This window comes from Streptomyces sp. NPDC004051 (assembly GCF_053604275.1).
Genome location: NZ_JBSGHG010000051.1, coordinates 1 through 41350 on the forward strand (window position 1 = coordinate 1; position 41350 = coordinate 41350).

At 73.0% G+C, this 41350-nt stretch carries 32 protein-coding genes; 20 read left to right on the forward strand and 12 right to left on the reverse strand.

The window, feature by feature from the left end; genetic code table 11:
• A partial coding sequence (locus ACWEQO_RS32060; RefSeq protein WP_452986140.1) for a universal stress protein occupies positions 1-489 on the forward strand: 489 nt, incomplete at its 5' end.
• A 27-nt stretch (positions 490-516) separates the two neighbouring features.
• Entirely contained in the window at positions 517-795 is a 279-nt protein-coding gene (locus tag ACWEQO_RS32065) for an SHOCT domain-containing protein (protein WP_361460791.1), read from the forward strand.
• A gap of 247 nt (positions 796-1042) precedes the next feature.
• Here the strand turns inward: ACWEQO_RS32065 and ACWEQO_RS32070 are convergent, their stop codons facing one another.
• The gene (locus ACWEQO_RS32070) at positions 1043-3406 is read right to left on the reverse strand and encodes a heavy metal translocating P-type ATPase (protein WP_452986141.1); all 2364 of its coding nucleotides are present in this window, start codon (positions 3404-3406) and stop codon (positions 1043-1045) included.
• A 481-nt stretch (positions 3407-3887) separates the two neighbouring features.
• Here ACWEQO_RS32070 and ACWEQO_RS32075 point away from each other — a divergent pair, with 481 nt between their 5' ends.
• Positions 3888-4331: a universal stress protein gene (locus tag ACWEQO_RS32075; RefSeq protein ID WP_361460788.1), complete on the forward strand. Its 444-nt coding sequence runs from the start codon at positions 3888-3890 to the stop codon at positions 4329-4331.
• A 339-nt stretch (positions 4332-4670) separates the two neighbouring features.
• Here ACWEQO_RS32075 and ACWEQO_RS32080 read toward each other — a convergent pair whose 3' ends face one another.
• Together ACWEQO_RS32080 and ACWEQO_RS32085 are read right to left on the reverse strand one after the other, a co-directional pair.
• On the reverse strand, positions 4671-6407 hold the full coding sequence (locus ACWEQO_RS32080) for an immunity 49 family protein (protein ID WP_452986158.1): 1737 nt from the start codon (positions 6405-6407) through the stop codon (positions 4671-4673).
• 555 nt (positions 6408-6962) lie between these two features.
• Complete coding sequence (locus ACWEQO_RS32085) at positions 6963-7115, reverse strand: SAM-dependent methyltransferase (RefSeq protein WP_452986159.1); 153 nt, start codon at positions 7113-7115, stop codon at positions 6963-6965.
• Positions 7116-7460: 345 nt separating this feature from the next.
• On the opposite strand from ACWEQO_RS32085, the gene ACWEQO_RS32090 reads away from it, so the two are divergent.
• The 4 genes from ACWEQO_RS32090 (at position 7461) to ACWEQO_RS32105 (ending at position 12869) form a co-directional block, all read left to right on the forward strand.
• Positions 7461-8075, forward strand: coding sequence for a TetR/AcrR family transcriptional regulator (locus ACWEQO_RS32090; RefSeq protein ID WP_361460784.1), 615 nt, complete (start codon positions 7461-7463; stop codon positions 8073-8075).
• 486 nt (positions 8076-8561) lie between these two features.
• A complete protein-coding gene (locus ACWEQO_RS32095) occupies positions 8562-9371 on the forward strand; it encodes an SDR family NAD(P)-dependent oxidoreductase (RefSeq protein WP_361460782.1) in 810 nt (269 codons plus the stop codon).
• 14 nt (positions 9372-9385) lie between these two features.
• Entirely contained in the window at positions 9386-10603 is a 1218-nt protein-coding gene (locus ACWEQO_RS32100; protein ID WP_452986143.1) for a serine hydrolase domain-containing protein, read from the forward strand.
• 16 nt (positions 10604-10619) lie between these two features.
• On the forward strand, positions 10620-12869 hold the full coding sequence (locus ACWEQO_RS32105) for a cytochrome P450 (protein ID WP_452986144.1): 2250 nt from the start codon (positions 10620-10622) through the stop codon (positions 12867-12869).
• Positions 12870-13128: 259 nt separating this feature from the next.
• Here ACWEQO_RS32105 and ACWEQO_RS32110 read toward each other — a convergent pair whose 3' ends face one another.
• Entirely contained in the window at positions 13129-14154 is a 1026-nt protein-coding gene (locus ACWEQO_RS32110; RefSeq protein WP_452986145.1) for a glutathione S-transferase family protein, read from the reverse strand.
• A gap of 228 nt (positions 14155-14382) precedes the next feature.
• On the opposite strand from ACWEQO_RS32110, the gene ACWEQO_RS32115 reads away from it, so the two are divergent.
• Positions 14383-15012, forward strand: coding sequence for a hypothetical protein (locus ACWEQO_RS32115; protein ID WP_452986146.1), 630 nt, complete (start codon positions 14383-14385; stop codon positions 15010-15012).
• Positions 15013-15198: 186 nt separating this feature from the next.
• On the opposite strand, the gene ACWEQO_RS32120 is transcribed toward ACWEQO_RS32115, so the two are convergent.
• A complete protein-coding gene (locus ACWEQO_RS32120; protein ID WP_452986147.1) occupies positions 15199-18099 on the reverse strand; it encodes a poly(A) polymerase in 2901 nt (966 codons plus the stop codon).
• Positions 18099-19838, reverse strand: coding sequence for an RNA ligase family protein (locus tag ACWEQO_RS32125; protein ID WP_452986148.1), 1740 nt, complete (start codon positions 19836-19838; stop codon positions 18099-18101). The genes ACWEQO_RS32120 and ACWEQO_RS32125 overlap by 1 nt, the downstream gene beginning before the upstream one ends.
• A gap of 267 nt (positions 19839-20105) precedes the next feature.
• Between ACWEQO_RS32125 and ACWEQO_RS32130 the strand changes: the two genes are divergently transcribed.
• The 6 genes from ACWEQO_RS32130 (at position 20106) to ACWEQO_RS32155 (ending at position 26608) form a co-directional block, all read left to right on the forward strand.
• Positions 20106-21362, forward strand: a complete 1257-nt coding sequence (locus tag ACWEQO_RS32130; protein ID WP_361460770.1) for a GAF domain-containing protein — start codon at positions 20106-20108, stop codon at positions 21360-21362.
• Positions 21363-21485: 123 nt separating this feature from the next.
• Positions 21486-23009 (forward strand): acetaldehyde dehydrogenase ExaC, encoded by a 1524-nt coding sequence (gene exaC / locus ACWEQO_RS32135; RefSeq protein WP_361460768.1) that lies wholly within the window; start codon positions 21486-21488, stop codon positions 23007-23009.
• 151 nt (positions 23010-23160) lie between these two features.
• On the forward strand, positions 23161-24003 hold the full coding sequence (locus ACWEQO_RS32140; protein ID WP_452986149.1) for a phosphotransferase: 843 nt from the start codon (positions 23161-23163) through the stop codon (positions 24001-24003).
• A 216-nt stretch (positions 24004-24219) separates the two neighbouring features.
• A complete protein-coding gene (locus tag ACWEQO_RS32145; protein WP_361460764.1) occupies positions 24220-24504 on the forward strand; it encodes a hypothetical protein in 285 nt (94 codons plus the stop codon).
• 524 nt (positions 24505-25028) lie between these two features.
• Positions 25029-26363, forward strand: coding sequence for a S8 family peptidase (locus ACWEQO_RS32150; protein ID WP_452986150.1), 1335 nt, complete (start codon positions 25029-25031; stop codon positions 26361-26363).
• Positions 26360-26608: a hypothetical protein gene (locus ACWEQO_RS32155; RefSeq protein WP_361460761.1), complete on the forward strand. Its 249-nt coding sequence runs from the start codon at positions 26360-26362 to the stop codon at positions 26606-26608. Before ACWEQO_RS32150 ends, ACWEQO_RS32155 begins: the two co-directional genes overlap by 4 nt.
• A 57-nt stretch (positions 26609-26665) precedes the next feature.
• Here the strand turns inward: ACWEQO_RS32155 and ACWEQO_RS32160 are convergent, their stop codons facing one another.
• Together ACWEQO_RS32160 and ACWEQO_RS32165 are read right to left on the reverse strand one after the other, a co-directional pair.
• Positions 26666-28411: a VanW family protein gene (locus ACWEQO_RS32160; RefSeq protein ID WP_452986151.1), complete on the reverse strand. Its 1746-nt coding sequence runs from the start codon at positions 28409-28411 to the stop codon at positions 26666-26668.
• Between the two features lie 249 nt (positions 28412-28660).
• Positions 28661-29593 (reverse strand): hypothetical protein, encoded by a 933-nt coding sequence (locus ACWEQO_RS32165; protein WP_452986152.1) that lies wholly within the window; start codon positions 29591-29593, stop codon positions 28661-28663.
• A gap of 1009 nt (positions 29594-30602) precedes the next feature.
• On the opposite strand from ACWEQO_RS32165, the gene ACWEQO_RS32170 reads away from it, so the two are divergent.
• A complete protein-coding gene (locus ACWEQO_RS32170; protein WP_452986153.1) occupies positions 30603-31970 on the forward strand; it encodes a rhodanese-like domain-containing protein in 1368 nt (455 codons plus the stop codon).
• 248 nt (positions 31971-32218) lie between these two features.
• The gene (locus tag ACWEQO_RS32175) at positions 32219-32968 is read left to right on the forward strand and encodes a sulfite exporter TauE/SafE family protein (RefSeq protein ID WP_361460754.1); all 750 of its coding nucleotides are present in this window, start codon (positions 32219-32221) and stop codon (positions 32966-32968) included.
• Positions 32969-32998: 30 nt separating this feature from the next.
• Here the strand turns inward: ACWEQO_RS32175 and ACWEQO_RS32180 are convergent, their stop codons facing one another.
• Positions 32999-33286, reverse strand: a complete 288-nt coding sequence (locus tag ACWEQO_RS32180) for a metal-sensitive transcriptional regulator (RefSeq protein ID WP_361460752.1) — start codon at positions 33284-33286, stop codon at positions 32999-33001.
• 83 nt (positions 33287-33369) lie between these two features.
• Here ACWEQO_RS32180 and ACWEQO_RS32185 point away from each other — a divergent pair, with 83 nt between their 5' ends.
• The 4 genes from ACWEQO_RS32185 to ACWEQO_RS32200 all read left to right on the forward strand — a co-directional run bounded on the left by ACWEQO_RS32185 (position 33370) and on the right by ACWEQO_RS32200 (position 36704).
• A complete protein-coding gene (locus ACWEQO_RS32185; RefSeq protein WP_361460750.1) occupies positions 33370-33960 on the forward strand; it encodes a rhodanese-like domain-containing protein in 591 nt (196 codons plus the stop codon).
• 182 nt (positions 33961-34142) lie between these two features.
• On the forward strand, positions 34143-35213 hold the full coding sequence (locus ACWEQO_RS32190) for a zinc-dependent alcohol dehydrogenase family protein (RefSeq protein WP_361460748.1): 1071 nt from the start codon (positions 34143-34145) through the stop codon (positions 35211-35213).
• A gap of 270 nt (positions 35214-35483) precedes the next feature.
• On the forward strand, positions 35484-35933 hold the full coding sequence (locus ACWEQO_RS32195) for a pyridoxamine 5'-phosphate oxidase family protein (RefSeq protein WP_361460747.1): 450 nt from the start codon (positions 35484-35486) through the stop codon (positions 35931-35933).
• A 147-nt stretch (positions 35934-36080) separates the two neighbouring features.
• Positions 36081-36704, forward strand: a complete 624-nt coding sequence (locus ACWEQO_RS32200) for a hypothetical protein (protein ID WP_452986154.1) — start codon at positions 36081-36083, stop codon at positions 36702-36704.
• 89 nt (positions 36705-36793) lie between these two features.
• Here ACWEQO_RS32200 and ACWEQO_RS32205 read toward each other — a convergent pair whose 3' ends face one another.
• The 3 genes from ACWEQO_RS32205 to ACWEQO_RS32215 all read right to left on the reverse strand — a co-directional run bounded on the left by ACWEQO_RS32205 (position 36794) and on the right by ACWEQO_RS32215 (position 41205).
• Entirely contained in the window at positions 36794-39190 is a 2397-nt protein-coding gene (locus tag ACWEQO_RS32205; RefSeq protein WP_452986155.1) for a glycoside hydrolase family 65 protein, read from the reverse strand.
• A 61-nt stretch (positions 39191-39251) separates the two neighbouring features.
• On the reverse strand, positions 39252-40127 hold the full coding sequence (locus ACWEQO_RS32210) for a universal stress protein (RefSeq protein WP_452986156.1): 876 nt from the start codon (positions 40125-40127) through the stop codon (positions 39252-39254).
• Positions 40128-40203: 76 nt separating this feature from the next.
• The gene (locus ACWEQO_RS32215) at positions 40204-41205 is read right to left on the reverse strand and encodes an Acg family FMN-binding oxidoreductase (RefSeq protein ID WP_452986157.1); all 1002 of its coding nucleotides are present in this window, start codon (positions 41203-41205) and stop codon (positions 40204-40206) included.
• Positions 41206-41350: the final 145 nt, after the last annotated feature.

Here is a 41350-nt window from a genome sequence, read left to right on the forward strand (position 1 = left end):
GTCGTGCTGGTCCGGGCCGGCACGGCCGGGGAGCAGGAGGCGGAGGCGGAGGGGGCCGGGCGGCGGGAGGTGGTCCTCGGCATCGACGTCACGGAACCGTGCGACGAGGTGCTCGCGTTCGCCTTCGAGGCGGCCCGTCTGCGGCACGCGCGGCTGAGGGTCCTGCACGCCTGGGGCGCACCCGGCCTGCTCACCCTGGGCCCCGGCGAGGTGGGTTTGGTGGGGGATCCGCAGCGGGCCGGGGAGTGGCTGGGTTTCCTTTCCGCCGTGCTCCAGGTGTGGCGCGAGAAGTATCCCGAGGTCGAGGTGTTCCAGAGCGTGGTCGAGGGCAGGCCCGTGGATGCCCTGGTGAAGGCGGCGTCCGGGGCGGAGCTGCTGGTCGTCGGCCACCGGCTGGCCGGCCGGCCGACGGTCCCGGGCACCGGGCCGGTCACCCACGCCGTGATCCAGCGCGTCGGCTGCCCGGTGGTGATCGTGCCGCACCACTGACGGGACACCGGGAGGAAGTGGTCCGTGATGATGTACTGGAACGGGCACGGCATGAACGGCTGGGGCTGGTTCGCCATGTCACTCGGCACGCTCCTGTTCTGGGCGCTGCTGGTCATCGCCGGGGTACTCGTCGTCCGGGCCCTTGGCCGGACTTCTGGCCCTCCGCACCGTTCTGCCGGCCGCCCCGCCGCTGAACAGGTCCTCGCCGAGAGGTTCGCCCGGGGGGAGATCGACGAGGACGAGTACCGGCGCCGACTGGCCGTCCTCCGAGGAGACGCCCCGCCTTCGGGCGGGCACTCGCCCTGATTCCTCTGGACCGGCCAACTCCTGCAGAAAGGGCGATACCTGTCCATGCAGTCCCCGGCCCGCGTGGTGCTCGCCGGCCGGCCGCCACGGTGGCACCGGGCGAGACCTGCACGTTCGTGCTGCCGCAGGGCTGATCGCGCCGCTGACGGGAGAAGCCCGAGGTGCCGTCACGAGCCGGCCGGGCCGGCACGGACATCCCGCCGGGCCGGGACAGCGCACACGCTTCCTTACGGGAAAGGCGTACCGGTCAGGGAGCCAGGGAGAAGTAGTTCTCCTCCTCCTGCGTGAAGTGCAGCCGCAGCACGGTGTGCAGACCGTACAGGCAGGCGCGCAGGTCCTCGAGCTGCTCGGACTTCAGTGCGCCCTGTGCTTCGGCGAGCGCCACGTGGGTGGCCACCCGCCTGGAGAGCCGTTCGATCTCGGCGTGGGCGCGGCTCATGGTCGCCGTCGCCTCGGGGCCGCCGAGTGTGGGTCCGAGAGCCGGATAGAGCTGGTGCTCCTCGGCGTACTCGTGCGGCAGCAGCCGCTCGGTGAGCAGCCGGTTCACCTCGCGTACCGACTCCAGGGCCTGCGCCTCCTGGCCGGGAGCCGAGAGCCGGGCCGCCGCGTCGCGCACGGCCTGCAACACGTCCTGCAGGTCCTCGTGCTCGGCCGCGAAACGGTGGATCAAGGCCTCGGCGGCGGGTTCCAGGGCGGGCCGGACCCCTTGGTCCACGCGCAGGGCGCGCAGCGCGTTGAGGATGACCGCCACGTCGATTCCCTCCTGCAACAGGGCGCCCACCGTCGGCGGCAGCAGTCCCACGGCGGCCGCGCCCATGGCGGCCAGGGACAGCAGCATGCCGCCGAGGGCGCTCTGCACGGCGATGCGGCGCGCCCGTACGGCGATCGACGTGGCGTCGGCCAGCCGGTCCACGCGGTCGGTGGTGAGGACGATGTCCGCGGCCTCGGAGGATGCGGTGGAACCCCGTGCCCCCATCGCCACGCCGACGTCCGCGGCGGCGAGCGCGGGCGCGTCGTTCACACCGTCGCCGACCATGACGGTGACGGCGCGCCGGCGTTCCGCGCGGACCTCGGCCACCTTGTCCGCCGGGGCCAGTTCGGCCCGTACGCCGTCGAGCCCGAGGACGGCGGCGAGCTCGCGGGCGGGCTCGGGCCGGTCGCCGGTGAGCATCACGATGCGTTCCATGCCTGCCGTACGCAGCCGTCGCAGGGTCCGCGGCGCGTCGTGGCGCAGCGGATCGCGCAGCAGGACGGCCCCCACGGGGACGCCGTCGACGGTGAGCCAGGCGACGGCGGCCCCGTCCAACAACGCCCGGTTCTCCGCCGCCCGCGCCCAGTCCGGGGCCGACGTACCGGACTCCAGGCGGCCGACGGTCGCCCTGCGGCCCTCGACCACGCCGTGCGCGCCCCGGCCGGCCTCCTCCGACACGTCCGTCGCCACCGACGGCTCCAGCCCGCGCTCACGGGCCGCGTCGACGATGGCGTGGGCCAGGACGTGCGGTGAGTACTGGTCGACGGTGGCCGCCAGTCGCAGCACCTCGGTGGGTTTCCAGCCGGGGCCCGCGGTCACATCGAGAACACGCGGGCGACCGCCGGTAAGGGTGCCGGTCTTGTCGAGCAGCAGCGTTCGGGCCCGTCCCAGGCGCTCCAGGGCGCCACCGTCCCGGACCACCACCCCCAGCCGGGACGCCCGGGACAGTCCGGAGACGATCGCCACCGGGGCGGCGAGCAGCAGCGGGCAGGGGGTGGCGACCACCAGCACCGCGACGGCCCGCACCGCGGAGCCGCTGAACAGCCAGGCCAGCCCTGCGACCGCCACCGAGAGAGGAAGGAACCATGCCGCGTAGCGGTCGGCCAGGCGGACGACCGGGGCCGCCTCCGCGCCCGCCTGCCGGGCCAGCCGCACGATCCCGGCGTAGGTGCTGTCCTGCTCGGTCGCCGTGGCCCGCAACTCGAAGGCCCCGCCCGCGTTGACGACTCCGCTGCGCACGGTCTGCCCGGACACCCGCTCCACCGGCGCCGACTCGCCCGTGAGCACCGACTCGTCGAGGACGGCCGCCGGGCCCACCACCCGCCCGTCGACCGGAACGACCTCGCCCGCGCCGACGACGAGCAGGTCCCCCAAGGCGACTTCGGCGAGGGGGACCGGGCGGATCTCGGTGCCGGTGCGTCGGCGGGCGGTGCGGGGCGCGTGCGCGAGCAGCGCACGCAGGTCACGGGAGGCACGCCGCTGGGCGGCGGCCTCCAGTGTGCGGCCGGTGGCCAGCATCAGACCGATCAGCGCACCGGCGAGATACTCGCCGACGGCCAGGGTGCCGCCGAGTGCCAGGACCGCGATGACGTCCACACCGGCGTGACCGCGCCGCAGCGCGGTCAGCACCCAGCCGACCGCGGGGACGACGGCGAAAGCCGTGCCCAGAGCCCAGCACAGATCGGCGGCGTCGGTGTCGCCCAGCAGCCAGAGAACGCCCCCCGCCGTCAGCGCCGAGGCCGTGACGGCCAGGAGAGCGGGTTCGAGCCAGGACGTCGCCGTCTGCGCCGAGGCGAGTCCGGGCCCCGGCTTCTCAGTGCCGGCCCGGGGGGAGTGGCCGGCGGGGTCGACGTGACTCATGGCAGTCCTCACCGTCGACGGGTTCGCGGCGGGGAGCAGCCGGGAACGATGCCACCTGCCCGGCCGCGTGAGCACTCTCCTTTCCTCGCGCCCAGGATCCGACGATTCATCGGGCGGATCCAGGGCCGCATGACCCCATACTCCTCGCCTGGCCTCCGGCCCGCCACGCCCAGGGTCCGGCACGGTGCTCCCCGCCGGAAAGCCAGGGGTGCGGGTGTGGTCGGCCGGATCGGGCGATGGCCGGCACGCACGGGTGCGGTGAGCGGCCCGGGCGAGGAGAGGACCCCCCACCCGGCTCCTGTGCCTACCCGGTCGGGGCCTGGGATCCGGCTGGCTGGCCCGCTTTGCGTGCGGACGGCGCACCGCCGCCCGTCATGCCGCCGGATGCGCACCTCTGGCGGTCTGGCCACGGCTCCCGCAGCGTGGAGAGCAGGGGCGGACCGGCGCGGTGGGCACGTACGCTGAAGGAGAGGTGGGACGCATGGACAAAGATGCCTCCGAGCGTCGGGTGGTGGTCGGTGTCGACGGGTCGCAGTCCTCGTACGAGGCTCTGCGCTGGGCCGTGCGCTACGCCGGTCTCCTCGGCGGCACCGTGGACGCGGTCGCGGTGTGGGAGCTGCCGGGCCTGTACGGCTGGTCGGCGCCCGCCGTGGACATGGACGTCGACGAGGACGAGACCCGGCAGAAGATGAGCCGGGAGCTGTCCGAGGTGCTCGGCGCGGACACGGCCGACTCGGTCCGGACCCATGTGGTGCACGGCAATCCCGCCGACGTTCTGCTGCGGGCCGCCGAAGGAGCCGAGGCCCTGGTCGTCGGCAGCCGGGGCAGGGGTGGATTCGCGCGCGCACTGCTCGGCTCCGTCAGCCAGCACGTGTCCCAGCACGCGAGCTGCCCGGTGGTGATCGTGCGCTCCGGGAAGCCGTGACCCGAAGCGGTGACCTGCGACCCGGGACGGTGCAGGACCCCGGGTCACCGCAACGCCGCGGGGACTCTCCTGCTCGCCCGCTTCGTGGGACACGACCAGCGACTCGTCGCCGGGGAGCGGCCGCACTGCGGGGCCGGGGACCGGGGGCCGGCCGGCGCGGTCACCGCGGAGGAACCGGTGATCACCCCGGCCGTGCCCGTCACCGCCGCCGTCACGCTCGCCCGGGCCGCCCGTCGGCCGGTCCCCGGCGCCGGCGGAGCCGTCCACGGAGATGACCGTGCCCTCTTCGACGACCGTGCCGTCAGGGGCGGTGAAGCGCTGGGCCTCCGTGTCCACCTCCTAGAAGGGTTGAGCGGCCCGCAGGAGACTCTGCGGAAGGTAGGGGGATTCGACGCGGACGGCCCATCCGCGGCGACGGGCGTGGCAGGCCAGGGCGAGGATGTCGAGGTTGAGGGAGGCATCGGGATCGTCGGCGCGGTCGGCGACCTGGTAGTGGGCGCGGTGGGCTTCGAGCGCGTCGGCAAGGGCCAGGTCGAAGCTTTCCTCGTCGCCCTCCACGAGCTGCGACAGCAACACGGCCGGCGGCATGGCGAAGCCCCGGTCCTCGGCCTTCTCGGCCTCCTGCAGCGCCCGCTGCGCGGCCGCTTCGGGCTCGGTGCCCTTCAGGTAGGCGTGGAGAGCTTCGCGGTACGCGGTGCAGGCGGAGCCGTCCGGGCGGGCGAAGGCGGGGCCGGTGAGGACCAGTGGGGCGAGGTCCTCGCGTACGCCGGAGATCAGGGCGAAGGCAACGGCCGTCTGCCAGTTCCCGGCACCGGCTTCCTCGCCCCGCTCGGCCGGGTAGCGCAGGGTGCGCCCGCCGATGGACACCTCGACCTCGGTGCCCGGCTCCGCCAGCGCGATGCGGAACAGGGCCGCCCCCATCTGGGAGGCCAGCCGAAGAGTGGCGAGCTGGGCGTCCGCGACGTCGCCGGGGTTCCCCGCCCGCCACTTGAACAGGCGCTCCTGATCGCCCATGGCGCTGCCGAGACGCCAGACAGCGAGGGGCTTTCCCTCGACGTGGGTGAACGCCTCCCGGAGGTCTTCCTCGTACATGACCTCGATCCGCTGGATCCCGTCCCGCTCGCAGGCCGGTCGTTCGACCACCAGCGGGCCCGCGGCGAGCGCGGCGAGAGCGTCCGGCCGCCGGTCCCGGCCGAACCCCGCGACCCGCGGTCCCCGCGTCTCGAAGCCGGTGATCAGCGCGTGCGGGAGGTAGCCCGTGCGAACGGCCGGCGCCCAGCCCAGTGTCCGGTGCACGAGCGCGGCAAGAGCGATGGGCACGAGCGGGAGCAGGGTGCTCGGGGAGTCGGAGGCGCTGTGCAGGGTGGCGTGCCGGGTCAGGAGGTCGGTCAGCGCGGCGTCGAAGGCCTCCCGGTCCTCGGCGACCAGGGCGCGCAGCGTGCGCAGCGCAGCGCTCTGCGGTCGGTCCAGGAGGGAGTCGCCGGTCTCCCCGGCCCGGATACGGATGCGGTCCAGGGCCGCGTCGACGGCAGCGAGCTTGGCCTGCGCGCTCGGCGGGTACTCCTCGTCGTCGCCGGTGTCGTCCAGGACCACGGCCGTCAGTCCGGTGGCGAGCTCGCCGACGGGTGTTCCCTGCGCCCATGCGGCGAACTTCTCGCGGGCGAAGTGGAAGGCCTCGCCGTGCCGCTTCGCCTTGTCCCTGAGGACCGCCAGGCACAGCGCGTCGATCCACTTCCCGGGCGTGATGCTCTCCTCGGGGGCGTCCTCACCCGGGTCGTAGCTCATGCCGAAGTTCACGTACTCCAGGAAGACGTGGAAGCTGCAGTGCGGGTGGTACGCGGCGTAGGAGACGGCGCCGACCGCGGCTTCGGAGGCGTCCTTGAGGACGGCCTTGGCCTCCGGGGTGTCGAGGTCAGGTGTCTCGACGGAGAGGGCGCCCAGGTAGGCGAGGAACTCGTCGGCGATCGACTGCCATTCGTAGGTGGCCATCCGACCGGCCCTCGACATGGAGTGCACCTGACCCCCGATGCGGTCCGTGAAGTCCTCGCGCGCTGCCGACACGACGGCCCCGCCCACCTGGTGACGCTCTATTCGCACTGCCCCGCTCCTTGATCGGTCTCTGCGACAGCCTAGGCGCGGGGTCTGACAGACCGACGGCTGCTGTGACCAGCACCCCGGTCGGCCCGCGCCGCGCCGCTTCTGGGCTCGCGAGCCCAGGGCGGTCGGACACATCGCCGCCGGCCAGCCGACGGCGGGCGCGGCTTGCGGCTCTTGGTGAAGTCCGTCAGGCCGGGCAGACCGGTGCTGCCCGGCGGGTCGGTGCACAGCGCACCTCCGGTTCCAAAGGCCGGCCGCCGTGCGAAGGCGGCGGCGTGCAGCAGGGGTCGTGCCCGGGTGGGTCCGGGGAGGGTGAGAGCGGGGGAGCGGGGCCAGGTCGCGGATGTGGGCGACCTCGGCCTCGGCGAGGGCCTGCAGGACGGGTGGAAAGGAGTCCCGGTTTTCGGCCATGGGCGCCGCGCACAAGTGGTGTGGTGCACCGATGCGGCCTCTGCGCGGGGCGCGCCTGCGGCACGGGCACGCCGTGCGGATGCTGCGGAGTGCCTCCGCGGGACTGCCGAGCGGCAGAGCGGGTCACTTCTCGACCGCGACACCGCACACGGAGACGTCGGCCGTGTCCTCCTCGGCCCGGTCGGCGTCCGGGCGCCAGGCGGCCGTGGACACGACCCCCGGCTGCACCAGGTCCAGGCCGGCGAAGAAGGAGGCGATCTCCTGCGGTGAGCGCAGGTGGTAGGTGTTGCGGCATCAGGTCACGGCGCCGGAGCGGCAGCCGGGCAAGCGCGGACCCGCGGTTCGACGCGGACGGCCGGGCGTTCCTGGCGGCGCCGCCGCACCGGCTGCCGACGGGCCCCGGCCCTCGCGGCGCGACGACGGCGTTCCCGAGAGCACGGGAAACCCCACCGCGCCCGGAGTGTGCCCGGCCCGGACGGGCGCCGTGCGGGCGCTCCCGCACGGCCCGTCAGTTCCGCGCTGTCGGGCGCCAGGCCGGGCCGGCAGGCGTCAGGGCGGTGTTTCTGCTGGTGAACGGGGTTTCGGTAGAGTGTTCCGACGTCGGTTCGAAGAGGTGTCCCGTTGGAGAAGACTTCCGGTGTGTCGCACGCCGAGCGGAGGCGCCGTACACGTGCCGCGCTGATCTATGCCGCACGTGGCCTGTTCGTCGCGCAGGGGTACACGGCGACGACCGCCGACGCCATCGCACGCGCGGCACACGTCTCACGAGCCACGTTCTACCTGCACTTCCGCTCGAAGGCGGAGATCGTCGTCGAGCTGATGCGCGGCATCGAGCCGGAGTTGATCGCTTCGTACGAGCAGCTTTCGCTGGCTGAGCCCGCGCCCCGTGCGACCGAGCAGTGGCTCCGGGAGCACGCCGCCCTGTGGCGGCGGCACCTGATGGAGTTCACCGCCATGCAACAGGCGCTGACGAACGAGGAGGCCGTGGCCGAGGAGTGGTTCGCCCTGTACGGCCGACTCGCCGACGTCATGGCCGTCGTGGTCGACCGGCTCACCGCACGCGGCCTGACGCACGAACGGGCCAGGGCGCGGATCATCACACTGGTGATGACGATCGAGCGCGCGCTCTACGTGAGCGTCGTGCATGACCGCCCCGAGTTCTTCGAGGTGGCCATGCCCGAAGTCGCCGACGTGCTCGCCCACGCTCTGCGCGGAGGAAGCGTCACCCCGGCCTGACCCGCAGAGGCGCTCGACGTACGCGTCTCCAGAGGCCGAACAGTGGATGAGTGTCAACCGAAACGCCAGGCTCGGGAGGGTGACCGGCTGACGGCCCCGACGCATCCGGGCGGGCCGCGCTTCCTCCGCGACGGTACCGCCCTCCCCGTGCGGAACGGGCCGCAGGGCTGAGTTGCGCCGCCCTGCGGTCAGGTTCCTGCGCCGCGATCAGCGCGGCTCTCACCTGCGATTTTCCCTCCGGCTGGGCCAGAGGTCCGCCGACGGCGGGCATGCCCTCCTCCTGACTGCCGGCCCCCGGCGCCGTGGGCCGTCCCGCGACCGTCCCCGCGGGTCGCGGCGTGCCTACCCCTTGGAGCCGGCCGTTACGCAGAAGCATCCCCACGGGAACCCCACATTCACTTTTGCTAGACATCTGTCTTGTAAATGTGCGAGCCTCCATACACATCGAGCCCCGGTGCCCACGGCCGGGGCGGTGCAGGAGGAACAATGAAGTTCGCCGATCACGTCGTCTTCGTCACCGGAGCGGCGTCGGGCATGGGACTCGCGGTGGCTCGCGCGTTCCACGAGGAAGGCGCCGTGGTCTACGGCGCCGACATCTCCGCCAAGGCCCTCGAAGAGGCGTTCAGCGGCCTGGAGCGAGCCGTTCCGCTCGCCTTCGACATCGCCGACAGCGGAGCGGTCGCCGAGGCTTTCGCCCGTGTGGAGGCGGACCGGGGACGCCTGGACACGCTGGTCAACGCCGCCGGCGTCAACGCCCCGAACCGGGCCACCCTCGAAGCGCTGAACGCGGAGAACTACAAGGGCTTCCTGGCGATGAAGGAGGGGCGCCGCCACCACCCCGAGTTCATCGAGCAGGTCACGGACGAGGACTTCGACCGCGTCCTGAAGATCAATCTCTACGGGACCTTCTACACGATGCGCTCCGCGACTCCGCTGCTGAAGCGGAACGGCGGCGCCATCGTCAACTTCTCCTCGGCCGCGGCGCTCATGGGTGTCGCCATGCCGGCGTACTACCCGGCGTCGAAGGCCGCGGTGCTCGGCCTCACCCGCGAGGCGGCCGTCGAACTGGCGCCCTTCGGCATCCGGGTCAACGCCCTCGCGCCGGGAGCCATCGACACCCCGCTCTTCCGTCAGAGCGACGACGAGTTCATCGACTTCCTCGTCGGACTCCAGCCCATCCGCCGCACCGCCACGCCCGAGGAGATCGCCAAGACGGTCCTGTTCCTCGCCGGCGAGGACGGCTCGTACTACACCGGCCAGACGATCTCGCCCTCGGGCGGGCTCGTGATGCAGTGAAGGGACCAGTGGCCATGACCTTCGGTGACACCACCGTTCCCGTCGCGCGGAGCGCCGGTCCGGATGTCGTCTCCCGCGCCGATGTCGACCCGCGCGCTCTCGACCGGCTCGTCGACGAGATCACGCGAGACATCGCCGGCGGCACCTACGACGGCGCGCATGTCATCCTCGCCCGTGGCGGGGACGTCGTCGTCGACACCACACTCGGCTGGCACGAACGTGCGACCGGCCGCGAACTCGCGACGGACGCCGTCTTCCGCGTGCTGTCGCTCACCAAGGCGTTCACCAACGCGATGGCGTTGCGCGCGATCGGCGAAGGCAGGCTGGCCCTGTCCACCCGTGTCGTCGACCTGATCCCGGAGTTCCTCGGGACGGACCCGTTCCACATGCTCCGCAAGGACCGGATCAACCTCGTCCATCTGCTCACCCACCGCTCCGGCATGCCGCCGACGCCCAACCCGGGACTCGGACCGGAGCGCTTCGGAGTGCTCGCGGACGTCGTCGAGGCACTCTCCACGGTGGACGTCCTGTTCGAGCCCGGCACCAACCTCAACTACGCGCCGGCCATCAACCACGCGCTGATGGGCGAGATGCTGCGCCGCGCCTACGGCGCCACCTCGTTCCGGGAACTGGCCGAAGAGCTGATCTTCGAACCGCTGGGTATGGACGACACCTCGTTCGGCCTGCCGGCGGCGCTCGAGGAACGGGCCGTGCCGCTCAAGGCGTACCTGCCCGAGGGCGGGTTCCTGCAGCCCGGCGACATCGAGTGCCTCAACGACCACATCACCGAGGACGCCGAGATGCCGTGGGTGGGCTCCGTCTCCACCGCCCGGGACGTGTTCACCTTCGCCGAGATGATCCGCCGCCGCGGTCTCCACGACGGTCAGTGGGTGCTGGCCCCGTCGATCGTCGACCAGGCCACCACCCTGCAGACCGGCGACATGCCGAACGACCTGTACGCGCAGATGGCGGCCGCGCGCGGCTGGGAGATCCCCCGCGGCAACTTCGGCCTCGGCTTCTCCCTGTCCGGAACGGGCACCGCGCCCAGCTTCTTCGGGCCCTTCACGTCACAGCGCACGCACGGCAACTACGGAGCCGGTTCGTCCCTGTTCTGGGTCGACCCCGAACGCGACCTCACCTTCGTCTTCCTGTCCGCCGGCGTCATGGAGGAGAGCGAGAACGTCGCCCGTTTCCAGAAGCTGTCGACCATGGCCGTGGCCGCGGCCCTCTAGAGATCCGGAGCCGATCATGACCGAGACCGAGATTCCGCCGACCGCCGGCCGCTGCCCCGTCGCCCACGGATTCGACGCCATGAGCGACGACTACTACCGCGACCCCTCGGCCCACTTCGCCAAGGTCCGCGACGAACACCCCGTGTTCTGGTACCCCTGGCTGAACGCGTGGATCGTCACCAGGCGCGAGGACGTGCTGCGCGTCCTGGCCGACTGGACCGAGTTCTCCTCCTCCGGCAACACGGCGACGATCGAGGTGCCCGAGAAGCACCGCGCCATCGTCCCGCAGGGCCTGATGTCCGAAATGATCGTGGGCACGGACCCCGACGTGCACACCGTTCACCGCGGTGCGGCGCTGCGCGGGTTCACCCAGGACCGGATGGAGGCGCTGCGCCCGGAGATCGAGGAGCGGGCCCACCGCATCCTCGACCGGATCGAGAACCAGGGCTCCGGCAACCTCATGGAGGACTACTGCCTGGAGCTGACCACCCAGACCCTCCTGGCCCACCTGGGCCTGGGCTGGGAGCACGACGTCATGATGCGCCGACTGCGGGGCGACATGGGCCGGGTGCTGTCCTCCGCCCAGGAGGAGATGCCGCAGGAGATCTTCGACGAGGTGTGGGACCGGTTCGCGTCGGCCTTCGCACAGCTGCAGGCCGTGGTCGCCGACCGCCGCGAGAACCCCGGCGACGACTTCATCAGCGACATGGCCACGCAACGCGACAGGGACGGCGACTATGTCCTGACGATCCCGCAAGTGGCCCTCCACGTCTGCGAGTTCGCCCTGGCAGGAGCCGACACCACCGCGCAGGCGATGGCCAACGCCGTACTGTTCCTCGACTCCCGGCGCGACTACATCGCCCAGGCGCTGGAGGACCCGGCGCTGTGGGCGAACGTCTTCGAGGAGACCATCCGGCGCCGCCCCTCCTCGCCCTTCGCCTCCCGCAAGGCGATGCGCGACATGGAGATCTCCGGTGTGCGGATCTCCCGAGGCGACATGATCTGGGTCTCCCTCGCCAGTGCCAACACCGACCCCGCCCACGTCGAGCGTCCCTTCGAGTTCGACATCCACCGTCCGGACCCGACCGACCACCTGGCCTTCACCGCCGGCCGGCACACCTGTCTCGGCCAGGCACTGGCCCGTGTCCAGGGTGCGACGGGACTCAGGGTGCTCTTCGAGCGGCTGCCCTCGCTGCGCCCGGCCGACGAGGTGCCGCTCGACTTCGCCCGCATGGCCCTGCTGCCGGTGCGGCTGTCGCTGCCGGTGGTCTGGGACATCGCCGATGTGGAGCGGCAGAAGAAGCGCGTCAAGCGGGAGATGAACCTGGTGCTGACCGGCCGGGAGGAGGTGTCCGAGGGTGTCGTGGCGCTGCGCTTCGCCCACCCGGACGGCGACGCCCTGCCGGAGTGGGAACCCGGCGCGCACGTCGATGTCCGCGTGCCGGTCGGCGACGGCGTCCTGGTGCGGCAGTACTCCCTGTCGTCGTCGCCGTCGAAGCCGCACGAGTGGCGGCTGGGCGTGCTGCGCGAGGCGGGCGGGCGCGGCGGCTCGAAGGCCGTCCACGAGACGTTCGAAGTCGGCGCGCAGGTGCGGCTCGGCTGGCCGCGCAACAACTTCCGGTTCGTGTCCGCCCCGCGCTACGTCTTCGTCGCGGGCGGGATCGGCATCACCCCGATCCTCCCGATGATCGAGAAGGCCGAGGCCGAGGGAGCCGACTGGGAGTTGCACTACGGCGGTCGCACGCGTGCGTCGATGGCCTTCCTCGACGAGCTGGAGCAGTACGGCTCCCGGGTCAGGCTGGTGCCGCAGGACGAGCTCGGCCACCCGGACCTGCCGGGCGTCTTCGGCACGGTGCGGCCCGACACCCTCGTCTACGCCTGTGGTCCCGAGCCGCTGCTCACGGCGCTCGAACAGGCCCTGGCGCACTGGCCGGAGGGCACGCTGCACACCGAGCGGTTCGCGCCCCGGAAGGTGGTGCGCGACGAGCCGGACCGGGCCTTCGAGGTGGAGTTCGCCCAGTCGGGCGTCCGGGCGGAGGTGCCCGCGGGCACCTCCATCCTCCAGGTCGCCGAAGAGCACGGCATCACCGCGCTGTCCTCCTGCAAGGAGGGCACCTGCGGCACGTGCGAGACACGCCTCCTCGACGGAGCCGCCGACCACCGCGACTCGATCCTCACGCCCACGGAACAGGCCGCCAACAGGACGCTGATGATCTGCGTGTCACGCGCGGCGAAGGACTGCCCGCGCCTGGTCCTGGACGCCTGATCCCCACCTCCCCGGAGGCGACACAGGTGAAGGGCGCCCCGCCCCAAGCGGGGTGCCCTTCACCGAAGGCCTTCGCACACGGCTCGCCGTGGACGGCGTCAAGCCCGCCGAGGAGAACCGCGAGTCCGACCCGCCGGGCGGCGACGTCCTGGGCGTGGCAACCCGGATCACCGCGGACTTCGCCGACGCACCCGAAGCCGTCGTCGAGGTCCCGCACGGCGCCGTCGTCCGCAGTGGTGGTTCCCCGGCCGAACGCGTCTCAGGGGCGGCCCCGCGCGGCCGTCTCCTCGTCCGCGCGGGCCGGGCCGGGCGGCGTCCCGTCGCCGAACGGCCGGCCGCCCAGCTCCTCGCGGTGATGAGGGGCCGACCAGCCGGACAGATCGGGGCCGAGGGGCACGATGCCGGTCGGGTTGATGCCGGTGTGCACCTGGTAGTAGTGCCGTTTGATGTGGTCGAAGTCGACGGTGTCGCCGAAGCCGGGCGTCTGGTAGAGGTCGCGGACGTAACCCCACAGCACCCGGTTCTCCGTCAGTTTCCAGCGGTTGCACTTGAAGTGGCCGTGGTACACGGCGTCGAACCGCACCAGTGTGGTGAACAGCCGGATGTCCGCCTCCGTGATCGTGTCGCCGACGAGGTACCGCTGCCCCGCCAGCCGCCGCGCCAGGAGTTCGAGCCGCCGGAACACGTCCGCGCACGCCCCCTCGTACTCCTGCTGCCCGGTGGCGAAACCGGCCCGGTACACCCCGTTGTTCACATCGTCGAACACCTCCGCCATCACCGCGTCGATCTCGTCGCGGTGCTTCTCGGGATACAGGTCGGGCGCGCCCGCGCGGTGCAGCGCCGTCCACTCGGTGGCGAAGTCGAGAGTGATCTGCTGGTAGTCGTTGGTGACCAGCTGCCCGCCGGCCACCTCCACGATCGCGGGGACACTCACCCCGCCCGGGTAGTCCGTCTCCCGCCGGTCGTACGCCTCGCTCAGGTACCGGATGCCGAGGACCGGATCGCGGCCGTCCGGGTCCAGGGTGAAGCGCCAGCTGCGGTGGTCCTGGATCGGGTCGGTGACGGCCAGGGACAGCGCGCCCTCCAGACCGAGCAGCCGCCGGGACACCAGCGCCCGGCTCGCCCACGGGCAGGCCCGGCTGACGACGAGCCGGTAGCGCCCGGCCTCCACCGGCCACCCGTCCCTGCCGTCCGCGGTGATCCGGTCCGCGAAGTGGGCCCCCGACCGCTTGAACGCCTTGTGGCCGTAGGCGCTGTTGCCGCCGTCTCCCTCGTCGCTGCTCATGCCGTCCTCCTCCTGCTCGTTTCCACCCTCTGTGACCGCGTTCCCCGTTTTCGGCGGTCGGCACGGCGCGACCGGGCCGACCGAGGCAGCCGGCCGAGGTGAGCACACCGTCGGAGCAGGTCCTCGTGCCCGGTGGCGGGAACCGTTCGGCCGAACGGCTCGTCACTGATCAGGACCGCCGCTCGAATCGGCGGGGCGCCATGAACGAAGCGACAACGGGGGGTTTTCATGAAGCGTGGCTCTGTGGCGAGAACGGGCCTGACGGCCGTGGCGGTGGTGGCGATGCTGGCGGTCAGCGGCTGCCGGGAGGACTACACGGGCCTCCCCGACCCCGACGCTCCCCCGAGCGGTCAGGTCTCCCGGTCCGCGTCGCCGACGCCTTCGGCGGAGCAGAGCGGTCCGCGCACCCTGGTGGACGCGCCCCGAGCGGGCGGCCTGGACAAGCTGACGGGAGACAGGGCCCTGACGGACGCCCCGGTCGACCCGGGCGAGATGCGGGACGGCATGACGCTGGTCATCGGCAACTACGGGGACCCGGGCGGGCAGGGCGCGCCGGTGCTGTTCGAGGGCGTCGACCACGTGCCCGAGGACACCGGCAAGCGCCGTGAGCACCTGTTCCGGGGCATGATCGAGTACATCCGGTGGGACCCGGAGCTGGGGCAGCCCCAGGCGCAGCCGGTGGAGCCCGGGCCGCTCGGCGGCTCGGTGGAGTGCCTGCTCGCCTCGCTGAGCGAGCAGGGCAACGTCATCTGCGGGTGGGCCGACGAGGGCACGGCGGCCGTCGCGCTCTTCGAGGACAGCACGCTCGCCGATGCGGGAAAGCTCTTCGTCGAGATGCGCGGGGACCTGGAGCGCTGACCGACCGGAGAGCGGGAACGAGGCCGCAGGCCCGGTCGGCGGGCCGGAGACCCGGTCCCGGGAACCGCCGGAGTTCCCGGGACCGTGGGACCGCGTCGGGACGTACCGGCGCTCCACGGCCTCGTCGACGCCCCGGCCGGGGCCGGCACCCGCGGGGTCCGGCCCGGGGTGAAATTCCTCGCCGCGTCACCCTTCCGGCCGGCGCAGGGTCGGTACGGCCCCGCACTCCGCCCACGTGACGTCGACCCCGCGCAGGCCTCCGCCCCACTCTTCGGAGATGTCCGTGAGCCGGGCGGCGTCGGGCGGGGTGCGGCCGAGGCCGATCGCGTACCGTGCGACCGCCGGCCCGGTCTCGAACGGGCGGGGCCAGGCGTACGCGTCCCCCGCTCCTGCCTCCTCCAGCGCGGTGAGCAGCGCCCGCAGACGCCCCCGGACGCGCCCCAGCGCCTCCTCGAACTCCCCGGCGGGGCCCGGGCGTACGGTCAGGATCGCCCAGGCCGCGTGCCGCCGGTGCAGGGAGGGCGGCGACAACAGCTCGGGCCAGGGGTCCGTGCCCGCATCCGCCGCCGTCTCCAGGATGGTCCAGGCGCGGTAGAACTCCTCGGTCAGCAGGTCCCGGAAGCAGGCGCTGACCTGTCCGGCGCAGTTGCGGACGGGATCGGTGGGCGTCATGAGGGCCACGGGCGTGCCCGGTCCCGGCCCGGTGGAGGTGAGGCCGACCGGGTCCCGCCAGTCCCAGGCGGCCCAGGTGCCGAAGAAGTGGCGGAGCGGGTCCACAGCGGCCGGGCCCGTGGCCTCGCACGTCGTACGGGCCGCCAGCACCGACCAGGCCAGGCCCGGCAGCCCACCGAAGGGCGCCGAGTCGAGGCCACGCGCCCCGGCCCACGCCTTCACCTGCCCGGCGAGCCGGGCGAAAGCGGCGTGGCGGTCGCCCACCGCGGCCCGTACGGCGTCCGCGTCGCTCACCGCACTCAGGGCGATCGCCGCCCCCTCGCCCAACTCGGCGCGACGGACCACCGCTTCGCCGGGGTCGAGCGTTCCGGTGGCGACGATGGCCAGGTCGACGTCCAGATCACCGGTGCGCAGCCGCAGGCCCGGCACCCGGGCTCCGGTCACCTGCCGCACCCGGGTGGCGTCCGGCAGCGCGGCGGTCACCCGTGCCCGCACGCCGTCCGGGTCGGCGCTGCCCGGCAGTGCCACGACCAGGTCCAGGTCCGCTCCGGCCAGGGCGCAGCCCATGCGGCGTGAGCCGACGAGGTGGACGACCCCGTCACCCAGCGCCGCGGAGACGCGCTGCGCCGTCCTGCGCGCCAGGGCGGACCGGGCCCCGCTCTCCGCGGCCGGCCCGGTGGCGGCGGGACCGGTGGCAGGGGGCCCGGTGGCGGCGGGACCGGTGGCAGCGGGTCCGGGGGTTTCGGGAAGCCACCGTACGTCGCCCGTTCCGAGGGCGATCGTGGCGCGTGGACGCATCGGTTCGCCACCCCGGCGGGAGAGCAGGACCAGCTCTCCCACGCGTGCCGGCATGCCGTCGAGCCGGGCGGCGCATGCGGCGGCGACGCGCTGCGGATCCCTCGTCCGGCCCAGGGTGAGGTGGGGGGTGAAGCCCTCGGCGCGCCCGCGGCAGCGCGGAAAGCGCTCCTCCAGAGCGCGGCGCAGCCCTGCCCACGGTGCTTCGCCGGCCGCCGCCGGATCGAGCCAGACGGTGGCGTCGTCCCGGTGCCCGAAGGTGTGCACCCCGTCCAGCCGGGCGGTGAAAGGCGCCGTGCCGGCCGCCGCTTCGGCCAGCAGTGGGGCGGCCCGCTCGAAGTCGGACTCCGGTACGAAACCGAAGAGCAGGTTGACGTGCGGCGGCCAGCGGTGGAACTGCGGATCGTGCTCCCGGCGGATGTCCTGGAGGACCGGCCACAGCTCCCGGGGCGGTATCCACGCCAGCGCGGTGCGGGCCGTCGGCCGGGCGTCGAGGACGTCCGTGGGCTCCGTACCGTCCAGTTGGAGGTCCGCCGCCACGCCGTAGTGGTCCGAGACGTAGAGCCCGTCCGTGGTGGGCGAGTCGCCCCGCAGGGAGGCCCCGGTCGCCCGCAGCCGTTCCGCGCGCAGGAAGATCCGGTCCAGCCGGGAGGCCCGGCCGGACAGCGAGGCCACCGCGGCCAGCGGATTGACGCCCGGGTCGAACGTGGGCGTCCGGTCGCCGGGCCCGTGGACCTCCGTCCAGGCGTCCCGCAGCCCGAGCGCGGCGGCCGGCCCGTCGCCGCCGTCGTTGAAGTCGCCGACCAGGATCAGATCGCCGTCCACGCCGCCGAGTCCCTCGGCGAGCCGGCCCAGTTCGGCCTGCCGCCGGGCCGGGCCGTCGGGGGAGTGGTCACTGCTCAGATGGGTCGTGGCCACCACCAGCGGACCGGAGCCGGTCTCCACGGTGATGGCGGTGACGGCCTTGTGCAGTCCGAGTTCGTGCCGCCCCGCCTCCCGCACGGGCAGCCTGCTGAGCAGCAGCAGCCCGCTGTCCTCGACGTCCTTCCCCGTCGGGTCGGTGCCCAGGGTGTAACCGGCGCGGACCCAGGGCGCCCGCAGCAGCAGGGCGAGCAGACCGGCTTCGACCTCCTGGAGCGCGATGACGTCCGCGTCGGCCTCCTCCAGGGCCGAGAGCAGCAGGGGGCGGCGCCGGGCGGTGTCGATGCGGTCGCTGTCGTACCGGTCCCACAGCGTGTTCCAGGTGAGGACGCGCAGGCTCCCCGCGCCCGGTACGGCCGCCCGGGGCGCGCCGTCCGCGGGCCGCCATCCCTCCGCCGGCTCCCACGTGTGGGGCGTCCCGGCGGTGAAGGAGGGCGCTCGCAGCAGGCGCGGGCTGCGCACCCGGCCGGCGTCCGACGCGTCGAGGCGGTCCACACCGGTGGTGCGGTCCCAGACCAGTTCGCCGTCCGCCTCGACGAACAGCACCCGGTGCCACGGGATGTCGCCCCCGGGCACGAAGGAGGGCAGCGGGACCCGCGCGGGGGCGGCCCCGCGCTGGGCGATCCCCAGCACGAACCGGGCCGGATCGAACCGCGGGTCCCAGCGGACCCGGTGATAGATCTCGTCGCTCGTACGCATCACGTCTCTCCTCCGTCCACGGTGCCGTCCAACGTGCCTGCGGTGTCGTCGACGGTTCCGCCCGCTCCGACGTACCAGGTGCGGTGGGCCTCAGCCGGGTAGGGCGGGGTGAACCGGTGCAGCTGTGAGGTGAGCGCCCCGGGCGGCACCGGGTGGGCACGCCCCTTGTTGCGCCGTGCCAATTCTTCCTCGTCGACCAGCACGACCACATGGGTGACCAGGGCGTCGCGGCGCCGTGCCACCCGGTGCACCAGGGAACGCTGCTGCGGGGTGAGGGACGTGGCGTCCCACACCACGGTCCCGCCGCCGGCCAGCGCCGAGTCGAGCCGGTCCAGCCCCTCCCGCAGGACCTCCCCGTTGGCCCGCTGGTCGGCCCGGGAGCCCCGGGCCCGGCGCAGATCGTCGAGGGAGACGTAGGAGTGGGCCCGGGGGAGACCCCCGGCGAAGGTGCTCTTCCCGCTGCCCGACGGCCCGACGAGATGGACCAGCCGGGGAAACGCCCCGGAACGCCACCGCCAGCTCGCCGCCACCGCCTCGTCGACGGTGGAGATCCGCCCCTGGGCGAACGCGTCCCGCGCCTGGGCCCAGCACCGGTCGGCGGCGGCGGAGCCGAGGCCGGCGAGCGCGTCCCGCAGCCCGGCCCGCAGCGCCTCCAGCGGCGATTCGCCGAGCAGCCCCGCCTCCTCGGCGTGCAACGCGGACCATTCGACCTGCTCGCGGGCCTCGGCGGTGTGCGCGACCGCCCCCGCGACCGCGTGCAGCACCCCCAGGTCGGCGGCGAGAGCGAAGCGTGCCAGGCCGGACCGGCGGTCGCCGTCCGGGTACGGACGCCGAAGCCTCGGGGACAGCCCGACCAGGTCCGCGACGCGGCGGGCGCCCGGCATGCCCAGCGGCCCCGCGAGGCGGGGTCCGAGCCACGCCCGGCGCGTGCCGTGGAACATCGCGGCCAGGACACCCTCCAGCCGTGCGTCCCCGGACCGGCCCAGCACGTCCAGTCCCGCGGACACCCCGGAGACGGCGGCCTCGGCGGCGGCCGGATCCTCCGGGACGACGCCCAGCGCGGCCGACAGGGACGGCACGTCGGCGGCCGCCCCCGAACGCACCGCCCACAGCGCGGCCTCCGGGCCCAGAACGTTCTCCACGACAGCGGCGTGCATCCAGTGCGTACCGGTGCGGACGTGCCCCTCGCGCACCCACTTGGCCACCCGCCGCCCGAACTCCTGCCGGTCGAACCCCTCGACGGTGCGTACGACGTACCCCTCCCGGCGCACGGTGTCCAACCGCAGTGCGCGCAGCGCACGCTCGTCGAAGACACCCCGCCACAGCACCCGCGGCGCCGGGACCCCCAGCCGCCGCAGGAACCGGACCGTCCGGTCCCAGTCCAGGCAGCGGTCGCCGCCGTCCCAGACGGAGAACCCGTAGAACCAACTCGCCAGGTCTCCGTACGCGATCGAGTGCCGCGCGAAGAGGTTCTCGCCGCACACCCGCCAGCCGGGCGGGATCCTCGTGCCGATCCGGCCCTGCAGGCTCTTCACCCACGCCCGCGAGGGATGGTGCGCGGAATCCGGCGACCGGGCGTGCAGCCCGTCGGCGTAGAGGGTGGTGTTCTCCCCGTCGAGTTTCTCGGTGACCACGACCTCGCGGCCGCGCAGCCCGGACAGGTCGCCGGCTCGTATGTCGTCCGACGTCGCCCCCGGCGACCACGGGAGATGAGGCGTACGGGGGTAGTGCACACGCATGATCCGTTTTTCGTGGTTCCGAGGTTCTGTGGTTCCGTGGTTCCGAGGTTTCGTGTTCTCGTGACGACGTCGGGTCCGGTCACTGTAGGAGCCCGGGGAGAACGGATCCACCGAATAACCGCCGACCGGTGGGACGGCCCCGTGCGGGCGGGTGACGTGCCGTCGGCTCTGTGTCTCCCGCCCTCCGGCCACCCCCGTCGAAACGGTTGTCGCCACGCATACCCCGGGCGACGATGTCCCCAGCGCATCGCCCTGCGGGAGGCCGTGTTGACCGATCCCTGGGTGGCCCTGGAGCCGGGGGCCGACCCTGCCGAGCGCGTACGCGTGCTGCACCGGGCGCACGAGACCTTCACCGCGGCCGGCGCGGTGCCGCCCCCGGTGCGCGGCGTGGTCGCCGACTCGTGGCGGCGCTCGGCACGCGCCGGGGTCCACCCGGACGGCACCGCCGACGTCGAACTGACGGACGGTGACCTCGGAGCCCGCCGCGCCGAGCACCCGCTGGCCCATGTGATGCCGCTCTTCCGGGAGTTGATGGGCACGTTCGCTTCCGACGGCCGGCATCTGCTGGCGGTGTGCGACGCGCACGGCAGACTGCTGTGGGTCGAGGGGCACACGTCGACGCTGCGCCAGGCGGGACGGATGAACTTCGTCCCCGGCGCGCGGTGGGCGGAGAGCGCGGTCGGGACGAACGCGCCGGGCACGGCGGTCGCCGTGGACCGCCCGGTCCAGGTGTTCGCGGCCGAGCACTTCGTGCGGCGCGTGCAGCCGTGGACGTGTGCGGCGGCCCCCGTGCACGATCCGCACACGGGGCGGCTGCTCGGTGCCGTGGACATCACCGGCGGGGACGGTCTCGCGCACCCGCACAGCCTGGGCTTCGTACAGGCCGTGGCACGCGCGGCGGAATCCCAGCTGGCGCTGCTCGCCCCGAAGCGCCCGGACAACGGCGCACCCGGACTGACGGCACTGGGCCGCGACCGGGCCGTGCTGACGGCGGGCGGCCGCAGTATCCGGCTCAGCCGCCGGCACAGCGAGATCCTCGTCCTGCTGACCCGGCGCCCCGACGGCCTGACCGGCGACGAACTGCTGTGCGACCTGTACGAGGACGAGTCGGTGACACCGGTGACGCTGCGCGCGGAGCTCGCCCGGCTGCGTCAGGTGCTCGGCCCGGGACTGCTCCGGTCGCGCCCCTACCGGCTCACGGCCCCCCTGGAGTCGGACATCGCCGCCGTCGAACGCCGACTGGCGGCCGGCGCGGTCACCACCGCCCTGGCCGCCTACCCGGGCCCACTGCTGCCCGCCTCCCGGGCGCCGGCGGTCGTACGGCTCAGGCGCCGCCTCGCCGACGGCCTGCGCGCGGCGCTGATCGCCCGCTCGGACGCCGACCTGCTGGCCGACTGGGCCCACGCGCCGTGGGGCGAGGAGGACCTGGACGTGTGGCGGGCACTGGCCACGGCCCGGCCGACGGCATCGAACCGGGCCCGGCTGGCCTCACTCGAATCGGAGTTGGCGGCCCCGGACGGCTGATCCCGCCCCGAGGACCGGTGGCACCGCCGCCCGCCCGCAACGTGGATGCAACGTCCGCCTCCTTACGCTCCGGCGCAGAGCTGCCCGACGGCGGGCAGCGCTGCCGAAGGAGGCCAGTTCCGCATGACCCGTTACGCGGCACCCGGAAGCAAGGACGCGATCGTCTCCTACCAGTCCCGCTACGACCACTTCATCGGCGGGGAGTACGTACCTCCGGTCAGGGGGCGGTACTTCGAGAACCCGAGCCCGGTGAACGGGCAGCCGTTCACCGAGGTGGCGCGCGGTACGGCGGAGGACGTCGAGGCGGCACTCGACGCGGCCCACGCGGCCGCGCCCGGCTGGGGGCGTCGGCCGGCGGCCGAGCGGTCCGACATCCTGCTGAAGATCGCCGACCGCATGGAGGCCGCCCTGGAGTCACTCGCGGTCGCGGAGAGCTGGGAGAACGGCAAACCCGTACGGGAGACCCTGGCGGCCGACATCCCGCTGGCCATCGACCACTTCCGCTACTTCGCCGGCGCCGTGCGCGCCCAGGAGGGATCGCTCAGCGAGGTCGACGACGACACGGTCGCCTACCACTTCCACGAGCCGCTGGGCGTCGTCGCCCAGATCATCCCGTGGAACTTCCCCATTCTGATGGCGACGTGGAAGCTCGCGCCCGCCCTCGCCGCGGGCAACGCGGTCGTCCTCAAGCCCGCCGAACAGACGCCGGTCTCCATCCACTACTGGCTGAGCCTCGTCTCCGACCTGCTGCCGCCGGGCGTGCTGAACATCGTCAACGGCTTCGGCCCGGAGGCCGGAAAGCCGCTCGCCTCCAGTCCGCGGGTGGCGAAGATCGCCTTCACCGGCGAGACGTCCACCGGGCGGCTGATCATGCAGTACGCGGCCGAGAACCTGAAGCCGGTCACGCTGGAACTGGGCGGCAAGTCGCCGAACATCTTCTTCGACGACGTGTGGGAGAAGGACGACGAACTGCGCGACAAGGCCCTCGAAGGGTTCACGATGTTCGCGCTGAACCAGGGCGAGGTGTGCACCTGTCCCTCCCGAGGGCTGATCCAGCGCGGCAACTACCCCGACTTCCTGGCCGCGGCCGTCGCCCGCACCGAGCTGATCAGGCCCGGACATCCGCTCGACACCGACACGATGATCGGCGCGCAGGCGTCCAGCGAGCAGCTGGCCAAGATCCTCTCCTACATCGACATCGGCCGGCAGGAGGGCGCAAGGATCCTCACGGGCGGCGAACGCGCCGAGTACGACGGCGACCTGAAGGGCGGCTACTACGTGAGGCCGACCATCTTCGAGGGCGACAACCGGATGCGCGTCTTCCAGGAGGAGATCTTCGGCCCCGTGGTCTCGGTGGCCTCGTTCGACGACTTCGACGACGCGATCAAGATCGCCAACGACACGTCGTACGGCCTGGGCGCGGGCGTGTGGACCCGCGACGTCAACACGGCCTACCGCGCCGGCCGCGCCATCCAGGCGGGCCGCGTCTGGACCAACTGCTACCACGCCTACCCCGCGCACGCGGCGTTCGGCGGCTACAAGCAGTCCGGGATCGGCCGGGAGACGCACAAGATGATGCTGGACCACTACCAGCAGACGAAGAACCTCCTCGTGTCGTATTCGCCGAAGAAGCTCGGCTTCTTCTAGCCGCGGCAGAAGGGCGCCCGAACCCGGCCGAAGCCCGGCGGGCGCCCTTCACGACCCGTCAGGCGGTCCACGAAGCCCGGTCACGGCCGATGATGTGCTCGAACCACTCTCGACCCGAGGCCTTCACGCACCCCGAAGTCAGGAGAACGGTATGGAGCCGTCGGAACTCCGTCGCGCAGTCGAGGCAGGACGGGCGACCGCTTCGGAGGCAGGGCTCCGGGTGGACGACGCGGTCGTCGTCAACAACTCGGACCGCGTCGCGCTGCGCCTGGTCCCGTGCGGTGTTCTGGCCCGGGTCGCGCCTCTGGGACATCTGGCTGATTCCGAGTTCGAAGTGGAGGTCGCCCGCCGGCCGGCCGACGTCGACGCTCCGGTGGCCGAGCTCGAGCCTCGGGTGGAACCGCGAGCCCATGTGCGTGATGCCTTCGCCATCTCGCTCTGGACCTACTACGGACCTGCGGAACCAGAGATCGCGCCGGCCGACTACGCGGACGCGCTCCTGCGGCACCATGCCGCCCTGCGCCGGGTCGAGCTGGACGCACCGCATGTCACCGATCGAGTCGCCGTGGCACTCGGAGAGGTGAACGACCGGGAGGAATCCCCCGAGCTGCCCGAGTCCGACCGGGAACTCCTCAGCGGCACACTCGGTGGACTGAGCGCCGCGATCAGTGCCGAGAAGGGCGGCGACCAGCTGTTGCACGGCGAGCCGCATCCGGGAAACCTCCTCAACATGAGAAAGGGGCCGCTTTTCGTGGACCTCGCCACGTGCTGCCGTGGGCCGGTCGAGTTCGATCTCGCCCATGCGCCCGAGGAAGTGGGAAAGCACTGCACGGGAGCCGATCACGGTCTGATTCACCGGTGCCGCGCCCTGGGCTGGGCGATGTTCTCGGCCTGGCGCTGGCGCCGGGACGACCACATGCCCGACCGGGACCGCTGGAGAGCGGAGGGGTTCCACCGGGTTCGTGCCGCACTCGATCGCTGCGGACCGGTCTGAACCCGCGACAGGGGGACTGCCGGGCCCACGGACGAGTGGGGCCGGATGACCGGGGGCCATGAGGGAAGGGCCGTGTGTCCGGACCGGAAACCGCCGTTCGGGTCACCCGGGGAAGCCCTTCGGGTGACGGTCGGACGCCCCGTGGGCAGGGCAGCTGTCGCAGGGGTAGCAGGTCTCGGCAGAGGACGAACCCAGAACCATGCGAGGAGCTCGGCGATGTACGCAGCGGTCCGGCGGTACGAAGGGGTGACCGATCCGGCGGAGGCGGGACGCCTCGTGAACGAGGGCTTCGTGCCGCTCATGCGCCAGGTCTCCGGCTTCGTGGCCTACTACTGGGTCGATGCCGGGGACGGAGTGATGGTCTCGACCAGTGTCTTCCAGGACCGGGCCGGCGCCGAGGAGTCGATCTCGAGGGCGGCGGACTTCGTGCGGGACCACCTCGCGTCCCTGCTCCCCCACCCTCCCCAGGTCATGGCCGGAGAGGTGCTGGCTTCCGCATAGCGGTGTTCGGACCGGCTGGAGACGGCGGCCCGGCGGCCACCCTCGAGCGTGCCACCGGCGGTCGACCGCCGCCACGCGGTCGACCGCCGCCACGCGGTCGCCCGCCGCACCTGGCTGCGCCCGTTGTGCGCGGCCGTCCCTCCGATGGGCGTACGGGGGGCATGGAACCCGAATCACCGTCTTCGGGTATTTCCATGGTCGTGTGAACCACCGGCCACCGTGGTGCCCCCACCCGATGACCCCGCTCTTCGCCCTGTCAGCGGCTTCACCCCGCCGTCAGGACAACAGGCAAGCCGTCGCCGTGGATTGGAAAGCCCCACGGCCGACGGCGCTGTGTTGCGGTCCTCCGTACCCGGTGCGACGGTGCTCGGAGGGGAATGCCGACGGCCCGGCAAGGGACAGCCTTGCGGGCGACGGCATCACGCGTCGGTACACGGCTGAGCCGCGCCCCACCGCCCTCGGCACCCCGTGCATCGGCGCGCGTCCACGAACCGGGGGGAAGCGCACAGAAAGCAGGAAACCCAATGGCGAACGGACCCATGGACAGGCGCGCCTTCGGCGAGCAGCCCTTTCGACCCAACGGCCCCGTAGGAGGCCAGGGCACGGAGTACACCGGTCGGTACGTGGTCCTGCTCGACCCGAGTAACCAGGAGAGCGGAATCAACGCACTGCGTTCCTCCGCCGACATCGCGTCCGTCGAACGCGTCCGGGGCCCCGAGGCCGCGAACGTCGCCGAACTCCTCGAACGCCCCGACGTCTCGGTGCACTTCGAGGACATCGCCGCCGCCGTCGTCGAGGTACGGCCCGAGCAGCGCCACGCGCTGGTGACCACGGCCGAGGCGGAGCCGTCGATCATCGCGGCGGAGCCGGAGCGCATGGTGTACGCCCTGCCGATCACCGCCCCGCAGCAGGCGCCGACCGAGTTCTTCCCGGCCTACCGCAGCGACGAGGACGTGGTCACCCGCCACACCAGGACCGAAATCGCCGCCGCCCAGGGCCCGGCCTCGGACGAGCAGAGCTTCACCTGGGGCCTGCAGGCGATCCGGGCCAACCTGACCAACCTGACCGGACGCGGTGTGAAGGTCGCCGTCCTCGACACCGGCGTGGACATCGCCCACCCGGACCTGGTCCGGTGTGTCGAGGACACGATGTCCTTCGTGGTCGGCGAGGCGGTCGAGGACGGTCATGGCCATGGCACCCACTGCATCGGCACTGTCGCCGGACCGAAAAACCCCCAGCAGGCACCCCGCTACGGCGTGGCCCCCGAGGCCCGGATCCTCGCCGGGAAGGTCCTCAGCAACCAGGGCAGCGGTGCCGACGGCCAGATCCTGGCAGGCATGGCCTGGGCCATCGCCCGGGGCGCGCGGGTGATCTCCATGTCGCTCGGCGCACCGGTCCGACCGGGTGAACTGTTCCCGCAGACGTACGAGATCCTGGCCCAGCGCGCACTCGAGCGCGGGACGGTGATCGTCGCCGCCGCGGGCAATGACAGCAACCGGCCCCCGAGCATCCGGCCGGTCAGCCGACCCGCCAACTGCCCCTCCATCCTCGCGGTGGCCGCGCTCGACAAGTCGATCACGCCGTCGTTCTTCTCCAACGGCGGAATCAACGACCAGGGCGGTGAGATCAACATCGCTGCGCCCGGCAGGGACGTGCGCTCGGCCGCTCCGGGCGGCGGGTATCAGACCATGAGCGGCACGAGCATGGCCACGCCGCACGTGGCGGGCGTCCTCGCCCTGCTCGCCGAGGCGAACCCCAACGCTTCCGCGGCCGATCTCATGGCGGGCCTGAAGTCCGGCGCGTTCCCGCTGACGCAGCCCGTCCGGGACGTCGGCGCGGGCCTGCTCCAGGCCCCGTGAGCGAGTCGCCCCGGTCCGCGCCGGTCGGGGTCGTCCTCGCGGTCGACCCCGACCGGTTCGCGGAAGTCGTCGAGGCCCTGCGGCGGGCCGGGCTGACGGTCACGGGCGAGCAACCGGCCCTCGGCACGCTCTCCGGCACCGTCGCGGAGGACCGGATCCCGGCCCTGGAGGCGGTGGACGGCGTCGCATCCGTCGATCGGGAGCGCACCGTCCAGCTTCCCCCGCCCGACTCCCCGCTCCAGTGACGTTCTCAAAACGGCCGCTGAGCGGGGTCGCGCCGGGCGGGGCGACGGGGTGTCCCCTCAGGGCCGGCGCCCGCTCGGCGCCTCCGCGCAGGTGACCTCGTCACGTGGGGTGTAGTGCGTGTGGAACGGCTCCCGCCTCACTTCCCGGCCGTCGTCGCGGAAGATCCGCTCCACGGTGACGTCGAAGCCCTCGAGCGGGGTCTGCGGCACGCACTTCTCGGCGGTGCTCACCTTCTTCGCCGGCTGCCGCACGTTGGTGCGCGGCCCCTTGACCGACGTGATCTCGTCGTACTTCTTCGTACCGAGGAAGCTGACGGTCACCGAGGTGTCGGTGGACTCGGCCTGGATGTAGAGGGCCTTGCCGGAGTCATTGGCGAACCTCAGGTCGAGGCTGCCCCAGGCAACCGTCGCCTCCCGGCCCTCGGGGTAGCGCTCGATGTAGAAGGAGTGGGCGCCGTACTCGACGGGCTTGACCCCGGCGAAGAACATCGCGTTGAAGACGGTCGTGGCCACGGCGGAGACCCCGCCGCCGGCCGCTTCGACGTACCGGTCGTCGAGGATCATGATGCCGTCGACGAAGCCGTTGGCCCGGGTGCGCTCGCCGACGGTCCGGTTGAAGCTCCAGGTCTCGCCCGGCATGACGACGGAGCCGTCGATGAGTTCCGCGGCCCGGCCGATGTTCGTCGTGCGGTAGGCGGCCGGCTCGAAGGTGACGGTGAAGGAGGACATCTTCTCCGTCAGTCCCAGGCGTGCCGCGCTCTCGCGGGTGATCTCCGGCTGGATCTGCTCCGTGGCCACCTCGCCGGTGCGGGCGGCGCCCGACTCGGTGAGCAGGGGCAGGACGGCCTTGCCCAGGGCCTTGTCGGTGACCTTCACGGCGGGGCGGGCCTCGGCGGTCACCACGACCTTCTCGCCCTCGAGCCCCAGCCGGGCGTTCCGGGGCGTGCCGGGGAGGCCGTTCAGGGCGCCGGCCACCGCGGGGGCGGCGCGCAGGCCCTTGCTGTCGAGCTCCGGTGTGAGCCTGCCGGTGTCGTCCGGCCGCATCGTCAGGTGCTCGCCCAGCACGGCCGGGGTGAGCGTGAACCGCTTGTCGCCCGCGGTGAGCGTGACCGGTGCCGACATGGCCGGCTGCGCGAACTCGCGCACAGCCCGCCGTACCTCCTCCGCGGTGACCTCAGGTCTGGTCTCGCGTGCGGGCAGCACCGTGACCGAGTCCGCCGTGCCGTGCAGGAAGGGGGCGCGCAGGGCACCGGTCGCGGCGTCCACGTCCAGTGCGTACCCGGTGCGCGGGGCGACCTGCTCGACACGGCCGTCGTCGAAGGAGACGGCGCCGTCGCGGGCCTGCTGGTCGAGCGTCTTCGCCAGCTTCCCGAGAGCGGTACGGGCCTTGTCCTCGTCGATCCGCACGACCGGCTCGATGTCACCGCCGCTCGAGCGGAACAGCCCGCCGATCACGCTGACCGGATCGGCGCCGGTGGACGCCGCCCGGTCGAGGGTCTCCCGGATGCCGAAGGTGATCCCCGCCTGCCGCGGATCGATCGTGCCCTTGCGGTCGCCGACCTGCACCGCCAGCTGCCGCGAGCCGTCCGCCGCCAGGTGCCGCTCCAGCTTCCGGGTGGCTTCCTCGCGGGTCAGGCCCCCGATGTCCAGGCCGCGCACCGTGGTCCCCGCCTCGATCTCACCGCCGGTGAGCAGCAGCGCGGCGAGATACAGGCCGCCGATGCCGACGGTCAGCGCGCCGCCCGCCAGGGCGACGGGCTGGAGCGGGGCTTTGCGGGGGGAGGGGGGTATTCGGGGGTGCATGGGTCTCCTGGGCGATCGATGCAGCGTACACCCAATGTTGCGGCGTTGTGAGCAAACAGTCGATCAAGCTATGAACAACCGGACACCAAAGGGTATATCCCGGTTCGCTCAGGGCTTCCCGGCCGGATGTCCGCTCGTCGACGTCCTCGATCCCGGCGACGGCTCCGCGGGTGAAGCTGTCGCCGGTGTCCACCGCGGGGTGTCGAGGGTCGCGCGGCCGTCCCGGGGCGCACCCGCGAGCCGGACGCGTCACAGCAGTCCGCTCAGCGGCAGGACCCGCTCGGTGAGCTGTCCGCTCAGCCGTCCTCCGCCGGTGTCGGCCTCGGCGAGCCAGTCGGCGGCGAGCAGCAGTTCGACGTGCCCGGTGACCTCCTCGGGCGGCAGGGCGCAGAACGCGGCGACCCTGTCCAGGGGCAGTCCGCCCTCCTCGGCGTGTCCGAGGCGGCCGTCCGGGCGGGTGTGGGCGGCGCTGTACAGGGCGAGGAGCCGGGTGGCGGCGCCCAGCTTCTTCTTGCGGACCTTCCGGTCGCCCACGGCTTTCTGGGCCCAGCCGGAGATCTTCGAGCGGGTGGTCTTGCCGAAGGCGAACGGGCGGGGCTGTTCGGGCAGCAGGGTGGGGACGGTGACCGCGGTGGGGTTCTCGGGCCGGGAGGCCAGCACCTCGGGGACGGTGACGGTGCCGGGCAGGCGCAGCCAGTCGGCGGCGACCAGCTGTTCCAGCACTCGCTCGGCACCGCCCTGCAGCCAGGCGGTGAGATCCTGTCCGGTGACGTTCCCGGTGCCTGCGCGCGCGGCCCGCAGGGTGAGCAGAAGCACCGCGAGGCGCACCTCGGCCTCGGGGTGCGGGGCGTGGTCCTGGACGTAGCCCAGCACGGTGCGGGCGTGCACCGCCTGTTGCCGGGTCAGCAGCCGTTCCACCGCCGGGCCGCCGGCGGACCCGCCGACCCGGTTCTCGTGCATCTCGAGGGTGGTCTGCGCCGCCTTGCGGGCCCGGTGCGCCTCGTGGCGCAGGGTTCCGTCGCCGGTGACATCGGCCCACAGGGCGAACGCGCGGGCCTTGCGCTCGTGGAGTTCGGCAAGGACGACGAGGTCGGGATCGGCGCGCTGCTGATAGGCGCGGAACGCGTCGCCGAGCTCGATGAGTTCCAGACGCAGTACATCGGGTTGAAGGTCGTGCGGCACGGTCCGCTGAGCGATCTTCCCCCACCGCTTCGCCCGCCGGGGTACTTCCCTCGGTGAGGGGGGGCGAGCCCCGGGCGCCACGGCGGGTCCGGCCGCCGGGGGGGAAGCGTCGGCGGAAGCAGGAGCCGGCGCAGGAGCAGGAGGGGGCGGGGGGGAGGGGAACACGGGGGAGGCGGCGTGGTCGGAGAACAGTGCCGCCCCATTGCCGCCCATCGGTTCCCGGCCCGTCTCCGGCTTTCCCGCCCCGCCCCGTCCCGCTTCGGTCGGTGCCGGTGCGGGACGAGGCGGCGGAGCGGTGTCCAGGACGCGGCAGTCGGGGATGGCGGCCGCGCAGCGCACGCACGTTTCCGCGATGCGCCACAGCCGTCCGGCACGGTTCGCGTGCACCATCAGGACCACCGGGCCCCCGCATCGCACCGCCCCCTCCGTCGGTCGCGCCCCGTCACGCCTGCTGGTGGGGACGTCGGAGGTGTGCCACGCGCAGTCGGCGGCGCGGCAACCGCACCATGCCCCGCCGCGCGGCCCGCCGTCCGCCCGGATGCGGGCCAGGTGCATGTTGACGTGTTCGACCGCGGCCTTGCGCCCCGCGGGGGTGCTGGGAAAGTGCTGGTCGGGGCAGGCCGGGCGGGAGCAGGAGAGCCGGACCGTGCCGGCGGAGGGGCGGCCGTGGGGATCCAGGCGCACCGCCCACACCCTCCCCGTGACGCGCTCCTGCTGCGTATCGGCTTCCACCGTCATGTGCGTACTCCCAGCGTCGCCTGATCCGTTGTCCCGGGCGGTCCCCATCATCGGGGAAACCGGCCGACCAGTCGCTGCGAAACGGAAATTTCACCCCGTCGTGCCCTCTCCGCACCGCGGGCCGTGCCCTCTGTCCCGCGCCGACCGTGCGTGGGGTGCTCGTGCGGCGTGTGCGCAGGCTCCCCCCCTCCCGGAAATACCCCCGGGGGTACCTGTGTTACCGTCGATGACATACCCCCGGGGGTAATTCTTCATCGAAAGGGAGTGCCGCATGTTCTTCATCGACACGATCGAGGTGCAAGGGCTCGGCAACCGCGGTTATCTGGCGGGAGGCGAGCGGACGGCGGTGGCGGTCGACCCGCCGCGCGACGTCGACCGGGTGATCGCGGCGGCCGTGCGGCGCGGAGTGCGGATCTCGCACGTCGTCGAGACGCACCTGCACAACGACTACGTCACCGGGGGCCTGGAGCTGGCCCGGATCACGGGCGCCGCCTATCTCGTGCCCGCCGGGGCCCGGGTGGCCTTCGCGCGGGTGCCGGTGCACGACGGCGACCGCGCGGACGTCGACGCCGGCGCCGGTCTGGCCCTGCGCGCCCTGGCCACGCCCGGCCACACCCCGCACCACACCTCCTACGTGCTGGAGGAGAACGGCGCGGCGCGCGCGGTCTTCACCGGCGGCTCGCTGCTGATCGGTACCGTCGGGCGCCCGGACCTCGTGGAGCCGCGCCTGACCGAGCACCTGGCCCGGGCGCAGCACGCCTCCGCGCGCCGGCTCGCCGCCGAGCTGCCCGAGGAGACGGTGGTGCTCCCCACGCACGGTTTCGGCAGCTTCTGCTCGTCCGCCCAGGCGGAGGGCGACAGCACGACGATCGGCGGGGAGAAGGCGTCCAACGCGGCACTCACCCGGGACGTGGACACCTTCGTCGCCGACCTGCTGGCCGGTCTGGACGACATCCCCGCCTACTACACGCACATGGGACCGGTCAACGCCACGGGCCCCGCGCCCGTCGACCTGACCCGGCCCGCCCTCGCCGGCGCCGAGGAGATCGCCGCCCGGCTGGCGGCGGGGGAGTGGGTGGTGGACCTGCGCAACCGCGTGGCCTTCGCCGAGGGACACGTCTCCGGCTCGTTCAACTTCGAGGCCGAAGGGCAGCTCGCCACCTATCTGGCCTGGCTGATCCCCTGGGGCAAGCCCGTCACCCTGCTCGCCGAGTCGTCCGAGCAGCTCGCCGCGGCCCAGCGCGAGCTGGCCCGGGTGGGCATCGACCGCCCGGCCGCCGCGGCCACCGGGGGACCGGCCGACTGGATGCGCGAGGGCGAGGAGCCGGCCTCCTTCCCGCGGGCGACCTTCGCCGACCTCGCCGGCCGGCACCCCGCGGAGGGGGTCGTCGTCCTGGATGTCCGGCGTGCTGCGGAGCGGGCGGGCGGACACGTCCGGGGCTCGGTGCACATTCCGCTCCACACCCTGCACAGGCGCCTCGACGAGGTCCCCGAGGGCGAGGTGTGGGTGCACTGCGCGGGCGGCATGCGTGCGGCCGTCGCGGCCTCCCTGCTGGATGCCGCGGGGCGTGACGTCGTCGCCGTGGACGACTCCTTCGACGCGGCCGGGCGGGCCGGACTCACCCTCCGCGAGGGCTGACGGCAGCCGACGACCGCCGACGGCACGGACGCCGCAGCGGGCCGGGCCGGCCCCTCGCGCCGGCCCGGGAGACACAGGAGCAGGGAAATCGACATGAACATCTTCCGGCGCGGCCGCAGTGGCCCGGACCGCGTGACCGTGCGGCAGGCGGAGCGCGCTCCCCGGGCCCACGATCGCCGGGCCCACGATCCCCGGGCCGCGGCGTGGCCGCCGGTGACGGACCCGCACGGCGCGAACGGTGCCCGCACATGAGCGTTCTCGTCCTCGCCCTGACGGCCGGGGCCGTGATCGGCCTGGCACTCGGAGCGCTCGGAGGCGGCGGCAGCGTGCTGGCCGTCCCGGCCCTGATCTACCTGCTCGGCTTCACCCCGGTCGAGGCCACCACCGCGAGTCTGGTCATCGTCGCGTTCACCTCGGCCGCCGCACTGCCCGCGCACGCCCGTGACGGCCGGGTGCGGTGGTGGACGGGGACGCTGTTCGCGGCGGCCGGCATCGGCCCGGCGATGCTGGGCGGTGCGCTCGCCGGCCGCCTCCCGGAGGCGGCGCTGACGGCGGCGTTCGCCGTGGTGGCGGCAGCCGCCGCACTGCGCATGCTGCGGGCCCGGCCGCTCGCGGACACCGTGGCGCCGGTCCGGCCGGGCCGCGCGGCGGCGGCCGGCGCCGGGCTCGGCGCCGTCACCGGCGTGCTCGGTGTCGGGGGCGGCTTCCTCGCGGTGCCGGCGCTGGTGGGCGTGCTCGGCCTGCGCATGCGTGAGGCGGTGGGCACCAGCCTGCTGGTCATCACCGTCAACTCCCTGGCCGCGCTGGCGATGCGCGCCGGCACGCTCGACACGTTGGACTGGGCGGTCGTCGGCCCCTTCGCCGGAGCGGCGGTCCTCGGCGCGTGGGACGGGAAGCGGCTGGCCGCGAAGGTCTCCGGCGGCACACTCCAGCGGATCTTCGCCGTGGTGCTGTCGGCCGTGGCCGCCCTCATGCTGCTCGACGCGGTGACGACGTGACGCGCCGCGGCCCGCCCCCCCGGCGATTCCCTACGCCAGGGACAGGAACAGCTTCTCCAGCCGGGCGCGCATCTGCGCGGTGTCCTCCCCGTTCTCGCGACCGGACTCCATGTCCACCACGCACTGCTGCAGACCCGTCGCGATGATCGCGAAGCCGGCCCGGTCGAGCGCGCGGGAGGCCGCGGCGAGCTGCATGACGACCTCCTCGCAGTCGCGCCCCTCCTCGATCATCCGGATCACCCCGGAGATCTGGCCCTGCGCCCGGCGCAGCCGGTTCAGCACGGCCTTCAGATCCGCACCCTCGAGCTCCAGTTCCACGACCACTCCTCGAAAAAAATACCCCTAGGGGTACTGTACGTCCCGGTTCGGGACCACGTCGACCACCAAGGATCACACCTGACATGCACAGCCCCCTCACCCCGGTCACCCTCGACACCGACCAGGCCCGCGCCCGCCTCGGCGAACTCACCGTCATCGACGTGCGCACGCCCGCCGAGTACGCCTCCGGTCATCTGCCCGGCGCCCTGAACATCCCCCTCGACCACGTCCGGCGCGCCCTGCCCGAGATCCGGCACGCCGCCGAACGGGGAGACGTGCTTCTCGTGTGCGCCTCCGGGGCCCGCTCCGGCAACGCCTGCACACTGCTGACCGAACAGGGCGTCCCCGCCGCCACGCTCGCCGGAGGCACCAACGCCTGGGCCGCCGAGGGCCACGACCTGCACCACCCCGCCGTCTGCGCCACCACCCCGGCCGGCTGGAGTATGGAACGCCAGGTCCGTTTCACGGCCGGCGCCCTGGTGCTCCTCGGCCTCCTGCTCGGCCTGCTCGTGCATCCGGCGTTCCAGCTCCTCTCGGCCGGTGTCGCGGGCGGACTGGTCTTCTCCGCGCTCACCGACACCTGCGGCATGGCGGTCGTGCTGGCCAAACTGCCCCACAACCGCCCCCGCACGGCCGACCTCGACGCCGCCCTCGCCGCCCTGCGCGGCCGCTGATCCCCGCGGGACCCGCCGGGCCGGCCGTCCCCCGAGGGCCGACCGGCCCAAGCGGATGTCCCGGTCGTCGAACAGACTGGAGGTGCGGGACCCGGGCCGTGCGCCGGTGCTCGGCGCACACCTCGCCGACGGCGCGCCCCCGGGTTCCCCGCCCACCGGCGAGCAAGAGAGCGAGGGTCGTCATGAAGGGCTACGTCTTCCACGGTCCCGGACAGGCTTCCTGGGAGGAGGTCCCGGACCCCGGCATCAAGGAACCCACCGACGCGATCGTCCGGGTCGACGCCGTGACCGTCTGCGGAACGGACCTGCACATCCTCAAGGGGGACGTGCCCGAGGTGCGGCCCGGCACCGTGCTGGGGCACGAGGCGGTCGGTGAGATCGTCGAGGTGGGAAGCGACGTGCGCACAATGCGCCCCGGGGACCGGGTGCTGGTCTCCTGCATCAGCGCCTGCGGACGGTGCCGGTACTGCCGCGAGAGCATGTACAGCCAGTGCCGGGGCGGCGGGGGCTGGATCCTCGGGCACCTGATCGACGGAACCCAGGCGGAGTACGTCCGTGTGCCGTACGCCGACCTGTCCGTACACCCGCTGCCCGGAGCCCTGGCCGGGCAGGACGCCGTGCTGCTGGCCGACATCTTCCCCACCGCCTACGAGGTGGGCGTGCTCAACGGAAGGGTGCGGCCCGGGGACACCGTCGTGGTCGTCGGGGCCGGCCCCATCGGGCTGGCGGCCATCGCCACCGCCCGGCTCTTCGCCCCCGAGAGGATCGTCGCGATCGACCTGGCCGCCTCCCGGCTCGAGGCCGCCAGGGGCCTCGGCGCCGACGCCGTGGCCGACGCGGGGGAAGCCCCCGAGCAGTTGGTCGACGACCTCACGGACGGACTCGGCGCGGACGTCGTCATCGAGGCGGTCGGTGTGCCGGAGACCTTCGACATGTGCACGCGCATGGTCCGGCCCGGCGGGCACGTGGCCAACGTCGGTGTGCACGGCAAGCCCGTGACCCTGCACCTGGAAGACCTGTGGATCAAGAACGTGACCATCACCACGGGCCTGGTCGACACCCGCTCCACGCCGACGCTGCTGCGGATGGCGTCCGCCGGCAGGCTCCCGACCTCGCAACTGGTCACCCACACCTTCTCCCTGGACCAGATGGAGGAGGCCTACGAGGTTTTCGGCAACGCCGCCGAGACCGGCGCCCTCAAGGTCGTGCTCGGCGAGCCACGGCATGACGTCGTCGCCACGCGGACGACCTGACAGGACCTGACAGAACCTCACAGTCGACAGGTCGAGACCCGTCCGGTCGTGCCCGGCCGGGCCTGTCGGCGACGATCCGACGCGCCCGCTCCGGACCCCGGTGCCCAGGCGCCCGGGTGGCCGTGGTGCCTGTGCCGAGGACCTGCCGCCGCGCCGCCGGCAGGCCGTTCTCCGGCACGAAAGGGACTGTCGGCCCTCATTTTCCGGCCTCGTCCCGATCAGGGTGGAACTACGCGATATCCGCTGTACCAGGAGAAGGATGGACCGGCGATGTACCCCAATGACGGTTTCCGTGAACTCGGTCGGCAGGAGTGCCTGCGGCTGATGGCCAAGGTGCCCGTCGGCCGCATCGTCTTCACGCGCCTGGCTCTGCCCGCCGTGCTGCCGGTCAACTTCCGTCTGGACGCCGACGGCGCGGTCCTGCTGCGCACCGCCGAGGCTTCGGAACTGGTTCGCGCGGTCGACGGCGCGGTGGTCGCCTTCGAGGCCGACGACGTCGACGCGGCCCGGCAGGCCGGGTGGAGCGTGGTCGTCACGGGCCCGGCCGCGGCGGTGACCGACCCGGCCGAGCACGAACGTCTGTCCCGCACCGGCCCGGTCGCCTGGGCGCCCTCGCCGCGGGAGGTCTTCGTCCGTATCGAGCCCGAACTGGTCACCGGACGCGAACTCGTCGGCGGACGCACCCTGTACGGGGTGAGCCTGGCGGCACAGGACGGCTGACGCTCGCCGACCGGGCTCGTCCCGGGGGACGTTCGGCCCGTGGGCCGGGTCCTTCAGCCCCTCCGGCGGAGGCCGGCGGCGCGGGACATTGAAAGAGCAACGAGAGTCGTCCACATCCTGCGCCACCCTCCGGAAGGGATGAGCACCATGGCAGTTCACGACCACACCCACCGGCGTCCGGGGTTCCGCTCCCCGTTCCCGCACCGGGCCGGGACTGCTCCCGTCTCCGCGGAGCCGACGACCGCGGCGGCGACCGCGACCCGCGCGTACGTGCTCGCCGGACTCCGTCTGCTGACGGGTTTCGTCTTCCTGTGGGCGTTCCTGGACAAGACGTTCGGCCTCGGCTATGCGACCCCCTCCGGCAAGGGGTGGCTCGACGGCGGGTCGCCGACCAAGGGGTTCCTCAGCGGAGTGGCCGTCGGACCGATGGAGTCCGCCTTCCACGCCTGGGCCGGAGCCGCCTGGGCCGACTGGCTGTTCATGCTCGGTCTGCTCGGTGTCGGCCTCGCGCTGATCGCGGGCATCGGCCTGCGGCTCGCCGCGGTCGCGGGCACCGTCATGATGGCGCTGATGTGGGTCGCGGAATGGCCGCCGGCCCAGCACCTGTCGGACGGATCGCCGAGCATGTCGACGAACCCGTTCGTCGACTACCACCTGATCTACGCCGTGGTCCTCGTCGCGCTCGCCGCCACGGGCGCCGGCGCCACCTGGGGACTGGGCGAGGCCTGGGCGCGGCTCCCCTTCGTCAGCCGCAACCGCTGGCTGCTCTGACAGTCCCGGAATCACCGGAATCACCGGAATCACTGGACCGGGGCGCCCCCGCTCGTCGGCGGGGGCGCCCCGCACGACGTGCGTGACGATCACCCCCGCGGCAGCCGGAGCGTGCAGGTCTCTCCGGGTGCGATGGTGACGGCCCGGTCGGCGAGTACCACGCGGACCGGCGATTCCTCCGAGTTTGGTACGCCGAGCTCCAGCCGCCCGCTGTGGTGCCGCAGGCTGATGCCCCAGTGACCGCGGTAGCGCAGGGAGAATCCGTACTCGGACAGCGCCGGAAGCGGCACCGGGTCGAGCCACAGGGCGTCCTCGCGGGTCTCCAGTCCGGTCAGGCAGCGCTGGACGAGGTCGAGGGTCCCCGCCATGGCGCCGAGGTGGATGCCCTCGCCGGTCGTGCCGCCCTGGACGTCGGCGACGTCCGACTCGAGGGCCTCATGGAGGTACTGCCACGCCTCGGCCCGTCTGACCCGGGCGAGGACCCAGCCGTGGACGAGTTCGCTGAGGGTGGAGCCGTGGCTGGTGCGCCGGAGGTAGTAGTCGACGGTCCCGCGCCAGAGATCGTCGTCCATCGCGTATCCCAGCCGCCGGAACAGCCACCGCAGTTCCGTGGGCGGGAAGAGGTGGCCGAGCATGAGGACGTCGGCCTGTTTGGAGGCCTTGTAGCGGTTGACCGAGTCGCCCTCGGCCTCCAGGATCCGGTCCAGTCTGCGGATGCTGTCGTACCGCGCGCGGTAGCCGTCCCAGTCCAGCTCGGCGAGGTCGCCGTAGCCCTCGAACTGGCTGATCACGCCCTGGTGGTAGGGCACCCGCAACCGCCGGGAGACCTCCTCCCACCCGGGGAGCTCGTCACGGTCCAGGCACATGTGCTCGAACAGCTCCTCACGGCGCCACGCGGGCAGCCGCCGCACGAGGTCCAGGGCGCGGGCGATGACCCAGGCGGCGGTGACATTGGTGTACGTGTTGTCGTCCAGGCCGGGCCGGGAGGAGTCCGGGTAACCGTCGTGGTACTCGTCGGGGCCGACCACCCCACGGATGCGGTAACGGCCCGACTCCGGGTCGTGGACCGCCGTGTCCGCCCAGAAGCGGGCGATCTGCAGCAGCATCTCCGCGCCCTTGGTGTGCAGGAACTCCGTGTCGCCGGTGGCCTCGCAGTACCGCCACACGTTGTAGGCGACCGCCGAGCCGACGTGGTGCTGGAGCCGGGAGCGATCCGGCAGCCAGCGCCCCGAGCGAGGGTTCAGATGCAGCTCCTGGGCCTCCTCACGGCCGTCGCTGCCGCTCTGCCACGGGTACATCGCCCCCGCCCGGCCGGCCGCGGCCGCCGCCCGGCACGCCTGCGGCAGGCGCCGGTACCGGTAGGTCAGCAGTGCCCGGGAGACCTCCGGGAAGTGCAGGTTGAGGTACGGCAGCACGAACAACTCGTCCCAGAACACGTGCCCCCGGTAGGCCTCGCCGTGCAGCCCCCGGGCCGGCACCCCCACGTCCAGGTCCGCGGTGTGCGGGGACAGCGTCTGCAGCACGTGGAACAGGTGCAGCCGCAGGATGCGGCCTGCCTCGCCGGGCACCCTGACCTCCGCGCGCCGCCACAGCCGCTCCCACGCGGCGACGTGGGATTCCAGGAGCGTGGAGAAGTCCGGGGCGCCGGACGCACGGCCGACGGCCGCCTCGAGCGGGTCGGCGATCGCCGTGTCGCGTGAGGTGTGCAGCGCCACGGTCTTCTCCACACCGACGGCCCGGCCCGCAACGACGGGGAGCACCAGACGGTGCACTACACGGTGCCGGGCGTACTGCGGCTTCGGGGGCGGGAGCCGCAGCCCGGTGACCACGGTCCGGGCCGCCATGGCGATCGCGATGTCGGAGGCGCTGGTGCGGCAGCGCAGCCACACCGTGCGGGGCCCCTCCGCCCCCGTCTGCACACGCGTCAGATGACGGTGCTCGAGAGACCGGTAACGATGCACGTTGCCGTTGATCACACCGCCGTCGAGGGCGGACTCGACCTCGATCTCCCCCGACCAGTCCTCGGCCGTGAAGACCGTCCGCAGCGCGGCCAGATGAGGATCCCTCATATGGACGAGGCGGGTCTGCTCCACCCCCAGCACGCCCGCGTCGTCCCGATAACGGAACGTGCGGGTCAGCGTGGCCCGGCGCAGGTCCAGGACGTGCCGGTGGTCGAGGAAGGCACGGGTGTCCGGGGAGAACCACGGTCCCCACGGCCCGCCGACGGGACGGCAGCGAAACCGCAGGGGCAGCCAGTTCGGCAGGTTGACCAGGTCCTCGTTCACCACCTGCCGCCCCGCCACCCTCGACTCCAGACGGTTGTAGCAGCCGGCCGCGTAGGTTCCCGGGTAGTGCACCACTCCCGCCCGGCTCTCGGGCACCGCGCCGCGGGTGGCGAAGTAGCCGTTGCCCAGGGTGCACAGCGATTCCCGCAACCGCTCGGCGGCGGGGTGGTAGCCCTCGTACTCCCACGTCCACTCGGTCATCTGCCGCCCCGCTCCTCTTCCTGCACGACGCGTGCCCGGGCGGTGCCCGCGCCCCGGGGGTTCAGGCGCGCCGGGGGACGACGGCGACCGGGCACGTGGAGTGGTGCAGCAGGGCGTGGGCGACGCGGCCGAGCTGCAGACCGAAGTGGCCGTGGCGCCGCAGGGCGCCGACGACGATCAGGTCGGCCTCGGCCGAGGCGTGCAACAGGACCCGGTGGGCGGGGCCCTCCACCGGCCTGCGCCGCACCTCGACCCCGGGGTGCTCCCGCACCGCCTGGTCCAGCGCGTCGGTGAGGTTGGTCGCGGCGCGCTCCTCGTGGGCACCGGCGGCGCCGTCGGCGAGGAGGGGATGGTCCACGCGCTGGTGGGCCGGGCTGCGCCAGGCCCGTACGGCGTCGAGGACGCAGCCGCGGGCCTCGGCCTCGCGGAAGGCGAACCGTACGACGCCCGTGCTCGTGGCCGGGTCGCCGACCCCCACCACCACCCGTCCGAAGGCCCCCTGCCGGTTCTGTTCCGCGCCACGGACCACGATCACCGGGCACGCGGCACGGGCCGCCACGGCGAGGCCGACCGACCCCAGCAGCAGCCCGGCCGTTCCGCCACGGCCGCGCGAGCCCGTGACCAGGGCGGACGACTCGCTTCCCGCGCGCAGCAGCGCGGACACGGCGTCGTCGGGCTGCACGTCGCCCGAGACCTTCACCCCGGGGTCGCGGAGCCGGGCACGTTCGATGCCGGACGCGACGATGTGCTCCGCCATGACCTCTTCGGCGGGGCGATCGGTCCCGAGGGAGGGGAGGGCCGCCTCGTAACGCTCCCACAGGGAGGCATGGACCAGGCGCACCGGCAATCCGTGGCGTGCCGCCTCGTCCACCGCCCAGTCCAGTGCCAGAAGGCTGGAATCCGATCCGTCGACGCCCACGACCAGGGGGAGTCGCATGGGTTTCCTCACTTTCCTGCGCGGCCACCGACCTCATGCTCCCACCGTCGCACTGTCCGGGGCCCGCCGCGACGGCTCAGGGCCGGATGTCGAGTACGTCCGGCACCGGACGCCGCGGGGTGCTGCGGCCCTTGGGGCCGTATCCCAGGCGCAGCACGATCTGTATGTGCCCGGTCCCGGACACGGGGTCGCGCAGCGGCCAGCGCAGGTCGCTCCACTCCAGGGCCTGGGTGGCGAAGGAACTGGACAGGCCCTCGAGGGTGGCCAGCAGCAGGACCCGTTCCATGGCCTGGCCGGCGCGCAGCCAGTCCTCCGGACGGTCACGGGAGGTGCTGAGGACGGCCAGCTGGGGGGTCCGCTCGAACTCGGCGGTGCCGCGGCCGGGCACCGGCCTGCTCCCGGCGAAGTCACGCATGGGCGCCTTGCCGCCCTGCTTGCGCGGACCGAAGGCGTAGCCGGGCACCCCGTCCGGGGCCGTGTTCCCCGAGCTCCCCGGGGGAGCGTCGATATGGGTCCACTCCGCCAGGTCCTGGCCGCTGCCACGGTCCGTGAGATTGCGTGCCTCGGCCTCCTCCAGCAGTTCCAGCACCTGGTGCAGGTGCCAGGAGGACGGGAAGGCCAGCGTCGCTCCCTCGTCGCGTGCGGCGTCGGCCAGGGCCGTGCGCAGGCCCTGGGGAATCTCCGTCTCCTCGAACGGGTAACGGCTGCTGTGCCGCTGGTGGATCGCCGGATACAGCGCGGAAAGACCGCTTCGAGCGTCCCCGGGAGCGGTCGGCTGCACGGCGGCGAGCAGCGCCGGATCGGCCGGGTCGGGCAGCAGCAGGACTTCCGGATGCCACCCCTCGTGGGCCAGCGCGACCCGCAGATTCAGCAGAGCGGCGCCGACGCCGAGGTGCAGGGCGCGGTTGTCGGGGTCGGCGTGCGGCAGGACGCGGTCCAGGTCCGCGCGCACCTGGAAGGTACGGCTGCCCCGGAAGTAGCGAAAGCGCCACGGCTGTGCGTTGTGCATGGACGGAGCGGCGGCGGCGTCGTGCGCGAGAGCCGCCACCCGCTCGTCCGGCAGGGTCTGCTGGTTCACCGGGGGCTCCTTTCGTGAAGTGGCGGAGCACAGGGGCACGAGCCGTGGCCGCTCACTGCTCGGCCGGGGTGATGCGGCGTCCGGTCAGGCGGGTGGGCCGGATGGACACCCACGTCTCGCGTCCGCCCCCGGCCCACGGCGCGGT

Excerpts from the sequence above, each read along its gene's own strand:
- ACWEQO_RS32065 (WP_361460791.1), top strand. The coding sequence starts at position 517 with ATGATGTACTGGAACGGGCACGGCATGAACGGCTGGGGCTGGTTCGCC.
- ACWEQO_RS32070 (WP_452986141.1), bottom strand. The coding sequence starts at position 3,406 with ATGAGTCACGTCGACCCCGCCGGCCACTCCCCCCGGGCCGGCACTGAG.
- ACWEQO_RS32075 (WP_361460788.1), top strand. The coding sequence starts at position 3,888 with ATGGACAAAGATGCCTCCGAGCGTCGGGTGGTGGTCGGTGTCGACGGG.
- ACWEQO_RS32095 (WP_361460782.1), top strand. The coding sequence starts at position 8,562 with ATGAAGTTCGCCGATCACGTCGTCTTCGTCACCGGAGCGGCGTCGGGC.
- ACWEQO_RS32100 (WP_452986143.1), top strand. The coding sequence starts at position 9,386 with ATGACCTTCGGTGACACCACCGTTCCCGTCGCGCGGAGCGCCGGTCCG.
- ACWEQO_RS32105 (WP_452986144.1), top strand. The coding sequence starts at position 10,620 with ATGACCGAGACCGAGATTCCGCCGACCGCCGGCCGCTGCCCCGTCGCC.
- ACWEQO_RS32110 (WP_452986145.1), bottom strand. The coding sequence starts at position 14,154 with ATGAGCAGCGACGAGGGAGACGGCGGCAACAGCGCCTACGGCCACAAG.
- ACWEQO_RS32115 (WP_452986146.1), top strand. The coding sequence starts at position 14,383 with ATGAAGCGTGGCTCTGTGGCGAGAACGGGCCTGACGGCCGTGGCGGTG.
- ACWEQO_RS32120 (WP_452986147.1), bottom strand. The coding sequence starts at position 18,099 with ATGCGTACGAGCGACGAGATCTATCACCGGGTCCGCTGGGACCCGCGG.
- ACWEQO_RS32125 (WP_452986148.1), bottom strand. The coding sequence starts at position 19,838 with ATGCGTGTGCACTACCCCCGTACGCCTCATCTCCCGTGGTCGCCGGGG.
- exaC (WP_361460768.1), top strand. The coding sequence starts at position 21,486 with ATGACCCGTTACGCGGCACCCGGAAGCAAGGACGCGATCGTCTCCTAC.
- ACWEQO_RS32140 (WP_452986149.1), top strand. The coding sequence starts at position 23,161 with ATGGAGCCGTCGGAACTCCGTCGCGCAGTCGAGGCAGGACGGGCGACC.
- ACWEQO_RS32145 (WP_361460764.1), top strand. The coding sequence starts at position 24,220 with ATGTACGCAGCGGTCCGGCGGTACGAAGGGGTGACCGATCCGGCGGAG.
- ACWEQO_RS32150 (WP_452986150.1), top strand. The coding sequence starts at position 25,029 with ATGGCGAACGGACCCATGGACAGGCGCGCCTTCGGCGAGCAGCCCTTT.
- ACWEQO_RS32160 (WP_452986151.1), bottom strand. The coding sequence starts at position 28,411 with ATGCACCCCCGAATACCCCCCTCCCCCCGCAAAGCCCCGCTCCAGCCC.
- ACWEQO_RS32170 (WP_452986153.1), top strand. The coding sequence starts at position 30,603 with ATGTTCTTCATCGACACGATCGAGGTGCAAGGGCTCGGCAACCGCGGT.
- ACWEQO_RS32175 (WP_361460754.1), top strand. The coding sequence starts at position 32,219 with ATGAGCGTTCTCGTCCTCGCCCTGACGGCCGGGGCCGTGATCGGCCTG.
- ACWEQO_RS32185 (WP_361460750.1), top strand. The coding sequence starts at position 33,370 with ATGCACAGCCCCCTCACCCCGGTCACCCTCGACACCGACCAGGCCCGC.
- ACWEQO_RS32190 (WP_361460748.1), top strand. The coding sequence starts at position 34,143 with ATGAAGGGCTACGTCTTCCACGGTCCCGGACAGGCTTCCTGGGAGGAG.
- ACWEQO_RS32195 (WP_361460747.1), top strand. The coding sequence starts at position 35,484 with ATGTACCCCAATGACGGTTTCCGTGAACTCGGTCGGCAGGAGTGCCTG.
- ACWEQO_RS32200 (WP_452986154.1), top strand. The coding sequence starts at position 36,081 with ATGGCAGTTCACGACCACACCCACCGGCGTCCGGGGTTCCGCTCCCCG.
- ACWEQO_RS32205 (WP_452986155.1), bottom strand. The coding sequence starts at position 39,190 with ATGACCGAGTGGACGTGGGAGTACGAGGGCTACCACCCCGCCGCCGAG.
- ACWEQO_RS32210 (WP_452986156.1), bottom strand. The coding sequence starts at position 40,127 with ATGCGACTCCCCCTGGTCGTGGGCGTCGACGGATCGGATTCCAGCCTT.